The following is a 56944-nucleotide window of genomic DNA, read 5'->3' as shown; positions in this document are numbered from 1 at the left end:
GGCGTCCGCCACCACCAGCGCCTTGCGCAAACCACGCGCGCGAATCCAGCCGGAAAGCCGTGAAGCGGTGCCTGGGCCAAATTCGATGAGCGGCGGCCGAACCAGCGAGATCGGCGTGTTCAAGTCGTTCATGGCCGCAGCTCCAGGTCCAGGCGGATGTATTTGATTGCGCGGCGGTAATAGGTGAAGGCGATGTGCAGCGTGCCGCCTTCCCCGACGATGGACGGATAGGAAAACTCGCGGTTCAACCCGTCTTTGGAATTGTTGCTGAGGCAGTAGCCGTCGCCGGTTTCCAGATCGCGGCGGTCGGGAAAGCTCAGCCCGCCATCGTCGGAGATCGCGAGGCTCAGGGGCGCGCGCGGCACGCCCCAGATGGCGGCGGGGCCGCATCGGGCAGCGGTCTGCGCTTGAGCCTCGTCGCCGTCCGCTTCGATCTCGTCATAGAGCGAAAGCCGTCGCGCGTCCGACATGCCGGCATTGGAATGGTTGTAGACGATGGCGATGCGCCCATCCCCAAGCGCCACCGTCTGCACGGAAGAATTGTTGTTCGGCAGATCGGTAGGCTCCGGCGCACTCCAGCTGCGGCCGCCATCCTGCGATTCGCTGCGCAGCACCTGCTCGGCGAAACGGTTGCGGTAGAAGGCCGCCATGCGGTCGCCGCCGAGCGGCACGATGTTCATGTGTACAGCGCCGATGCTGTCCGGCACGTCGTGCATCGTCCAGCTTTCGCCGCTGTCACTCGATATCAGCACCGCGGCGGTATCAGCGTCGCCTGTCCAGCGGGTGCCCGGAATGCCGATGCAGCGGAAGACCGGCAGCAGCCAGTGGCCAGCCCTGTTGACGACGATCGGCTGACGCACGAAGGTGCCGGGGACATCGCAAAGCGTAGAGACCGGCCCGAACGTCCTGCCGCCATCGACCGAGACACGCCGCTTCACCACCGCGCCGTCCTGGTTGCCGGATGTCTGCGAGGTGTAGAGCAGCCAGACCTTGTGGTCCGGCGCGGTGAACAGCAGCGGATTCTGCTCGGATTTGTCCGGATCGTCGGAGAGCTTTTCCGGCGCCGACCAGCGATCCGAGCCCGCCGCCAGCCGCGACAGATAGATGGAAATGTCGCCCATGCCCTCCATCGTGCCGCCGAACCAGACACAGGCGAGCGAACCGTCGGCAAGCCGGGCCAAATTCGCGGCATGGTTCTGGATGCAGGGCGACGGCAGGAACGCTTCCGAACGGTCCGGCGCAACGGGCGCGATGCGTCCGTCCATGCGAGCCGCCACGGCTTCATGCGTGAGCGGCTCAGTTTGCTGTCCAGCCAGTGCGGGTTTCGCGGACATCGGCATATCCTCAGGGCAACGCGGCGATGCGCGGCGCGAGATCGGCGATTTCGGACGGCGACAGGGGCATCAGCGGCGGGCGCAGCCGTTCCCACCCGGTCTCGCCATTCTCGATGCCGATCATCGCCTTGATGGTCGGGATCTGGGCATAGGAATTGGACAGCGTACGCCAAGCGTCGATGCGCGCCTGCGCGGCCTCTACCTGCGCTACCGCCGAAGGATCGGCGTAGCCGTCGAACACGGTGCGCAGCGAATCGGCGATCAGATTGGAGGTCGCCGTGATGCAGCCGGCGCCGCCCTCTTTCAGCAAAGGCAGCATCAGCGGGTCGGCGCCCGGGAAGACCGCGAGGTTCGGACAGGCCTTGATCAGCGCCTGCATATTGGCGAAATCGCCTCTGGATTCCTTCACCCCGACGACAATGCCGGGATAGGCCGTGACCAGCCGGCTGACCAGATCGACGGACAGCGGAATGCCGGAAACCTGCGGAATGTGATAGAGCACCACCCTCAGCCGGTCGTCGGCGATGGCATCCAGCGTGCGGGCGTAGGCGGCGAACAACCCGTCGTCGGAAACGCCCTTGTAGTAGAAGGGCGGCAGCATGACGACCTTGCGCACCCCGGCCGACAGCGCGTGGCGGGTGAGATCGACCGTTTCGGGAATCGCGGCGACGCCGGTTCCCGGCATCAGCGCATCCGGATCGATGCCCGCCGCAATCACCCGGTCCAATATTTCCTTGCGCTCGGCCACGGAGAAGGAGTTCGCCTCACCCGTGGTGCCGAGAAGCGCTACGCTATGGCAGCCGGCATCGAGCAGCCGCCGGCAATGGTTGGCGAAGCGCGCGTGATCGACCGAAAGGTCGGCGTTGAGGGGCGTGGCGGCGGCGCTGAAGACGCCGCTGACTGCGAATTTGCTCATGATGTCACCCGCGGCGTCGCGGCGAGCTTGCGCGCATAGGCGATCGCCGAATCCATGTTGATGTGCTTGGCCTTGCCTGTGCCGGCGATGTCGAAGGCGGTTCCGTGATCGACCGAGGTACGGTCGATGGGCAGGCCGAGCGAGATGTTGACGCCGGAATCGAACGCGACCAGCTTCATCGGGATATGGCCCTGGTCGTGATACTGCGCCACGACGAGGTCGAACGCGCCGTTGTAAGCGCGATGGAAGACGGTGTCCGGCGGGATCGGCCCGACGGCGTCGATGCCTTCGGCGCGGGCCGCGGCGACGGCGGGAGCGATCTGCTCGTCATCCTCATGACCGAAGAGACCGTTCTCGCCGCAATGCGGATTGAGCCCGGCGACGGCGATGCGCGGAGCATCGAGGCCCAGCCGGCGCATATGCCGATAGCCGGTGCGGATGGTTTCAAGAATGCGCGGTGGCTTGACCCGGGCGATGGCTTCAGACAGCGAGACATGCGTCGAGACGTGGATGACCGACATGCGCTCGGAAGCCAGAAGCATCCAGGATGATTTCGAACCGGTGAGGTGCGCCAGCATCCCCGTATGGCCGTCATAGTGATGGCCGGCAAGGTTGAGCGCCTCCTTGTTGATCGGCGCGGTGACGATGCAGCCGATCTCGCCGGCCTGCGCCGCCTCGACGGCGCGCGCGATGAAATGAAAGCAGGCATCTCCGGCGCGGGGATCGACCTTGCCGAACGGAATCATGCCGCCAGCGATCTCGATATGGTCCACGGCGACCGCGTCGCCGCCCTCGCCCGGTTCGCCGAAGATCAGCGGCGCGCCCACGATTGTAGCAGCAGCCTCCAGGCTGCGCCGGTCGCCGAATACCCGCACCGAGCGGCGGTCAGCGGGGTTCATGGCCGCCAGCGACTTGCAGATGATCTCCGGACCGACACCGGCAGGATCACCCATTGTAATGCCGATCTTGCGGCTGAGGTCAGTCATGCGCCCTAAGTCCGTTGGAAGGAAACATGGCCGGCAATGCCGCCCAACGATCGAGGCGAGGTTTATGCATCCGGCATAACTTGTCAAGTTGCTATTTATGTCCGAGGCTTTCGCACCGATGCGCGTCAAACTCACAAAGCTATGGATTTCCACAATAAACCGGATTCCTGTGCCGCTGCACTGGTTCCGACCGCGTATTCCAGTTGGATATGGCAGTCGATTCATCTATTGACATGTTTACAAATAATGCCATGTTGGCGCGCCTGGCACGGTGAGAGCGCTAAACATTGGCGGCCGGCACGGATAGGATTTCCAAGGGAGGTATCTATGTCTGAAGTGAACGAGCGGGCCGGTCTTTCGCGGCGCGACGCATTGAAGCTCGGTCTCGGCACGAGCGTGGGCCTGACGCTGTTCGGTCTCAGCGCGCGGATTGTCGTGGCGCAGGAAGGCCAGGTTCTGAAGGTCATCAACCCCGCATTCAACCAGGACTGGTCGCCGCTGCGCGGCGGCGGCGTGCCTTACCGGTGGAATTCCGCATGGTGGGCTTCACCGATGTATTTCGACGCCGACGGCAAGCTCCATCCCTATGTGTTCGCGAGTTGGGAAGCTTCCGCCGACAGCAAGACCTGGACCTTCAAGCTTGACCCGAAGGCGGTCTTCTCCGACGGCAGCAAGATCACCGCGGCCGACGTCATCGGCTCATGGAACGTGGCTGCGATGCCGTCCAGCAAGAGCCAGCGCGCCGACCAGGTTCTGGCCAAGGTCACAGGCTTCGCCGAACTGACCGGCGGCAGCGCAACGGAAATTTCCGGCGCCACGGCTCCAGACGAAGGGACCGTTGTGGTGACGTTGACGGAATCCGATCCGATCTTCTTCATGCGCGTTGCCAATCACATCATTCCGATCACCAAGGCGTCGCAGTCGCGCGGGTCCGACGGCAACGAGATCGCCGACTGGTTCACGCCGGACGCGGGCGCCGTCTATTCCGGCCCGTTCAAGCTGACATCGATCGATATCGACCAGGGCAAGCTGGTGTTCGAGCCGAACGAGAACTTCTTCGGGCCGAAGCCGAAGCTGGCGCGCATCGAGATCACCTCGGTGGAGGACAACGTGACCGCCACCTCGATGCTGAAGTCTGGCGAATACAATGCCCACACGGAACTGGTTACATCGACGATCGTGCAGGATCTGGGCGCCGAATTCGCCGCCGGGCCGATCATCCCGACCAGCCAGCATTTCTGGTTCAATGCCTCGCGCGCGCCGATGGACGATCCCAAGGTGCGCCAGGCGCTGATCATGGCGGTGGATCGCGATGGCCTGATGAAGGCCTCCTTCCCCGACGGACCCCACAAAAAGACGGATCAAATCCTCAATTCGGTGCCGGGTGCGGAAAATTCCGGCTTCGAGCCCTACCCCTACGATCCTGAGGCCGCCAAGAAAGCGCTGAAGGAATCCAAATATGGCGGGCCGGAACGGCTGCCGAAAATCCTGTTCGTCGGCATTTCCTCGCCGGCCAACGAGGCTGCGGCGCAGTTCATCGCCGAACAGTGGCGCCAGAACCTCGGCATCACCGCCGTCGACATGAAGCCGCAGCAGGACAATTACGCCGGTCCGGACCAGAACTCGGTGCAGATATTCCGCGATGACGTCGGCACCCGGGTGCCGGATGCGGCGAGCTATCTGGCCGGGTCCATAGCCTCGACCTCTTCCAATGCCCAAAACAAGCTCGGCGGCTACAAGAACGAGAAGGTCGATGCGCTTCTGACCGAGGCTGCATCCAAGGCTGCGGACGACCCGCAGCGCATCGCGCTGGCGCAGGAGGCGCAGAAGCTGTTCCGCGAGGACTGGCCGTTCATCCCCTGGTATGCGCAGGCGATGTCGCGCTGGGCCAACGCCAACGTCAAGGGCATGGAAAAGAACCTCGACTGGCAGGTCGTGGCGCCATGGAACATCGAAATCGGCTGACGCCGGTTCGCGCACGGGGACGGTTGGGCCGTCCCCGTGTTATCTTTCACAAGACACGGGTTGAACGGTAGGAGGCCCGCATGCTGCGCTATGTCGCGACACGGCTGCTGCTGTGGATTCCTTCGGTTCTTCTGGTGATGCTGGCGGTCTATGCCATGGCATTCTATGGCGCCGGCGACCCTATCAAGCTGATCTTCCTGCGGGCGCCGGGCGATGTCGCCTACAATCCCGAGCGGATCGAGGCGATCCGGCAGGCCGCCGGCCTCGACCGGCCGTTCCTCATCCAGTTCGGCAGTTACATACTCAACCTCGTCCAGGGCAATTTCGGCAATTCACTGACCTCGGGCCGCTCGGTCTGGGCGATGATCTCGGCAGCCGCGCCGGTCTCGTTCAAACTCGGGCTCTGCGCCATCATCCTGACGGCGGTCATCGCCATTCCGCTCGGCATGATCGCAGCGATGAACCAGAACACCAAAACCGACTACGCTATTCTCGGCTCGGCGCTGTTTCTGTGGGCGATACCCCCCTACGTCGCCGGACCGCTGCTGATGGTGCTGCTCATCCTCATCCTGCCCAGCGGCAGCGTGCCCTATGGCTGGGGCGGCATCTTCGACGTGCGCATCCTCCTGCCGCTGATCGTCCTGTCGTTCCAGCCGATCGCGCTGATCGTGCGTCAGACACGCGCGGCCGTTATCGAAGTGCTGTCGGAGGATTTCGTCCGCACCGCGCGCGCCAAGGGCGTGCCGGAAATGGCGGTGGCGGTGAAGCACATCTTGCGGCCGGTGCTGACGCCGGTCGTCACCCAGCTCGGCCTGATCATGATCACCATCGTCAACGGCGCGATCTTCGTGGAACTGGTCTTCGGCCTGCCCGGCCTCGGCCGCCTGACCGTGCAGGCGCTGACCAATTCGGACTATCCGGTGATCCTCGCCATCACGCTGATCGGCTCGTTCCTGGTCATGCTCTCCAACCTTCTGGTGGACGTCCTCTATCCGTTGCTCGACCCGCGCGCCGCCGACCAGATGAGGAGCCGCTAGCATGTCCATGCAGCCCTCCGTGCAGCCCATGACCGTGCCGCTGGTCGATGACGAACCGCCCGTCAGCCTGTGGCGCGACGCCTGGCATCGGTTGCTGCGCAACCGGCTTGCCGTGGCGGGCCTTGTCATCGTGGTGCTGCTGGCCTTCGTCGCCGTCTTCGGACCGTGGCTGACGCCTTACGACTTCCTGTCCCAGGACCTGAACGCCCGCAACCAATTGCCCTCGCTCGCGCATCTGTTCGGCACCGACGACCTTGGCCGCGATGTGCTTTCGCGCGTCATCTACGGCACCCGGACGGCCTTCGTCGTGGCGGTGGTGGTGACCGCCGTCGCCGTCGTCATCGGCGTGACGCTGGGCGCCATGGCGGGGTTCTTCGGCGGCTGGTTCGACCGCATCGTCATGTGGCTGACCGACATGACCATGTCGGTGCCGAACCTTTTGCTGGTCGTGGTCATCAATGCGTCTCTGAAAGGTCCGGCCATGGCCTGGATGGAGGCGCGTTATCTCGAAACGCTCAATCCGTTCTACCGTGAGACCGTCTGGGTCGATTTCCTGCTGGTGTTCGGCTCGATGGCGCTGATTTCGTGGCCGCCCTATGCGCGGCTGGTCAGGGCGCAGGTGCTGTCGATCCGTGGACGGCCATACGTGACGGCGGCGCGAGCGCTCGGCCTGACCAATCGTCTGATCCTGACGCGCTATGTGGTGCCGAATGCGCTCGGGCCGCTGATCGTCTCGGTCAGCGCCGGCCTTGGCACGGCGATGGTGCTGGAAAGCGCCTTCTCCTTCCTTGGTGTGGGCGTCAACCCGCCAACGCCGTCCTGGGGCAACATGATCTCCGACGGACTGCGCGTCTGGCAACACTATCCGCACCTTCTGGCCGCACCGGCAGCGGTGCTTGGCCTCGCCACAGCCGCCTTTTCCTTCCTCGGCGACGGTCTCAACGACGCGCTCAACCCGAAAGGCAGCAAATGACCGCGCCGGCACAGGACAAGCCGCTTCTCGACGTTCGCGGCCTCACCATCGAGATCGACTCGCGCCGCGGCCCGGCGATCATCGTCGACGGCATCGACCTGACGGTCGCCAAGGGCGAGACGCTCGGCGTGGTCGGCGAATCCGGCTGCGGCAAGAGCCTGACGATGCTGTCGCTGGTGCGCCTCCTACCCAACAAGATCCGGGTGAAATCCGGCACCGCCGATTTCGCCGGGCGCGACCTGCTCAAGATGTCGAAGGCGGAATTGCGCGAAGTGCGCGGCGGCAAGGTCGGTTTCGTGTTCCAGGACCCGATGACCTCGCTCAATCCCGTCATGCGCATCGGCGATCAGCTTGCCGAGCCGCTCATCTACCATCGAAACCTGTCCAAGGCCGAAGCGAAGGACAAGGCGATCGAACTCCTGCGCCTTGTCGGCATCCCGGCGCCGGAAAAGCGCATTGCCGCCTATCCTCACGAACTGTCGGGCGGCATGCGCCAGCGGGTCATGATCGCCATTGGGCTCGCCTGCGATCCCGAACTGCTGATCGCCGACGAACCGACTACGGCGCTGGACGTGACGATCCAGGCGCAGATCGTCGATCTGGTAAGGGAGCTGCGCGCCAAACTCGGCATGTCGGTGGTGTGGATCACTCACGATCTCGCCCTGATCGCCGGGCTGGCTGACCGCGTTGCCGTCCTCTACGCGGGAACCGTCGTCGAGGACGCGCCGGTTGACGAGCTTTTCGCGCGGCCCGGCCATCCCTATACGCGCGGCCTGCTGGCATCGATCCCGAAGCTGACCGACGAGCGCACGGCGAGGCTGGCCTCCATCGGCGGCACGCCGCCGGAACCCGGACGGCGGCCCGCCGGCTGCCCGTTCGCGCCGCGCTGCACGCTGAGCGAAGCGATCTGCCACGAACGGGTGCCCGCGCTTGAGCCGCTTGGCACGCCGACGCATCGCGTCGCCTGCTGGGTAGCGCAGCGGCAAATCAGGGAGGCGGCATGATGGCTGCGGCAGAACCCCTGATCCGCGTCGAGAACCTGGTCAAGCATTTCGTCGTTCGCCTGGGCGCTTTCGGCGAGGTCGGCGCAACGGTATACGCGCTGGACGATGTCAATTTCGACATCATGGAAGGCGAGACGCTGAGCCTGGTCGGCGAATCCGGTTGCGGCAAGTCGACCACCGGCTTCACCCTGCTCAACCTGCACAAGGCGACCTCCGGCAAAGTGATGTTCGAGGGCGAGAACATCGTCTCGCTCGATGAAAAGCGGATGCGGCCCTACCGCCGGCAGTTGCAGATCGTCTTCCAGGACCCCTACTCCACGCTGAACCCGCGCATGACGGTGGGCGAAGCGGTGGGCGAGCCGATCCTGTTCCACAGGCTGGCGACGAAGGCGGAGCTGCCGGAACGCGTGGCGCGGCTGCTCGGCGATGTCGGCCTGCCGGCGCGTTTTGCCTCGCGCTATCCGCATGAACTCTCCGGCGGCCAGCGCCAGCGCGTGGCGATCGCCCGCGCGCTCGCCTGCGAGCCGAAATTCATCGTCTGCGACGAGGCGATCTCGGCGCTCGACGTCTCCATCCAGGCGCAGATCATCAATCTGCTGCTCGACCTGCAGCAGAAATACCGGCTGACCTATCTGTTCATCGCCCATGATCTGGCGGTCGTGCGCCATATCAGCGACCGGGTCGGCGTCATGTATCTCGGGCGGCTCGCCGAACTGGCGACGCGCGAGCAGCTCTTCTCCAATCCGCTGCACCCCTACACGAGGGCGCTGCTGTCGGCGGTACCGGAAGCCGATCCGATCATCGAGAAAACGCGCCGCCGCCAGATTCTCACCGGCGACGTGCCGAGCCCGCTCGATCCGCCCAGCGGGTGCCGGTTCAACACGCGCTGCCCGATCGCCATGGATGTCTGCCGCAGGGTCGTGCCGGAATGGCGCGATGTCGGGGCCGGCCACCATGTCGCCTGCCACGCGGTTGGAGCCGTGGCGCCGGGATGACGCTCAAACTCGCCATTGTCGCCGACGATCTGACAGGTGCGCTCGACACATCGGCGCCCTTGGTCGCAGCTGGCCTGACAGTGGCGGTGGCGATGACGCCTGAAGCCGTGAACCGGGCTGTTGCAGGTGGCCCTGACGTGCTGGCGGTGAACACCGCGTCGCGCGCGCTGCCTGCCGAGGAAGCAGCGGCCTGCGTCGCACAGGCCGCGGCAGGCTTCACGCCTTTTCTACCGAAGATCGTTCTGAAGAAGATCGATTCCCGGCTGAAGGGGAACATTGGAGTGGAAACGGCGGCCTTGGCGGAACGCACCGGGCGAACAAGTATCCTCGTCGCGGCCGCCGTGCCGGATCAGGGCCGCATCGTGAAGGATGGCGCGGTCGCCGGCAGAGGCGTTGACGCACCGCTTGCCATCCGACCGCTTTTTGCCGCGCTCGGCCTTGCTGTGGAAGTGGCGGATGCCAAATCCGATGCCGATCTCGACCGGATCGTCGCGCAGCAGCGCGATTGGCAGGACACACTTGCCGTCGGCGCGCGCGGAATCGGCCTCGCCCTGGCTCGCAGTCTGGCAACCGAAAAGGCTGCCCCCGACGAGCCGTTGCGGTCGACACAGGCAACATTGTTCGCTTTCGGCTCGCGCGACCCGATCACCGAGCGCCAGATTGCCCGTCTTGCCGAAGATCGCAGTTCGCTTGTCTTGTGCAATGCCCAGGCAGGCCGGTTTAAGGCGGCCAGCAATTATCGTCTGCCGCTGGCGGTGCATTGCACCGGCGATATGGACACGGAACCGGCGCTCGTTGCCGCCCGTTTCGGCTCAGCCATCGCGGCGGCCGTCAAACTGCTTCAGCCGGCAACGCTGGTCATGGGCGGCGGCGATACGGCGCTTGCCATCCTGTCGGCACTCGGCGCTGATGTGTTGTTTCCGCGCGGCGAAGCTGCCCCTGGCCTGCCATGGTTCGAAATCGCGATGCCGAATGGCAAAAAGCTGCGCTGTGTGGTGAAATCAGGCGGATTCGGCACCATCGACGTTCTTTCCGAACTGTTGAGGGAGCCGGTCAGCGAGCGAGCGGAGTGCTGATGACGACCGAGATGCATCAGAACCAGTCGGATGCCGAGCCTGGCAGCGGCCAGATGGACCAGCCTTCCGGCAGGATGGCCTCCAAGGCGCCGAAGCTCGTCGACAAGGTTTTCGGCCAGTTGCAGGAGCGCATCGTCTCCGGCGAGTTCCCGTCCGGCTCCAAACTGCCGGGAGAGCACGATCTCGCCACCCTGCTCGGCGTTTCGCGACCGGTGGTGCGGGACGCGCTTGGCCGCCTGCGCGAGGTCGGGCTGGTCTATTCCCGCCAGGGTTCGGGAACCTTCGTTCGCGTTTTCGATGCGCAGCGGACATCGCTAGGCTTTTCGCCAGTCAAGTCGATCGCCGATATCCAACGCTGCTACGAGTTCCGGCTGACCATCGAACCGGATGCCGCTTTCTTCGGCGCGCTGCGCCGCGATGACGGCGCGCTGCGCAACATCCGGGCCGCGCTTTCGGAATTGCGGGAGGCGACGCGGGACCAGACCCACCGCTCGGACGTCGATTTCCTGTTCCACAGGGCAGTCGCAGAATCCGCCAACAACCACTATTACACGGCCTGTCTCGACGCCTTGCGGCAGCACATCGCCGTCGGCATGAACCTGCATGGCCTGTCGCTGATGGGACCGCTGGTTAAGCTCGAACAGGTCTACGAGGAGCATCGCGATATCTGCGAGGCTATCGCCAATGGTGAGGCCGAGCTGGCGCGCGAGCGCATGCGCGAGCATCTCGAGGGATCGCGCAACCGGCTGTTCGAAAACAAGATGCTCGACCTGTCGCGCTGAAAGGCGGGCTTCTCAGCTCTGAAACGGGCGCAAGGCGAGACATCCGAGTCTGCCAAATACAAGGGGCCAGAGGGCGGGTTTGCCAGCCTGCGTACTCTTTCGCAAATGAGGCTGATACGGGAACGTTTCTTTCTCGTTTGGACTTACTTCGTTGGTCTTTGAAAAGATTTGCCGCCGACGACGTAATATCGTTCTGCTCCAATGACGAAGATGAGCACCTATTCCGACACGCCCTTCCCGCGCCCGCGGACGCTCGTGCATCCGGGACGCTTCAATCCCGTCCGTATCCAGAGTCTGGATGCGCAACAGGCCCGCCATATCAGGCTCCTGCTCGAACCGGGCAAAAGCCTGTTCGATGCGCTGGTGGGTCCATTATCGGAAAACGGCATCGCCAGCGCATCCACCACGATCCTCGGCGGCAGCTTCGATGCGCTGACCTATTGCGTCGCGCCGCCCGATCTGAGCGGAAAGTCGGTGATCGCCTACGGCAAGCCGTTGCAGGCCGGCCGCGCCTTCATGATCTTTGGCAACGCGACACTCGGCAAGGCGGTCGATGGCGCGCCGCTGGTGCATTGCCATGCTGCGATCAGGACCGAGGACGGAACGGTCAAGGGCGGGCATCTCATCACCGAGCGGTGCGTCGTCGGGCAGGCTCCGATCCCTGTTCTGGTAACCTGTCTTGCCGGCTTCGAACTGCGTCAGGCGCATGATCCTGAAACCAACATGCTGCTCCTCCAGCCCCGAAAGGTCGCGCTCCATGGCTGACTTGGCACTCGTCGAAGAGGGATCGATGGGGCGCGTGGCCTATGGCCGGATCGCGCCGAACGAGGATCTGGTCCAGGGCCTGGAAAAGCTTTGCCTTGCCCACGGCTTCCGCAATGCCTTCGTGCGGGGCGCGCTGGGCAGCCTGGTGGATGCCTGCCTAGGCTCGACGAACGGCAAGATCGTTCATGTCGCCGGGCCGGCGGTCGAGGTCGTCAGCATCGCCGGCGAGGTCCGCAGCAAGCCGGACGGCTCCCTGGCGGCGGCGTTGTCCGGCGTTGTGTCGGATACGGACGGCAACGTCTATGGCGGGCCATTCGTGGCCGGCGCCAATATTGTCTGCATCACCTTCGAAGTGACCCTCGAGGAATGGCTGCCTGCTGGCTGACACGGTGGCCAGCCGACGGTTTTGCGTGTAGGCGGAATGTTGCCGACCCGGCTGCAGCGCAACTCTTATAGGCCCCAATTGAGCAGGCTTTATCTTCTCCGGCACGCGAAAGCAGGATGGGCCCAGCCCGGAACGCGTGACTTCGACCGAACGCTCGACGCCTCCGGCCAAGCCGATGCCGAGAAAATGGGCATGGCCATGCATACCCGCGGCTACGTGCCCGACCTGACGCTCTGCTCCACGGCTGTCAGGGCGAGGCAAACGCTAGAGGGCATTGCAGGCCACGCCGACACGGGCCGCGTGCTGTTCCTCGACACGCTCTATTCCGACGATGCGACCGGATACCTCAACTCGATCCGGGAGCATGGAGCTTCCCGTTCCGTGCTGGTGATCGGCCACAACCCGATGATGGAAGATTTGGCTGTTGCCGTCTCTGGCGACGGCGAAACGGAGGCGCTCGGCGCACTCGGCTCCGGGTTTCCGACCTCCGGACTGGCGGTCATCGATTTCGATGGCGGGCTTGCCAAGGCGGCGCCGGGAGCAGGCCGATTGCGGGCCTTCCTGACACCTTCCGGCGCCTGAGCCCATTTCAAAGGCGGCCAAGCCAACCTATATCGGGTTGCCACACTTCAAGGGAATCCGATTGGCGTCATCCCTGACCACCTTGTCCGACGAAGCACGCATCGCGCTCGAAACCATGGCGGGCCGTGCTTCCGGGCTGTTTTCTCCCGGCCTGCGGCTCGGCGTTACCGGGCTGTCGCGCGCCGGCAAGACCGTGTTCATCTCGGCGCTGGTGCACAACCTTATCCATGGCGGGCGACTGCCGCTGTTCGAAGCGCAGAAATCCGGCCGCATCGCTCGCGCCTTTCTCGAGGAGCAGCCGGACGACAACGTGCCGCGCTTCCAGTACGAGGACCATATCAACGCGCTGGTTGACGACCGCATATGGCCGGATTCGACACGCGCGGTTTCCGAACTGCGGCTGACCATCGAGTACGAGTCCGCTTCGGCCTGGAACCGCATGTTTTCCGCCGGCAAACTGTCCGTCGACATCGTCGATTATCCCGGCGAATGGCTTCTCGACCTGCCGCTGCTTGGCAAATCCTTTGCCGAGTTTTCTCACGACGCCAGGGAAATGGCGCTGCTGCCGGTTCGCACCGATCTGTCGAAAGACTGGCTGGCGCTGGCCGCCGCCACCGATCCGAATGCAGACGCGGACGAGATGACGGCGCGGCGGCTGGCCGAGAGCTTCACCGCCTATCTCAAGGCCTGCAAGCTGGATGAGCGGGCGCTGTCGACATTGCCGCCAGGCCGTTTCCTGATGCCGGGAGACATGGAAGGCTCGCCGGCGCTGACATTCGCGCCCCTGCCGGACCTCGGCGACAAGCGCGCCCGCTCCGGGTCGCTGCAGGCGATGATGGAACGCCGCTACGAGGCCTACAAGACGCATGTGGTGAAGCCGTTCTTCCGCGAGCACATCACCCGGCTCGATCGGCAGATCGTGCTGATCGACGCCATGCAGGCGCTGAATGCCGGTGCCGGCGCGGTGGCGGATCTTGAAAGGGCGCTGACGGAGATCCTCGCCTGCTTCCGCCTCGGCCAGGGCAGCTTTCTCACGGATTTCTTCGCCCGGCGCATCGACCGCATCCTGATCGCCGCCACCAAGGCGGATCATCTTCACCATGAAAGCCATGACCGGCTGCAGGCCATCGTGCGCAGACTGGCCGACCGGGCGATCGCCCGCGCCAGCTTCAGCGGCGCCGATGTCGATGTGGTGGCGATGGCAGCTGTGCGCGCCACCCGAGAAGGCACAGTCAAGCAGGGCCGGGAGACCTTGCCGGTCATCATCGGCACGCCCTTGTCGGGCGAGAAAATCGGCAACGACCGGTTCGACGGAAAGACGGAAACTGCAATATTTCCCGGTGACTTACCGTCCGATATTAATTCCGTTTTCGAGGACTGTCGTTCCGACTCAAGCGAGGATGCCACCATCCGGTTCGTGCGTTTTCGACCGCCGAAGCTGGAGCGCACGGCTGAGGGGCTCACCCTTTCGCTGCCACACATCCGACTCGACCGGGCGCTACAATTCCTGATGGGAGACAGACTGGCATGACGGTTCGCAAACCGGCCGCCTTCCGGATCGAGCCGCAGGAGACGGCAAGCAAGGCCGCGCCAAAGCCAGTTGAGACAGCGACGGGGCGCCGGCCCCGTTCCGTAAAAGCCAATGCTGTCGTCGTTCCGGCGGAAATCGATGTCTTCGACGTGCCGGAGATTGTCACCGCGACCCCGCCTCCAGCTACGGCGCCGCGCCGCCGTTCCATGCTCGGCGGTATCTTCATCGGCGCGCTGGGCATCCTGGTATCCCTCGCGGTCGGCCTGTGGACCGACAGCCTGATTCGCGAATTGTTCGAACGCGCGCAGTGGCTGGGCTGGCTGGCAGCCGGCGTTGCTGTCGTCGCCGTGGTGGCGCTGCTGGTCATCCTCGCGCGGGAATTCCTCGCCATCAGCCGCCTCGCGGAAGTGGAGAAGCTGCAGAAACGGGCGCTGGACGCTATCGGCCGCAACGATCCCAAGGCGGCGCGTTCCGTGGTCGACGAACTGTCGGCCTTCGTCGCCGCCAAGCCGCAGACGGCGGCGGGTCGGCGGGCGCTGGCTGACCTCCGGCATGAGATCATCGACGGCGCGGACCTCGTCAAGCTCGCCGAGATCGAGATTCTCGGGCCGTTGGATGCGCAGGCCAAGACAATGATCCTTGACGCCGCCAAGCGCGTTTCGCTGGTCACGGCGGTCAGCCCCCGCGCTCTCGTCGATGTCGCCTATGTCGTCTTCGAAGCCGGCCGGCTGATCCGGCGGCTTTCGGAACTCTATGGCGGACGGCCCGGCACGCTGGGTTTCTTCAGGCTTGCCCGCAGCGTGCTCGCGCATCTGGCCGTGACCGGCTCGATCGCGGTGGGCGACAGTTTCGTCCAGCAGATCGTTGGTCACGGGCTGGCGGCGCGGCTGTCGGCCAAACTCGGCGAAGGCGTGGTCAACGGCATGATGACGGCGCGAATCGGCATGGCCGCGATGGAGACGGCGCGGCCCCTGCCCTTTACGGCGGCGAAGCGGCCGGGCATGGGCGATTTCCTCGCGGCGCTGACGTCATTTGCAACGAGCAAGGCCAATGAACCCGGTACAAACGGCGGCTGAATCGCCCTGTTTTTTCGCGCCGGACAAGCGCCGGGTGACGAAGCATTAACCAATCCTGGTCATGGTTAACCAACGTCTTCCCACAGTTCCGTTGCCGGGTGTTACCTGATGAAAAGCATGCTTTCGACTGCCGTAATGCCTTTGGCCCTGACGGTTTCGATGCTTGCCGGCCTGACCGGTCAAGCCGTCTCCGCCGACCGCGACAAACAGTTCTTCCAGTCCGTCGAAGGCAATTGGGTCGGACCGGGCGAAATCGTCGCCGGAAAATACAAGGGTACGAAATTCAACTGCACGTTCGTCGGTTCGACACCCGAAGGCAAGATCGGCATGAGCCTGGATGGCGGTTGCCGCGTCGGCGTTTTCACGCAGAAGATGTCGGCCACCGTCGAGCACAAAGGCCGCGAGGGCTACAAAGGCAGCTTCATGGGTGGCGCCGCTGGATCCGGACTGGATATCATTTCCGGCAATGTGGTCGATGCGCGCAAAGTCATTTTCGCGATAAACCGCAACCAGTTGCGCGGCGTCATGCAGGCTCGTATCCCCAACGACGACGCCATGGTGGTGACGGTTTCGGTGCGCGTCGACAAACAGCTTGTGCCGGTCATCGGCATGAATTTGAAACGCGTCGACGACGTCCAGGTCGGGGCAATCGCCAAGAATTGACCAAGCAAACAAAAGCGGCAGCCAATGGCTGCCGCCCATGCTTTCAGACAATGATCAGCCCTTGATGGCCGCGATCACTTCGTCATAGGCCTTGCAGGCTTCAGCCGCAGTCGTCGCGCCCTGGTATTTGCCCACCACTTCCTGAACCTTGACGCTCAGTTCCGCCGCCTTGGCCGGCTCCTTGGTCACCGCCTCCTGAAGCGCCGTCGTCATCTCCTGCGCTTTTTTGGTCAATTGCTCGCTGGTGCATTCCGGCGCTTTCGAACACGCCGATCCCGCGAGTGCCGCGGCGCAAGCCGCAAGCATCAAAAATCTCTTCATTATCAATCCTCTCCTTGAACCGGCTGTGGTCAATTCCGCAGGCCGCTCAAGCCCCTCGCTGGCCAAAGGCCGCAAGCTCCTTAGCGCAGGTTCATGACAACGGGCAATCGATCGCTCCAATTTTTGCAAGCCCTTCCGCCAAGACGGTTCCACCGTCATGCCGAGGTAGTGGATTCGACTGGTCGCCGGCGCCTTCTTGTCAGTCCATCTAACCGGATTGAGGGCTGTTCTATCGGCTGCGAACCCCCTATCCTCGCCCGGATAGAGGCGGTTTAACCTACCGCCCAGAACACGGCGACAGTGGAAAGCACGCATGGCGGTAGAGGCATCTGGCAGCGATCTGGTGCAGGTGGTCGCGCTTCTGGCGGCCGGAGTGATCGCCGTGCCCATCTTCAAGCGAATCGGCCTTGGCTCGATTCTCGGTTATCTGGCCGCAGGCGTCGTCATCGGCCCGTTCGGGCTGAAGATCTTCGCCGAATCGGAGGCCATCCTGCATGTGGCCGAACTCGGCGTGGTCATGTTCCTGTTCATCATCGGACTGGAGATGCAGCCATCGCGGCTCTGGAGCCTGCGGCGGCAAATCTTCGGACTGGGCGCCTTGCAGGTCGGGCTGTGCGCGCTGCTGCTCACCGGCGTCGGTCTGCTCGGCGGCTTTCCCATCGCGCAATCCTTTGTCGCCGGCGCCGGCTTCGTCCTGACATCGACCGCCATCGTCATGCAGATCCTGGAGGAGCGCGGCGACATGTCCTCGCCGAGCGGCCAGCGCATGGTGTCCATCCTCCTGTTCGAGGACTTGATGATCGTGCCCTTGCTGGCGCTGGTGGCTTTTCTGGCGCCGGGCGGCACGGAAACCACGCTCTCCGAGCGGTTTGCGGAAATCGGCATCGGAATCGGCGCAATCGTCGGCCTGGTCATCGCAGGCCGCTATCTGCTCAACCCGTTCTTCCGCATCCTGGCCGACGCCCGGGCCCGTGAGGTGATGACGGCCGCCGCGCTGCTTGTCGTGCTGGGTTCGGCGCTCGTCATGCAGCTTAGCGGTCTCTCCATGGCGATGGGCGCCTTCCTGGCCGGCGTGCTTCTGTCGGAATCGACCTTCCGGCACCAGCTCGAGGCCGATGTCGAGCCGTTCCGTGGCATTCTGCTCGGTCTGTTCTTCCTGGCCGTCGGCATGTCGCTCGACCTGACGGTCGTCGCGGCCAACTGGCAGCTGATCGCCGTCTATGTCGTCGCCTACATGATCATGAAGGCGCTCGGCATCTATCTCGTCGCGCGTTTCCTGCGCGCCTCGCACAAGGACGCCCTGGAGCGCGCCGTCGTCATGGCGCAGGGCGGCGAATTCGCCTTCGTGCTCTATTCGGCGGCGGCGGCGGTCGGCATCATCGACAGCCAGGCCAACGCCATGCTGACCGCCATCATCATCATCTCCATGGTGCTGACGCCGCTGGCAATGCTGGGGCTACGCGCCATCACCCCGCGCGACACGCTTTCGCTAGACGGCGTCGACGTAGCCGACAGCCTGAGCGGCAGCGTGCTCATCATCGGCTTCGGCCGGTTCGGGCAGATCGCCAGCCAGCCGCTGCTTCTGCGCGGCATCGACGTCTCCATCATCGACAATGACGTCGAGATGATCCAGGCGGCGGCGGATTTCGGCTTCAAAGTCTACTACGGCGACGGCACACGGCTGGACATTCTCCACGCGGCAGGTGCAGGCCGCGCCCGCGCGGTGCTGATCTGTGTCGACAAGCCGGATGTGGCGGTGCGCATCACCGAGCTGACCAAGGCTGAGTTCCCGCTGGTGACGGTGCTGGCGCGCGCCTTCGACCGCGGCACGGCCCTGCAACTCATCCATGCCGGCGTCGACTATCAGCTGCGCGAGACGTTCGAATCGGCTCTTGTCTTCGGCGGCTCGACGCTGGAAGCCCTCGGCGTCGATCCCGAGGAAGTCGCCGAGGTGATCGAGGATGTCCGGGTGCGCGACGCACAGCGGCTCGATCTGCAACTGGCGGGCGATATCCGCGACGGCCGCAATTTCATGAAGGGCAACATCGCCACGCCGGTTCCGGCGCCGGTGACGACACCGCGCCGGCCGGGACAGGCGCTCAACGAGGAAACCGCCGGCGTGCTGGCCAAGAAACCGGCAAGCGAACAGCCGGCATCCTGATCAGCAGGCGGAACGGAGAACCTATGACGAAACTGGACGAACGCGCGTTTGCGGTGACGAAATTCTGGCGCGATGCCGGGCCGGACGCATGGTTCCGCAAGGATGAAGCGTTCGACGCAATGTTCAAGGAACGGTTCCTCGACCTGCACTACTCGGCAGCAAGCCGTCAGTGCGACGCCTGGGCGGAAAGCGCCGAGGGTTCGCTGGCGCTGATGATCCTGCTCGACCAGTTCCCGCGCAACTGCTTTCGCCGAACCGCGCATATGTTTGCCACCGACCCGTTGGCGCGCCACCTCGCCGACAAGGCGATCGAACGCGGTCACGACCTGGCGATCGATGAAAAATTGCGGGTATTTCTCTATCTGCCGTTCGAGCACTCCGAATTGATCACCGATCAGCAACGGTCGGTGAAGCTATGCGAGATGAATTGCCCAGAATACCTGAAATACGCCGTCGAACACCTTGATATCATTTCGCGTTTTGGCAGATTCCCGCATCGCAATCAGGCACTGGGACGGGTGACGACCTCCGAGGAACAAGCGTTCCTCGACGCCGGTGGCTTCGCCGGCTAGGCGTTCTGCACGATCGTGCGAGCTTCCTTCAGGCGGTGCTCCCAATAGGCGACAATCAAAAGAATCACACTCGTGATCGCGCTGAGAGGCATGGGATCGAAGTTGTGACCGAAGACGCCGGCAAGCAGCAATAAAAGCAGGCCGACGACGTGCGATCGCGGGACGGCGCCCGATACCGTCCATTTGAACATGATGTTTCCGAAGATATAGAGCGCCGGGCCTCCGGTGAGAACGAGCACTGTCGCCAGTTCAGCGTGATGGCCGGTTGGATGTGCGAGCGCAAGTTCATCGCCGACGGCCGTAACGATAATGCCGGCAACCAGCAGCACGGGCATGTAGGTATAGGCGATCCGCGCCAACCTTCCGGGATCGTTCGCGGCCTCGATGCTGTGCCTGCCCATTTCGGCGCCGGCGTTGAAGTAGATCCACCACATGGCAAGCGTAGTGACGAATGCCGCCAGAAATGCCGCCACCGCGCCAAATGTCAGGTCCGCCTCCGCAATCGTCGCGCCAGTTACCAGCACAGATTCACCAAGCGCGATGATGATGAAAAGGGCGCTGCGTTCGGCCATGTGGCCGCCATCAATATCCCAATCCGCCGTCGAGGACGCTCCAGACCACGGCGTCCAGAAGCGCGCTGCCGGCGAGACGTACTCGATCAACAGCGCCACGATCCAGATAGCGAAGCGGGTTTCGTGCTCGGCAAAAGCCCCGGCAATCCAGAACACGCTGGAAAGCACAAACCAGGCCAGCACCCGCGACATGTTCCGGAAATTGCGGGCGTTGAAATCCCGCTGGGCCCAGACGATGAACGCGGTCCTGCTAAGCTGCATGAAGATGTAAGCGCCGACGAAGACCGGCGCGCGGGTTTCGAACGCCTCCGGGATCGACGTCGAAAGGATCAGCCCAGCCAGCATCAGGACGAACAACATCAGCCGCACCGCATTGCGGCGCGGGTCCAGCCAGTTGGTAACCCAGGACGTGTAGACCCACACCCACCAGACCGCCATGAGCAGAAACGCGGCCTGAAAGGCACCCGACACCGTCAGATGCTTCAACAAGGTGTGGGATATCTGGGTGACTGCGAATACGAACACGAGGTCGAAAAACAGTTCGACATATTCGACCCGGGTTTCTTCGCCGGGCACCCTCTCCCGGGCCAGATCGTTCTTCGCCGCAAATCTGGACATGTTGCTCCTATGCAGTTGCCCCGACGCTTGTATCAGATCAAGCTTTCCACCAATCCGGCTCTGACGGTAGCCGTTCGATACCGGCAGTTTCAAGTATTGCCAGCCTTTCGGATGCCGACAATCCGTCGATATCCAGTGACGGGGCGATTTCAGCAAGCGGCGCCAGCACGAAGGCGCGCTCGGTCAGGCGCGGGTGCGGGATTTCCAGTCCCGGCTCATGCACCGCCATGTCCTCGAACAGCAAAATGTCGATGTCTATCAGCCGAGGTCCCCAGCGCTCGGCGCGGATGCGCTTCAATCTGTGCTCGGCTTCCAGGCACAGTTCCAACAGGTCGCGCGGCGATAGCCGGGTGTCCAGTTGCGCCGCTGCGTTGAGAAAGTCGGGCTGGTCGGTCTTGCCCCAGGGTGGCGTCCGGTAGAGCGATGACACCGCAACCACGCGCGTCCGGTCGTCCGCATCGAGAATGCGCAGCGCGGCGGCCATGGATTTGGCCGGATCGCCGAGATTGCCTCCCAGGCTGAGCCAGGCGGCGCTATTGCGGCCAGACAACGACCACCTCGACATGATCGAGAACGCCGGGAACCGGGGCGTTGGGCTTCCGGACGGTGATCTCGGCCTTTTTTATCTGCGGAAAGCGCGCCGTCAGCGCCTTGCCGACCTCGAGCGCCAGCGCCTCGATCAGGAAACGCCGCTCCCCGGTGACGATTTTCTCGATGACGGTGAAGGCGACGCCGTAGTCGACGGTGCTGTCGATTGCGTCCGCATCGAGCGGCTGCGCGGGGTCCACCGTCAACACGGCGTCGACGTAGAACCGCTGTCCTAGCGTCTCCTCCTCGTCCAGCACGCCGTGGCGGGCGAAGAAGGCGCAGTTCTTCATGCGTATGAGGTACATCAGCCTGCGCCTTTCCGCGTCGCTTCGCGCGCCAGCATAGCATCCGTCATGGCCAGCGCGTCCACGTTGATTGCGACATCGTGGACGCGAAACAGATGCGCGCCCTTCAAGCGCAGAATAACGCTGGTGGCGGCGGTGCCGGCGGCCCGCTCGGCGGCGTCCCGGCCCGTCACCGTGCCGATGAAGCGCTTGCGCGAGGTGCCGACCATGAGCGGAAAGCCGAGCGCCAGCAGCTCGGAAAACCGCGCCATAAGGTCGAGGTTTTCCTCGGCCGTCTCCTTGGCGAAGCCGAAACCCGGATCGAGCACGACCTGGTCGTCCCGAACACCCTCGCGCCGTGCAATTCCCAGCGACTTTTCGAAGAACTGCAACTGGTCTGCTATGGCGTCGGCGAGCTTCTGCCTGTCGCGCCCGGTATGCATGACGACGAGGCCCGCGCCCGTCTCGGCAGCGACGCGCGCCAGATCCGGTTCCCGCTGCAAGCCCCAGACATCGTTGACGATATGGGCGCCAGCCTGAACGGCCCGGCGCGCGGTCTCGGCGCGGTAGGTGTCGACGGAGATCAGCGTTTCCTCGCTGGCCGCGATGTTTTCGATGACGGGCAGGACGCGCGCCTGCTCTTCCTGTGCGCCAATCGCCGCGGCGCCCGGACGGGTCGATTCGCCGCCGACATCGATGATGCCGGCGCCCTCGCCTGTCATGCGGCGCGCCTGCGCCAGTGCTGGACCCGGCTCGATGAACAGGCCGCCATCGGAAAAACTGTCAGGCGTCACATTGAGGACGCCCATGACCACGGCTCTATCGCCAAGGTCAAGATGACGCCCATGCGCCAACTGCCACCGTTTCTGCGTCATCGGCACGAGTCCACGACCTTGCCACCTGCAAGCGGAAGGTTTTCCGTTGCGCCGCAACCGGCCCTAAAGCAAGGTGGACGCGGAGACAACATGATGAATCGCCTTTTTATCAGCGCGCTTATCCTCGCCGGACTGGTTGTTCCGGCCGGTGCGGCGAACCTCGTCAAAACCTACAGCTATTTCAGCGTGGGCGGGCGGACGCTGGAGGAAATCGAAAAGGAGCTTTCGAAGCGCGGGCCGCAGGTCAAGACGACCGGCAACCGGCATCCTGGCGCGACCCGCATGGTGTTTACCAGCCGCATCGGCTACGGCGAGAAGGATGGCTCGTGCCGCATCATGGCGGCGACGGTGACGGTGAAGACGCATGTGATCCTGCCGCGCTGGCGGCAGCGCGCGAAGGCGGATGCCGAGACGCGGGTGTTCTGGGATACGCTTTCCTCCGACATCAAGCGTCACGAGGAAAGCCACGTCGTCATCGCCAAGAACCATGCGCGCGAACTGGAGGATGCCCTCAAATCCAGCGCGGCGCAGAAGACCTGCGCGCAGGCCACGGCCAAGGCGAAGGAAATCACCGCCAAAATCCTGGAAAAGCACGATCAGGCGCAGTTGCAGTTCGACCGTGTGGAAGGGGTCAATTTCGAACGCCGCATCCTGCGGCTGCTTCGCTACAGGATGGAGCGCATCGACAACGGGCGTTTGCCCGGCTGAGCGCCGTATTCCGGCGGACCGAGGCGGCTCGACGACCAGCGATCGTCAGCTTTGACGCGCGGGAACCCTGACGACGAGGCCATCCAGCTCGGGGCGCACCCTGATCTGGCAGGACAGGCGTGAGTTGGGCTGAACGTCATAGGCGAAGTCCAGCATATCCTCCTCGGTGCTCTCGGGTTCGCCGACGACCGCTGTCCAGGCTTCGTCGACATAGACATGGCATGTGGCGCAGGCGCAGGCGCCGCCGCATTCGGCTTCGATGCCCGGCACAGCGTTGCGGACGGCGTTTTCCATGACTGTCGAGCCGTTGTCGGCCTGTACATCGAAATGCGTGCCGTCAAGGGCAATGAAGGTCAGTTTGGCCATTTGTCACCTGAAGGGAAGTCTCTGCCCGAATAACGGCTCTTCGGCACAAGTCAACAGGCGGCTGCGCGGCCCGTCGCCATTCGCCGGCAAGGGACAACCGGCGGCTGCGCGGGTTCAACGGCTGATAGCGGCGATGAAATCGCGGACTTCGTCGATGAGCACGCCCAGCCGCTTCAAGGCATGGACGTCTTCTGGATCTTTTTCGATGACAGCAGCGCAATCGGCTATGGCAAAGGCGCCGATGCCGCGCGCCGAACCCTTGAGTCCGTGCGCCATGAACAGGCGCTGCTTAGTGTCCGCGGACATGATCTTTTCCCGAACCGAGACAGCCTGGTGAATAAAAAGGTCGAGCACCTCACGCTCCACCTCGCGGTCTCCCAGCGTCTGGCGCGCCAGATGGACCAGATCGACAGGTCGGGACCTTGCCTTACCGCAGGTCTCGCCACCGGGCATGGAAAACGCCACACCGAAGTCGCCACGCATCACTCTTACCTCACGCAAATCAAAGGCGGCACGACGTTAGCGCCGCCCTCGTGGATATCGAGTTAACGGAAAGCCTGAAAAAAGGGCCGAAAAACGGCGCCGGACTCACGCCTTTGTTAACCTTATATTTAAAGTTTTACGTATGTGCCGGAATGCATGTTTTCTTTACCCCCCTGTGTCATTACGATACGAGGGGTCGAAATTCAGCCTCGTGCGCGGGCACCACAAGACAAATAACAGGTCCCGCGGCAGCTAGTACAGGGTAGCGAAGGCATGGCGAAGAAAACAACGACAACCAAGTCGCTCGACAGTGACGTAGCCAAGGAACTGGAACAGGCACTCGACCTGGACTTTTCCGGCGACGACGAAGGCGGCCTCGATATGGCCGCCTCGATGGAGGATTTGGAAGCCCAGATATCGCAGGCGGCCGACGAGCTGGCGCGCGCCGGGAGGGCCGAACATCCCCCCGTCAACGCGCCGCAGGCAGCCAGGACGCAGACGCCCGCAGCGGCCAAGCCGGCCGCGCATCAGGCAGGCAAGCCAACTTCGCAGCCGAAGCCCGCCGAACTGCGGCCGATCGAACCAGCGAATGGATCCCAGCCCTTCGCGCCCGCCAATGACGACCGGCAAAAGGATTTCCGGTCGCTGATGAACGGTCTCAACCGCCGCGGTTCGAACACCGTCTATTGGGTCGTTGCATTTCTTTCGATTGCCTGGGTTGCCGGCGCCGCCGCGCTGGCCAATCTGCTTTTCGGCCCCTCGATCTGGAGCATCAGCACGGTCGAGCAGTTGCTGGCCCGTCCAGAACTCATCGGCATGGCTGTCGCCACCGTCGTTCCGATCGTGCTCTTCTGGGCCTTCGCCGTGATGATCCGCCGCGCGCAGGACATGCGTCTTGCCGCCCAGTCGATGACGGAAGTCGCCTTCCGCCTCGCAGAGCCGGAAAACCTTGCACAGGACCGTGTGATGATGATCGGCCAGGCCGTGCGCCGCGAGGTTGCGGCCATGGGTGAAGGCATCGAACGCACGCTGGCGCGCGCCGTCGAGCTCGAAACGCTCGTCCACAGCGAAGTCAACCAGATCGAACGCTCCTATTCCGAGAACGAAGCACGAATCCGTCTTCTGGTCGATGGATTGGGGAATGAGCGGGAAGCTGTTGTCGGCCATGCCGAACGCGTGCGGGCGTCGATCTCCGGCGCGCATGAGACGCTGCGCGACGAGATCAATTCGGCCAGCGACATCATCCGTGAAAATATCCTCGGCGCATCGACCAAGCTGTCGATGACCATCACCAATTCGGGCGATACGCTGATCGACCGCATCAACGAAAGCTCGATGTCCATTTTCGATTCGGTCGAGACCCGGCTGGACACCATCACGGATCGGCTTTCGACCTCAGGCGAGGCCTTCGCCTCCCTCCTCGATACGCGCATCGCCAAGCTGACCGACAGCACCGACGGCTTGACCCGGTCGCTGACCGATCTGCTCGACGACCGCACCGCTGGCATGGTCTCTCTGCTCGGCGGCGCTGCACGTACGCTCAGTTCCGAGTTCGAAACCAGCCTCAACGGCATCGAACGCACGCTTGCCGAACGCGGACAGGCGCTCATCAGCGAATTCCAAACGCGCGCCGAAGCCCTCGACACCGGTACGCAGAAGCTCAACGCGGCGCTGGAAGCGCGCGCCCGTCAGATCAATGAGACGCTGGTCGAGCGGGCCCGCGAGATCGCTACCACCTTCACCGAAGGCAAGGACACGCTGTCAGCGATGATCGATCAGGGCCGCACCCAGATCGGCGCCGACATGGCCGACATCATCTCCTCGACGTCGACCATGCTGGAAGCACGGGCCGGGGATTTTGCCGGCCGCATGGAAGCCGCCCGTCATTCGGTGTCGCGCTCCTTCGACGCCGACATCGAGCGGCTCGCAGAGGCGCGCGCCGGCATCGAAGAAGCGGTGGAAAACCACAGCCGCAAACTGGCCGAGAGCCGCGAACGCATGGCCGCTGCCATGCACGCCGACATCGACCGGCTGGCCGAAGACCGGGCGGGCATCGACGCCGCGGTCGCCGGCCAGGTGCAGCAGCTTGCCGAGGGCCGCAACCTCATCTCGCGTGCGCTCGAAGAGGATCTGCGCAAGGTCAACGAATCCCGCGCCGCCATCGACGCCTCGCTCGGCGGCCATCTGGAACGACTGGAAGAAGGCCGCGCACGGTTGGCCCATGCGCTGAACCAAGACTCTGATAAACTTGTGCAAGCTCGTACGATCATTGATGAAATGGTTGCAGGACACGTCGGAAAACTGGCCGATGGCCGCAGCATCCTTTCGCGCGCCCTGGAGGCCGACCTGAACAAGTTGGCCGATAGCCGCGCCGACATTGACGGTCTTGTCACCGCTCAGGTCGAGAAGATTGCCGAGGGTCGCGCGCTGTTGGCCAAGGCCCTTGAAGCCGATGTCAACAGCCTCAAGAACCTGATGGAGGATCACTCTCTCAAGTTGGCCGACGACCGCAACCTGCTCGGGCAGAGCCTGGATACAGATCTTTCAAGCATTCGCCAGATGGTCGCTGATCATTCCGGCAGGCTCGTGGAGGAACGCGGACTGCTGTCGCAGACGCTGGAATCCGACCTCGCCAAGCTGGCCGAAAGCCGGTCGAGCATCGACGGGCTGGTCGCCGGACAGGTCGAGAAGCTCGCCGAAGGCCGCGATATCCTGCGCCGCGCGCTGGAATCCGATCTCAACACGATCAAGGGCGTCATTGCCGACCAGTCGCAGCAGCTCAGCGCCGACCGCGCCGCGTTCGCAAACAGCCTCGAAGGCGATTTGCGCAACGTCAACGAACTCGTCAACGCGCATATGGAGCGTCTTGCAGCGGACCGCTCCACCCTCGCCCGGGCGCTGGAAGACGATCTGGCGAAGCTGGCCGACAGCCGCTCCAGCATCGACGGTCTGGTTGCTGGCCAGGTCGAGAAGCTCGCCGAAGGCCGCGACATCCTGCGCCGCGCGCTGGAATCGGACCTGAACACGATCAGGGATGTCATCGCCGAACAGTCGCAGAAGCTGGTCGGGGATCGCGACCAGTTCGCACAGGCGCTCGAAGGCGACCTGCGCACCGTCAACGATCTGGTGAACAGCCATATGGAAAGGCTGGCCGCCGACCGCTCCACCCTCACCCGCGCCCTCGAGGACGATCTGGCCAAGCTGGCAGACAGCCGGTCAAGCATCGACGGGCTGGTCGCCGGCCAGGTCGAGAAACTCGCCGAGGGCCGCGACATCCTGCGCCGTGCGCTGGAAGAAGACCTTGCCAAGCTCGCCGAAAGCCGGTCGAGCATCGACGGGCTTGTCGCCGGTCAGGTCGAGAAGCTGGCGGAAGGCCGCGACATCCTGCGGCGCGCGCTCGAATCCGATCTCGAAAAGATCACGGAAAGCCGTGGCGGCATCGACGAGGTCATTGCCGGCCACGTCGGCAAGCTGGCCGAGGGCCGCAACATGCTGACCCGTGCGCTGGAAGACGACCTTGGACGGTTGTCGGAGGCGCGCCGTGAAATCGATACCGCCGTATCCGGCCATATCGATCAGATCGCCGTCAAGAGCACGCAGATATCCGACATCATCGCAACTGACATCGAGAAGATGGAAGAAGCGTTCAACCGCCAGACCGGCATCATCGAGGAGCGCGCCGGCACGATGGAGCGGGCGCTTTCCACCGGTGTCGACAACATTCGCGGCGTGCTCGAAAAGAGCGCCGTATTTGTTGCCGGTGCATTGCGTGAGAAGGTGATGGAAGTGACGTCCGCCCTGCACGAGCAGGCTGGCGCCGCGTTCTCCGACGCCGATCGCAAGATCGCCGAGCGGGCCGAACAGACCTCTGCCGCCTTGCTGGCTCGCGCCGAGGATATTGCCCGCGTCTTCGAGGAGAACGACAACCGCCTCGCGGCAAGGGCGCAGAGCACGTCCGAAACCTTGCTGGCACGCACCGAGGAAACGGCGGAACAGTTGGCCGCCCGTGCCGAGGACATCGCCAGCAGGTTCGACATCGCCGACCAGAGGCTCGTCGCACGCGCCATGGAAACGGCGCAGTCGCTTGCGGCGCGCGCCGGCGACATCCTGCGCAATTTCGAAAATGCCGACCAGCAGCTCGGACTGCGCATCGGCGAGTCGGCGGAAGCGCTGGCCGCCCGTGCCTCCGATCTTGGCCGTATATTCGATACCGCCGACCAGCAGCTGATGGCGCGTATCGCCGAAGGCTCGGAAGCCCTGACCACGCGCGCCTCCGAAATCGGACGCGTGTTCGAGGAAGCGGACGAGCGCCTCGCCTCCCGGATCGCCGAAACCTCGTCAGCCATCGGTGGTCATGCCGACAACATCGTCGGTGTGTTTTCCGAGACTGAACAGCGCGTTGCCGAGCGGGTGCGGCAGACCGGCCAGGAACTGGCGATCCACGCCCGCGAGATCGAGCAGGCGCTTGCCGGCGCCGACGAAAGACTGGCAGCCAGCGCGGCTGCCGCGGCCTCCCGGGTCGACGAGCAGATCACCAATGTGGAAAGCCGCCTGACCTCTTCCGCTGAAACAATGAGGAACAAGCTGGGCGAGCACATTTCGGAAGCCGAGAACCAGCTCGTTTCGCGCGCCAACACCATCGCCGAGACCTTCACGGCGGTTGGCCAGCACATCGGCCAGAGCACGAACGAGGCGGCCAAGACCATCGGCGCCAACACGCGGGAGCTCAACGCCATGCTGGCGGCCCGTTCGGAGGAAATTTCCAAGATCCTCGACGAAACCGCACGGCCGCTGGTCGACCGGTTCGCCGAGGGCGGTTCCGAACTGCAGCGAAGCATGGAGGAAGCCACCGAACGCGCCACCGAGAAGCTGCGCCAGGAAAACGCCGTCCTCCTGGACGCATTGGCCAACCGGACAACGGAAACGCTGTCTGCGGTCGAAGGCGCCCGCTCGACACTGGCCGAGAATGTCAGCGAGCTCCTCAACCGCATGACCGCCTCCAGCGCCCAGCTCAACCAACTGATCGAGAATGCCGCGACCAATCTGAGCGCGGTCGATGAAAAGCTCTCCGGCAGCACGCAGAGCTTCGCCGCGACCACCGAAAAAGCAGCGCAGACTTTCGCCAGCTCGGCGCGGCTGGTCGACACCAACACGACGCGTCTGACCGAACTGTCCTCGGCGACGCTTCGTGAGGTGGCTTCGATCGCGACACGCTTCGACGAACACAGCCGTCTGCTTTCCGGCGCGTCGGAACTGCTGGGTTCGGCACAGAGCAACCTCGAACATACGCTCGAGCGCCAGTCCTCGCTGGAAGATCTGGCTGTCGGCCTGGTCAAGAAATCCGAAGACCTCGAACGGGTCATGCGTTCGTTCGAGAACCTCGTCGGCCAGACGCTGGAGAACGCGGAAGGCAAGACGCTGGAATCGGCCAACAAAATCCGTGGGGCCATCAGCGAGGTCATCGACTCGGCGACCAAGCGCTTCGCCGATGCGACCGACGAGATGCGCCGCACGGCCGGCTCAATCAAGAACGAACTCGACCTTACCCGCGCGGAACTGAAGAAGGGTGTCATCGAGATGCCCGAGGAAGCAAAGGAATCGACCACGGCTATTCGCCGCGCCGTTTCCGAGCAGATCAACGCGCTCAAGGAACTTTCGGAGATCGTTGCGAAATCCGGACGTACAGTCGATGTCTCCGGGCCGCAAAGCCGGCCGGTGCAACCAACGGCAAACCGCACGCCGGAAGCGCCAAGCCGTCCCGCCCAGCCGCCGCAGGAGCGCCGGCAGCCGCAGGCTCCCGCGGAGCCGGCCCTTCGTGGTCCGCTTACTCTCGACCGGCCGGCCGAGACGACGCAGCGCCAGCGCGACGCCGGCGAACGCAATCCGCAAGGTGGATGGGTTCGCGATCTGCTGACGAAGGCCTCCCAGGAAGAGGCTTCCAAGCCCGCCGCGCCTGCCACAAGGCCGGAAGCGCCGAAGGCCGCACCGGCGAAGCGGTCGCCCCTGCATGTCGTGGAGTCTCTCAACTCGCTGTCGGTGGACATCGCCCGCGCCATCGACCATGACGCGTCGATCGAACTGTGGGGCCGCTACCGCCGGGGCGAGCGCGACGTGTTCACACGCCGCCTCTACACGCTCAAGGGCCAGCAGACCTTTGATGAAATCCGCCGCAAATACCAGGCGGAGGCCGAGTTCCGCGCAGCCGTCGACCGGTATTGCGACGACTTCGAGAAGCTGCTCAAGGACGTTTCGCGTAACGACCGCGATAACATCATGACGCAGACCTACCTGACGTCTGATACCGGCAAGGTCTACACCATGCTTGCCCATGCCAGCGGACGCCTGCGCTGAGCGAGACCCGAACTGCATTTCAAGGTAGACAATAAAAGGCGGGATTTTCCCGCCTTTTTATTTAACCCGTTATCGGACCTCCCCAGATCAAGCCAGGGTCGATCAGCTTCCCCCACAAGGAGAGAAGGCAACGCGACCGGTGCCGCCAATCTCTCACCATGGCAGTTCGCAAGAATAGATGCGCCAGGCTCCGCCCTCTCCCTTTGCGGGAGAAGGTGCCTGAACGAAGTGAAGGCGGATAAGGGAGCTGCTGCGAAGTGCGAAAGCTCAGATAGACGAATCCGTCCAGCGCACGATGTCCTGCGCCGCTTGGCCGAAGGCGTTGTCGAGCGCGGCCACATAAGCCTGGTTGCCGCCGCCAGAAACGGGCGCACTGGCCGTGAAGGTGCGCGAGGCGCGGACCTCGCCGTTGCGGTCGTTCAAAAGCCGCACGAAGAGTTCGACCTGCGCCTGTTCGCCCCTGTCGGCGCGAATTTCGAACGAGCGGACTTCCGTGATGACCTGATAGTCGATCGCCAACCCTTCACCGGGCTTGCCGACGCCGGCAAAGCTGCCCGAGCGCTGGAACGTCTCCGCCAGTCTGGCCTGCACGATCAGCGGCAGGCGGTCGGCCCATTGCGCGCCCTTGAGATACTGGATGGCGCGGTTGCCGGTCTTGATGACGATGTTCTGGCCGTCGAGCGCTTTGAGTGCGCTGGGCTCGGCAATCAGGATCTGACGCCGGCTATGGCTGCGGACCTCGACAGACGGAGCGGAAAGCTCAAAGGTGTCGAGCGGAGCCGGGCCGCCGCCGGGCAAGGCCGCACATCCGGCCATGCCAAGAGCAAGCAACGCAACGCCCGACCTGAATATAATCGACTTCACGCGATAATCCCACCGTACATGGGCCTTCCGGCCGGGCCATTACCGTCCCTCAACGGTCTTTTCTTGCTTTCGATGGCGGGCAAAGTCAACGCCGCGCCCTTCCGTCATACTGCCGAACCTCGCCGTCGCCGCCCGACAGGATACGCTGCGGGTTGCGCTGCAGGTCGGTGATCGCCTCTTCGATGCGATTGATCGAGCGGCGGCCATCCTGGACGAGCGCATCGACATTCTGCAGGCCCTGACCGGAGAACTTGGCGATGTTGTCGGTGATGGTGCCGAGCCGTGCGTTCAGTGTGTCGGCCGCCTGCTTGAACGACTTCAACGTCGCGCGGGCGTCCGCCATGACGCCATTGGTCTCGTCCGATCCAAGCAGCTTGTCCACCTTCACAAGGATGCCGTCGACACGGACCGACGCGTTGTTGAGGCGTTCGGCAAGCTGCTGGGCGTCATGGATGGTCTGATCGATGTCGTCGGCGCGGTCGCTGAACTTGTCGGTGATCTTGGCGATATCCTGCGTGGCCTTGTTGGCGTTCGCGCTGGCCTGCTGGATGTTGGTGAGCGCCTTGCGGACATCCTCGGCATTGACGCCATCGAGAACGCCATCGACCTTGGCCAGCGTTCCTTGCGTCTTCTGGGCGAAGTCGTTGATCGATCCCACAGCCGTGTTGACGCCCTGGATGATCTGGTCAAACTGGTCGCTCGACTTTTTCAGGCCCCGGGTGAACACCTCGACATTGGCGACGATCTGCTTGACCTGATCCTTGTCGACCGCGTTGAGCAGACCTTCCGCAGCCTTGAGGGTTCCGTCGAGCTTGCCGGATACGCCCTGCAATTCGACCGAAAGCGCGCTGACGCTGGCGAGGAACTTGTCGATGCCATCGGCATTGCGAGCCAGAGCATCCGAGAATGTCTGCGCATTCTGCACGGTCTGCGTGAGCGGGCCGCGCACGTCCTTGGTGAAGCCTTCCAGTTCCGAAATCACCTTGTCGGCACGGGTGAAGATGTCCTGCGCGGTTTGAAGCAGGTTGGTGACCGCTGACGGATTGGCGACGATCTCGGCCACCTTGCCTTCAGCCTCCGCCTGATCCAGCAGTTTGGGCTCGTTACGATCGGCGCCCTTCAGCTCGACGTTGGCCTGACCTGTCAGGCCGGCCAGACCGATATCAGCCTGCGTCGACCGGGTGATCGGGGTCGACCGGTCCACTTCCGTCTCGGCGATGGCCGCGTTGGGATTGTTCACGTCGATATAGACACGGCGCACATCGCCGACCTTGACGCCGTTGAAGAGCACGAAGCTGCCACGGCTCAGGCCGGAGGCGGACCCGGGAATACGAACGCGCAGGATCGCCGTCTCGCCCTTGTCGCCGATCGCCGCCGTCCAGTAGACAAACGCGAAGGCCGCCAGGATCGCGGCCAGCGTGAAGATGCCGACAATGACATAGTTGGCTCTGGTTTCCATGCGCTCTCTTCCCTAGGTCCTACGCCCGCGCCGCAAGATCAAGCTGCCGCGCGCGTTTCCCGCGGAAATAGGATTTGACCCACGGCTCCTCGCTTTTAAGCATATCCTCGATCGTGCCTTCGACCAGGACTCGCTTCTGGCCCAGCACGGCCACACGATCGCAAGCCGTAAAGAGCGAATCGAGATCGTGGGTGACCATGTAGACGGTCAGGTCCATCGTGTCGCGCAGCTTCACCACCAGTTCGTCGAAGTCGGCGGCGCCTATGGGATCGAGACCCGAAGTCGGCTCGTCAAGGAATACGATATCCGGATCGAGCGCCAGGGCCCGCGCCAGCGCCGCGCGCTTGATCATGCCGCCGGACAGTTCCGACGGGAATTTCTGCGCCGCGTCCTGCGGCAGACCGACAAGCTCGATCTTGAGCATCGCCAACTCGTCCATCAGCTTTTTCGGCAGGTCAAGATATTCCCGCATCGGCACCTGCACGTTTTCCATGACCGTGAGCGCGGAAAACAGCGCGCCATGCTGGAACAGCACGCCAAGACGCATGTCGATGCGAAGGCGCTCGCGCTCGCTCGCCTGATCGACATCGATGCCGAAGAGCTTGATGGTTCCTGCCTGCTTCTTGTTGAGGCCGAGGATTGTGCGCAGCAATACCGACTTGCCGGCTCCCGACGCGCCGACGAAACCCAGAATTTCGCCGCGCCTTATGTCCAGCGACAGCTTGTCGAGAATGAGCTTGTCGCCGAACGCGACGGTGATGTCGCGCGCCGACAGAACCAGATCGTCCTGACCCGGCGCTGCCTCGCTTACGTCCGCTGATTGGATCGCTGCTGTCATGTCAGAAATCGATCGCGGCGTAGAAAATGGCGAACAAGCCGTCGAGGATGATGACGACAAAGATCGACTTCACCACCGACGCGGTGACGTGCTGGCCAAGCGATTCCGCGCTGCCGCCCACCTTCATGCCCTCCACCGAAGCAATCGTGCCGATGATCATGGCCATGAATGGGGCCTTAATCAGGCCCGAGAAAATGCTGCTGAGGTCGATGGCGACGCGAAGCCGTTCGATGAATGCCGCCGGCGGAATGTCGGAATAGAGCCATGCGGCCACCATACCTCCACCGAGCGAAGCGAAATTGGCCATTATCGTCAGGCATGGCAATGCGATCACCAGCGCCACAAGGCGCGGAAAGACAAGCACGCCGATGGGATTGAGGCCGATGACCTTGAGGGCATCGACTTCCTCACGCATCTTCATGGAGCCAATCTCGGCGGTGATGGCGCTGCCCGAGCGCCCGGCGATCATGATGGCGGTCAAGAGCACGCCGAGTTCCCTGAGCACCAGCACGCCCACCAGGTCGACGACGAAGATATCGGCGCCGAAATAGCGCAACTGATAGGCGCCCTGCTGGGCAACGATGGCGCCGACGATGGCCGACATCAACAGCACCACCGGTATGGCGCCGACGCCCATCCGGTCGATCTGGTTGAAAATGGCGGCCGGATTCACGGCATGGCCGCGGCCGAGCTTCATCTGCGCCCCACGTATGGTGGCGCCAAGAATGTTCATGGAGGCGAAAAAGTCGTCCTTCATGTCGTAGACACGCCGACCGATGGCTTCCAGCATGCGCAGGACGATATTCGGCCGCTGCGGCGGCGGAACCTCGCCATCGCGCCGTGCCGCGTCGCCCACAGCCTGGAGCAGTATGGACGCGATCTCATTGTGGCCCTGAAGCTGGACCTCCACGCCCTTCTTCTCATTGGCGCTGATCAGGCGGTCGATGAGCCAGGCGCCAGCGGTATCGAGCTTTTCTATCTTCGAAAGATCGAGCGCCAGCGTCTTGAATCCGCTTTTGTTTTCGATCTCGCGCATGGCACTGTCGACCATCGCGACGGTGCGCGTGGTCCAGATGCCTGAAAAGGCGCAGCCAAGCACGCCATCTTCCTCGCCGACGGCGATCTGAGGCTGGTGCTCGGAGTCGGGGCCAGCGGGGCCCTTATCGCGTTTGCCGAGGGTCAACATGCGCCCTGTTTATCCCGGCAAGGCCTGCCTGTCGATTTGACTGCAAGGCCGCAAGGCCTTGTTCGGCAAGAAATATACGTGGCGTGTCATTTCGGTCGATGACGGCGGGAGACTTGTGGCGCGGGCTGAAATCAAGCTGCCGGGCGATATCGGCCGGCAACCACAATCATCAGCAACCCCGCCAGCGCCACCGGGATCATGGCGAAGAACCCGCCGCTGCCGAACCTTTCGTACATTGGTCCAGAGACCAGCGTCACGACGGCCATGCAGAAACCGTTGGCGAAATAGGCGATGCCTTGCGCCGCCCCGGTGCGTTCATCCGAGACGGATTCGGCGATCATGTTCTGGACGCCGATGATGACCAGCGCCGTGGAGAAGGCATGCAGCGCCTGTACGGCAAAAAGGCCAGAGAGCCCGAGGCCGAGAGGCCAGACCAGCGGGTAGAGTATCCAGCGGATAACGGCCCCCGCTGCCGCCAGGATCATAACGGAAACGACCGGCAGACGCCCGAAGAGGGAATTGAAGACGGTGAACATGACCACTTCGCACACGACGCCGAAGGCCCAGAGAACGCCGATGACGAAATCGTCCAGGCCGAGCGATTTCAGATAGATGGACAGGAATCCGTACATGAAGCCATGGCTGCCGATGATGATGCCGGTGCCGGCGGCGAAGAAAAGGAAATAGGGCGTGGCGAGCTTCGGCCCCGACTGCTGGATATCCACCACGGATAAAGGCGAAGACACGCGCGGCCTGCCCAGACGTGGGGCGAACAAACCTGTCAGCAAGGCAACGCAGAAGGCGGCGAAGACGATTGCCGGCACAATTTCAACGCCCATGCCGGCCAGGACGACGCCGCCCAGGAGGTTTGCCGCGAGAAACGAGATGGAGCCCCAGATCCGCATTGCCGTGTAGTTGGCGCCGAAACGCCGGACCCCGGAAAGCGCGATCGAGTCGGCCAGCGGGGAATGCGGTGCCCATACCACCGTCAGCGCCAGGGAAACGGTCAGCACGATGGCGTAGGTGGGCGTCAGAAAATATCCGGCAGAAAGCACAACGGAAGCCAACACCAATGCGATATAGACATCGGCCCGGTCGCGCGCCTTGTCGGCCAGCGCGGTGAAAAGAGGCGTGGTGAGAACCCGCAGGAAGATCGGTCCGGACAGGATCATCGCGATGTCTTCCGGGCCGAAATTGTTGGCTTCCAGCCACAGCGGGAAATATGGCAGGTAGATGCCGGCCGGCACGAGCAGGGTGAAGAACATCGCCGCCATGCGCAATTCGAAATAGCGCGGCTTGACCTTCTGTTCTGGCGACAGCGGCGGCAAGGACATGCAAACACGGTCCGGAAGGCGAATCGGTCCTGTCCGACTGCGCCTACGCGCCATTAACACGCTGAAAAACGAGGTGAAACCGGCTGGCCCAATGAATTACCTGGCCGCTTCGTCAGGCCGCGTGAGCCGGTTCCTTCTTTGCACGACCCTGCGTGACGGGCATGGATGTGATCGGCAAGGCGAAGACCGGCACCATCGGGTCCTCCGGCGTTTCAGCAGGCGCGGGCAGGACATGAGCCCAGTGCAGCAATTCCATGCGCCCGTCGAAATGCTCGACCACCGCCGTACAGCTTTCCACCCAGTCTCCAGTGTTGATGTATTCCACGTCGCCAAAGGCGTCGATGACGGCGTGGTGGATGTGGCCGCAGATCACGCCGTCGACCTCTGAGCGGCGGGCTTCCTCGGCAAGCACCGCCTGGAAGGAACCGATGAAATTCACGGCCTTTTTCACCCTGGTCTTGGCCCAGGAAGAAAAAGACCAATAGGGCATGCCGAACAGGCGGCGCATACGACCGACGACCCGGTTGATGAACATGGCCGCGTCATAGGCATAGTCGCCGAAATAGGCGAGCCAGCGCACATTGTGGACCACCGTATCGAACTGGTCGCCATGGATGACGAGAAAGCGCCTGCCATCGGCGGTTTCGTGGATCGCCCTGTCGGCAACGACGATGCCGCCGAAATGGGTGCCCTGGAAATCACGGGCGAATTCGTCGTGGTTGCCAGCGATATAGGTGATGCTTGCGCCTTTGCGGGCCTTGCGCAGCAGCTTCTGGACAACATCGTTGTGGCTCTGCGGCCAGTGCCAGGAGCGGCGCAGCCGCCAGCCGTCGACGATATCGCCGACAAGGTAGATGATATCGGCGTCATGGTGGCGCAGGAAATCGATCAGGAATTCCGCCTTGGCCGCCTTCGAGCCGAGATGGATATCGGACAGGAATATGCTGCGGAACGTGCGGGGTTGGGCACTGGGCATCGCGACCTCACCTTTCGCGATGCGTATGCCCCGATTCATGCAACAAACATATGACGGTTGCGGCTTGCCCCGAAGCAAGGCTAGCCTTCCCGCAAACAGGAAAGGATTTCAAAGTGGATTTGGGAATACGCGGCAAGAAGGCGATCATATGCGCATCGAGCAAGGGACTGGGCCGCGGCTGCGCCACAGCGCTCGCCGAAGCCGGTTGCGATCTGATCGTCAATGGCCGCGATGCGGATGTGCTCGCCCGGACCGCTGAAGACCTGAGGCGTCGGCATGGCGTTGCCGTGACCGAGGTTGCAGGTGATGTCTCGATGCCCGACGTCCAGATGGCCCTGCTCGCCGCCTGCCCCGACCCGGACATCCTGGTCAACAACAATGGCGGACCGCCCTTTCGCGATTTCCGCGAACTGGACCGCGAAAAAATCCTTCAAGGCGTCACCCAGAACATGGTGACGCCGATCGAGCTGATCAAAGCGGTGATCGACGGCATGGCCGAGCGCGGCTTCGGCCGCATCGTCAACATCACTTCGCTCTCGGTCTATATGCCGCTTGCGGGGCTGGATCTGTCTTCGGGAGCACGCGCGGGCCTCACCTCGTTCCTGGCGGGCGTGGCGCGCACGGTGATCGACCGCAACGTCACCATCAACAACATGCTGCCGGGCAAGCTCGACACCGATCGGCTGCGCGGTCCGCATGAACCCGGTTCGGTCGAATCGCCGGAGGCCGCGGCGGCGCGAAAGGCGCGCATCAGCGCCGAAATCCCGGCCAAAAGGCTCGGAACGCCGGAGGAATTCGGTCAGATCTGCGCGTTTCTTTGCTCCATCCATGCCGGTTATCTGACGGGGCAGAATATCCCGGTCGACGGCGGACTTTACGTCAGTGCTTTCTAGACTGAGAGACGCAGCGGGCCGCGCCGATCCGGGTCGATTCCGGGCTGCCGTACATTTGATGGCCGGGACCGGCTTTTCGGCGTAAGAGAACCAAAAAAGAGATTCCACGGGGCCGAGCATGGACGCCGAGAACAAAAAAGCTGCGCGATCCGACCTCGACGAGGCGGCGCTGTTCTTTCACAAATTCCCGACACCGGGAAAACTCGAGATCCAGGCGACCAAGCCGCTGGGCAACCAGCGCGACCTGGCGTTGGCCTATTCTCCCGGCGTCGCAGCACCCTGCCTGGAAATCCGCGACGATCCGGCGACCGCCGCCGATTATACCGGCCGCGCCAATCTGGTGGCGGTGGTCTCCAACGGCTCCGCTGTGCTCGGCCTCGGCAATATCGGCCCGCTGGCCTCCAAGCCGGTGATGGAAGGCAAGGCGGTCCTGTTCAAGAAATTCGCCGGCATCGACGTTTTCGACATCGAAATCGACGCGCCGGGAATCGACCGCATGGTGGAAACCGTCTCAGCGCTGGAGCCGACCTTTGGCGGCATCAATCTGGAGGACATCAAGGCCCCGGAGTGCTTCGAGGTCGAGGAACGGCTGAAGGCGCGCATGGGCATTCCGGTCTTCCACGACGACCAGCATGGCACCGCCATCATCGTGGCGGCGGCGGTGCTGAACGGGCTGGAGTTGGCGGGTAAAAAGATAGAGGACGTCAAGATCGTCACGTCCGGCGCGGGGGCGGCGGCGCTGGCTTGCCTAAACCTTCTGGTGTCGCTCGGCGCACGCATCGAGAATATCTGGGTCACCGACCGTTTCGGCGTCGCCTACAAGGGCCGCACCGAGGAAATGGATCGCTGGAAGGACCCATACGTCAAGGATACCCCTGCCCGCGTGCTGGCCGATGTCATTTCCGGCGCCGATGTTTTCCTCGGCCTGTCGGCGGCGGGCGTGCTGAAACCGGAATTGCTGGCCGAGATGGCGCCGAAGCCGCTCATCCTAGCGCTTGCCAATCCCAACCCCGAAATCATGCCGGAAATGGCGCGCGCCGCCCGACCGGACGCGATGATCTGTACCGGTCGTTCCGATTTTCCCAATCAGGTCAACAACGTATTGTGTTTTCCTTACATCTTCCGCGGTGCGCTGGATTGTGGCGCCAGCGCCATCAACGAAGAAATGAAGATGGCCGCGGTGCGCGCCATCGCGGCGCTTGCGCGCGAGGAGCCTTCCGACGTGGCGGCGCGCGCCTATTCAGGCGAAACGCCGATATTCGGGCCGGATTTCCTGATTCCCTCGCCCTTCGACCCGCGCCTGATCCTGCGGATCGCACCGGCCGTGGCCAAGGCCGCCAACGACAGTGGCGTTGCGACGCGGCCCATTGCCGACATGCCCGCCTACATCGACAAGCTGAACCGCTTCGTCTTCCGCTCCGGGCTGGTGATGAAGCCAGTGTTCTCGGCAGCCAAGACGTCGAACGCCAAGCGCGTCATCTATGCCGACGGCGAGGACGAGCGCGTGCTGCGCGCCGCGCAAGTGGTGCTCGAGGAAGGCATCGCCTCGCCGATCCTGATCGGCCGGCCGCATGTCATCGAGGTGCGCCTGAAGCGCTACGGGCTGCGCATCAAGCAGGGCGTCGACTTCGACCTCATCAATCCCGAGGACGATCCGCGCTACCGGCACTATGTCGATCTGCTGATCGAACGCGGCGGACGGCGCGGCGTCACCCCGGAAGCGGCCCGCACCATGGTTCGCACCGACAACACCGTGATCGCCGCCCTCGCGCTCCAGCGCGGCGACGCCGACGCGATGATCTGTGGGCTGGAGGGACGCTTTGCCCGGCACCTTCGAAACGTCACGCTCATCATCGGTGCACGCGCCGGCATCAAGGACCGCGACCTGTCGACGCTTTCCATGCTGATTTCCCAGCGCGGCGTGCTTTTCCTGACCGACACCTATGTGACGATCGATCCAACCGCCGAGGAGATCGCCGAGATGACGATCCTGGCGGCGGAGGAAATCCGGCGGTTCGGCATCGAGCCGAAAGCCGCCCTGCTGTCGCTTTCGGATTTCGGCTCACGCGATGCGCCAAGCGCGCAGAAGATGCGCAAGGCTGCCGAAATCCTGGCCCGCGTCGCGCCGGACCTCGAATGCGACGGCGAAATGCACGCTGATTCCGCCCTCTCTGAACATCTACGCCAGCGCGTGTTCCCGCATTCGCGGCTGAAGGGCGAAGCCAACCTGCTTGTGTTCCCGAGCCTGGATTCGGCCAACATCACGTTGACGGCGCTGCGCACCATGCTGGATGCGCTGCATGTCGGGCCGATCCTGCTGGGAACGGAAAAACCTGCCCATATCCTCACCCCCTCCGTTACATCGCGCGGCGTCGTCAACATGACGGCGCTGGCGGTGGTCGAGGCTTCCCAACAGGCGCAGGCCACGCTGAAGCTTCAGGATCGGATGGCTGAGACAGGTCCGGCAACAGGCTAAAGAAAAGGTTAACTCGCCGCAGGCTAGTGTCTTGCGAATCTGCCGGTGGGGCAAACCGATGAAGGGCAAAGGCTGGAGGCTGATATTGGTCGCCGTGCTGTTCGGCATGGCAGCCTCCTCCGCGGCTGTCGAAGCTGAGGCCGCCTCCCGCATATGCCGTCAACTGCAAGCCGAACTGGCCAGCCTGCCGCGTGGCGGTGGGAGCGCACGGCAGATCGGCAGATATGACGACGCCATCGACAGGCAGCGCGACCAGATCGCCAAGGCCCGGGATCGCGCGCGCAGCGCTGGATGCAATTTCTTCCTCTTCGGTGGCAGCGTCGCGCAATGCGCCTCGCTGAACGCGACGCTGGACCGCATGAACGGCAATCTCGATGCCCTGCAGCGCAAGCGCGAGCAGTTGGCGGGCGGCGGCGGCGGCCGGGCCGAACGCTACCGCATCCTATCCCGCCTGGATGCCCATGGCTGCAACCGGCCAGGCGTAGTAGAACGGACGGAAGCCAGGGTGGGCACTCGTGAATCGCTCCAGGAGACGCCGGAAGATCAGTTACGGCAGATCGAACAGATCGCCCCCGCGGACCAGCCTCGGCAAAGCGCGCACCTCATTATCAGTCCACCCGGGTTTAGCGGCTCGCCGAACGGCGAGTACCGCACAATGTGCGTGCGTACCTGCGATGGTTATTTCTACCCGATGTCCAATGCCGCCTCGCTTGGTGATTTCGAGCGCGACCAGAAGAACTGCGAGTCGAGCTGCCCGGGCACCGAGATGCAGGTGTTCTACCAGCGCGGGCTTGCCGAAGATTCGGCGAACATGACCTCGTCCGCCAATGGCCGTCCCTACAGCGAATTGCCGACCGCCTATCTCTACAAGAAGCCCGGCGTCGAGCGGCCCGTCAGCTGCGGCTGCAACGCGGCGGGAACGTTCTCGATCATCGGAGGCGGCTCCGTAACGGCGGGCCAGCCGGTTTCGGAAAGCTCGTCGGTGATGACCATGCCAGCCATCGCGCCGGCGCCGTCCAAAGCCACCAGGGCCAGCGCTGTCGAAGAGCCGGGCGTCACGCCAGCCATTTCGCACACGCCGGATCCGGACCGCAAAGTCAGGGTCGTCGGGCCAACGTTCCTTCCCGTCCCACCAGCGGCAACAGATCCGCAAGCTCCGGCCCCGACTCCAGTCCAGTAAGCGCTAGCCGGAGCGGCATGAACAGCGCTTTGCCCTTGCGGCCGGTCGCTTCCTTTATCGCACCGGTCCATTGCTTCCATATGGTCGCGCCCCACGGCTCGTCGGGCAGCAAATCGAACGCCTGCCGGAGGAAATCGCGGTCTTCCCTGGGGAATTTCGGCTTCTGGGCAGGGCCGTCATTGACGACGTTCCACCAGGCCACGGCGTCGCTCAACCGGTCGATGTTGCCGCGCACGGCATTCCAGAAAGGTTCGGCGCGTTCGCCTGAAATGCCGAGCACGAGGAGGCGGTCCTGCGCATCGGCAAAGGGCATGTGATGCAACAACGTCCGGTTCAGCACCAGCAGTTCGTCAGGGTCGAACTTTGAAGAGGATTTCGACGTGGTGGCCGGGTCGAAATTCTCCGCAAGCTCGCTCAGGGAGGGCACGGCATGAACGTTCTCGGACGTGCCGATCAGCACGGCGAGCGACGCCACCGCCATCGGCTCGATGCCGCCCGCGCGCAATCCTTCGATGGAGAGCGAGCCGCTGCGCTTGGAAAGCCCCTCGCCCGATGTGGTGGTGAGCAGATTGTGATGTCCAAATACCGGCGGCTCGGCTCCCAGCGCCTTGAACAGCGCGATCTGGACGCCGGTGTTGGTGACGTGGTCGTCGCCGCGAATGACATGGCTGATCCCCATGTCGATGTCGTCGACGACCGACGGCAGCGTGTAGAGGTAGGTGCCGTCCTCACGCACCAGGACCGGGTCCGACAGCGAGGCCAGATCGACCGTTTCGTCGCCGCGAACAAGGTCGTTCCAATGGACGTCCGTGCGTACGGGTTCCTGAGGGTCGCTTCTGAAGTTCGGCAGCAGGAAGCGCCAGTGCGGCCGGCGGCCATCGGACTCGTATTCGTTGATCTGGGCGGCGGTCAGCGTCAGCGCCTCGCGGCCGTAGACGGGCGGCAGTCCGCGCGTGCGGCGCACCTTGCGCCGCAGGTCGAGTTCCTCCGGGGTTTCGTAGCAGGCATAGAGGACGCCGGCCGCCTTCAGCCGCTCGACGGCGGCGTCATAGATTTCGACACGCCTCGACTGATAATCGGTCGCGTCGGGGAATATGCCCAGCCAGTGAAGATCGTAGAGGATGGAGTCGGCGAATTCCTGCGTCGACCGGGCGACGTCCGTATCGTCGAAGCGCTGGATGAAACGGCCCTTGTTCTTCTGCGCGAACAGCCAGTTGAAAAGCGCCGTGCGCGCATTGCCGATATGAATGCGGCCGGTCGGGGATGGGGCAAAGCGGACTGTGACTGTCATGGGCGCGGCGTAAAGGATGCTCTCGGCGTTGACAAGCGCGCCCCCGCGCACCGGTCGAGACATAGGGCATTGCCGCGTCCATGGGAAGCCGCCGTGTCCCCAGTCAAGGGCGGCTCGGTTCAGCCCCGGTCGCGGAACCGGTTGGTGATCGGATAGCGGCGGTCGCGGCCGAAATTCTTTTTGGTTATCTTGACCCCGGGCGCCGCCTGCCGGCGCTTGTATTCGGCTATATACAGCAGGTGCTCGATGCGCGTGACGGTCGCCCGCTCGTGGCCGCGCGCGACGATCTCGTCGACGCCCATCTCGTTTTCGACCAGGCATTCGAGAATATCGTCCAGCACCGGATAGGGCGGCAGCGAGTCCTGATCCGTCTGGTTTTCGCGTAGCTCGGCCGACGGCGCCTTGTCGATGATACTTGCCGGAATCACCTCGCCGGACGGACCGAGCGCGGTCGGCGGCACATGCGCGTTGCGCCAGCGCGATAGCCCGTAGACCTGCATCTTGTACAGATCCTTGATCGGGTTGAAGCCGCCATTCATGTCGCCATAGAGCGTCGCATAGCCGACCGACATTTCCGACTTGTTGCCGGTGGTGACGACCATCGAGCCGAACTTGTTGGATATCGCCATCAGGATCGTGCCGCGCGCCCGGCTTTGCAGGTTTTCCTCGGTGATGCCTTCCTTGGTGCCCTCGAACAGCGGCTTCAAAGCCTTCGAAAAGCCGTCCACAGGTTCGAAGATCGGCACGATGTCATAGCGGCAGCCCAGCGCGCGGGCGCAGTCCTCGGCGTCCTTCAGCGAATCCTTCGAGGTATAGCGGTAGGGCATCATCACCGCGCGGAGCCGCTCCTCGCCCAGCGCATCGACGGCGAGCGCCGCGCAGATGGCCGAATCGATGCCGCCTGAGAGGCCAAGCACCACATCCTTGAAGCCGTTCTTGTTGACGTAGTCGCGCAGGCCGAGCATGCAGGCGCGGTAGTCGGCCTCCTCGCGGTCCGGGATCCGCGACATCGGCCCGGCGCTGCACACCCACCCCTCGCCCCCGCGGCTCCAGGTTGTGATCGCCAGAGTCTCCTCGAACTGGCTCATCTGGAACGCCAGCGACTTGTCGGCTGCGATCGCAAAGGATGCGCCGTCGAAGACGAGTTCGTCCTGGCCGCCGAGTTGGTTGGCGTAGATGATCGGCAGGCCCGATTCGATGACCTGCCTGATGACGACCTGATGGCGCACGTCGATCTTGGCGCGGTAGTAGGGCGAACCGTTCGGGACCAGCAAGAGTTCGGCGCCGCTCTCGGCCAGTGTCTCGCAGACGGCAAGATCTCCCCAGATGTCCTCGCAGATGGGGATGCCCAGTCTGACGCCACGGAAATTCACCGGCCCGGCAATCTCGGGACCAGCCTGGAAGACGCGCTTCTCGTCGAACTCGCCATAATTCGGCAGATCGACCTTGTAGCGCTCGGCAATAACTTTGCCGTTGTCTGCAACGATGACCGAATTGTGCGTGCCGCTGTCGCGTTTCAGCGGCGTCCCCATGATGAAACCCGGGCCGCCATCCGAGGTTTCCTCGGCGAAGTCGAGGACGGCCCGCTCGCACGCCTTGCGGAAGGCCGGCTTCAGCACAAGGTCTTCCGGCGGATAGCCAGCGATGAAGAGTTCCGTGAACAACACGATGTCGGCGCCCTGACGTGCGGCATCCGCCCTCGCCTCGCGCGCCTTGGCGAGATTTCCGGCAATGTCGCCGACGGTCGGGTTCAACTGGGCGACGGCGATGCGAAGCGTATCGGGGGCGGTTTTTCTGCTCATGCCTGCGGATTTACCGTGGCCGCCCGCAACCGGCAACCGCAAACGCTTGGGCCATTGGAGAGTATGCCTCGGCTGCGCCAGCAATTTCACTTCCTGCGGACACGGGCAGCCTTTAGGACTGGCAGGAGGAATGCTTGGAGGCCGCCATGAACAAGACGATCGAGGACCTTGCCGCACGCTGGCTGAAGCCCGGCGCCGAAGGGCTGGGCAAGCTGGAAAGCAGGGTTTTGCAAAGCACGATCGAGCGCAAGACGATTGCGCACAATCCAAACGACGCCTATGCCGCGCATCAGAGTTTCGGCGACAAGGTGGCAGACGGCATAGCGCGCTTCGGCGGCTCCTGGACGTTCATCCTCGGCTTCCTTGCCTTTCTGGTCCTGTGGGCGATCGCCAATGCCTGGCTGCTGGGCCGCGACTCGTTCGATCCTTACCCCTTCATCTTCCTGAATCTGGTGCTGTCGATGATCGCGGCGCTGCAGGCGCCGGTCATCATGATGTCGCAGAACCGGCAGAGCCAGCGCGACCGGATCGACGCTGCGCACGACTACGCAGTGAACTTGAAGGCCGAAATCGAGATCATGGCGCTGCACGAGAAGCTGGACGAATTGCGCCATGCGCAGATGAGCGGCATGCCGGACCAGATCACCGACATCCGCAGCGACATCGCCCTTGTGGCCGAGCGATTGAAACGCATAGAGGACCGGCTGATGACCGCGAAATGGTCTTCAGGTCTTTGAGAACCGAAAGGCGATGACGCATACGATCCATCAGCTGATCGAGGAGTACGGGCTGATTGCTGTTTTCCTCGGCTGCCTTGCCGAGGGCGAAAGCGTCGCCATCCTTGCCGGCTTCTTCGCCCATCAGCATGTCTTCATTCCATGGCAGGCATTTGCGACGGCTTTTCTCGGCGCATTCGCCGGCGATACCGGATTCTTTGTGGTTGGCCGCAGCTTCGCCGATCATCCGTGGACCACAAGGATGCGGAACCGGCCCGGCTTCAGCCATGCCTACAGCCTCGTGCGGCAACACCCGAACGCCTTCGTGCTCGGAAACCGATTCATCTACGGCATGCGACTGGTGGGCGGGATCGCCGCAGGACTTTCAGGCATATCGTTGCCGAGGTTCGTGGTTTTGAACGTGATCTCGTCCGCAATATGGGCGGCGCTTTTCTGCGCCATAGGCTATGTGTTCGGACTGGGAGCCGAGCAGGTCGTCGGACGCACTCTGGTCCATCATGAAAGGCTGCTGATCGCGCTGGCAGTCGGGCTCGTGGTGGCAGTCGCGGCGTTCCTGCTGGCGCATCATGTCGCCAAGAGGGAGCGCAAGCACGGGCCTTGATCAGCCGCCGAGTTGCCGGTCGCCGCGATCGAGGATCAGCGGAATGATGAGGTCTTCCTCGTCGTCCAGGTGCCGGGTCAGCATCGCCAGCAATCGGTCGTTCTCGCCGGCATAGTCGTCGGCTGCGAAACGCTGCCTGTCCTGGCTTTCCTGCAATGCTTTGACAAACGCATTGGCCGCCGCCGCGTTGCGCTCCAGCGCATCATGGATCGTGTGATGATCGGCATCCAGAATGTCGAAGCCGCGCTTCAGCCGGCTCTCGGCCTTGGCGAAGATCGGGAAATAGTGCTGATCCTCGACATTGTGGTGGCCATCCAGATTGCCCAGAAAATGATTGAGGCGCGGCGCGAACCAGCGGGCAAATTCTGGCGCCGTGAGACGGCCCTCGCGATAGTCGGCGATACCCCCGCTGAGCAGACCGCCCAGGTCACGGAACATGTCGTGTCGCTGCAGCCAGAATCCAGCCATGCCATGGATGTTCTCATGCGCCTGCCATTCATTGCGTGGATATCTGTCCGCCAGCCAGCGCAGATCTTCCGGCAGGCCGGAGCGCTGTTCCAGCAATGGCAGGGGGGCGTCGTTCATGGCAGTCTCCTTTGGTAACCGCCATATAGGATGCGCCCGGCTAGATCGGTAGGCCGGTCAGCCGTTCGACGATGGCGATGATCCAGACACCTGCCGCGAGTACGATGGAAATCAGCACCGCCAGCGAACCGCAATCCTTGGCGAGCTGGATGTCGATGTGGAATTCACGCGAGATCGCATCGCAGGCAGCCTCGATGCCGGTGTTCAGCACCTCGACCAGGATCAGCACCAGAATGGAGGCGATCAGCAGGGCATAGATGGTCCAGCTCGAGGCGACGAACCAGCCGAGCGGCAGGGCGATGGCCAGCAGGATGAGTTCCTGCTGGAATGCGGCCTCGCTGCTGGCCAGTTTGCGGAAGGCCCTAACCGAATTATGGAAGGCGTCGATCAGCCGCTTCATGCGAGTTCCCTGAAAGCCCGACCGGGGAAGACTCGGTCGTCACCCCGGCAGATCGGTGCAAAGCGCGCTTATCTAACGTCTTTCAGCCGTCTGCAACATCGATCGTTGGCGAGGACCTCTCAAATTGCGGCAAGCCGTCGCCGATTTCGTAATAGTCGCCCTTGTCGGCGACAAAGATGTGGCTCTCACCCTTCAAGCCGCTCGGCCTGTCGAAGGCGCCGGCCATGACGGAAACGTAATCGTTGTCGATTGGCTTCCAGAACAGCGCCGAGCCGCAGGTCCGGCAAAAGCCGCGCCTGGCGAATGCCGAGGCCGCGTACCAGCTTACATTGTCCGCTCCTTCAATGGCGATATCGGCGTCGGCGACATTCGTCGCCGCGTAATAATGGCCGGTCTGCCTGCGGCATTGCGAGCAGTGGCAATAGACGACGCCACGCAAAGGGCCTCGGGTGACGAACCGAACCGCGCCACACAGACACGAACCAGTGTGATTTGCTGCCATGGTGTCCTCCTATCCGGCGATAGCCTTATCCAGCGATCATATGGCCAGCGCGCAAGACGGCGCGTGAGAATACGACATGCAAGCGCGGGAATGCCCTGGGATGGCGGCCCCCGTCACACCCTGTGGTAGAAACGGGATCAATAAAAGCCCCGGAAAGCCGGCAAATTAAGGAAACTTTAGCGCGAGCTGGGCTAATTTGATGCAAGCGAAGATCGCAATCGGAACGCGACCCTTCGCCATGTGCCAACGGTAAGGTCTGCACTTGCCCGCCCGGCAATGGCGAACCATCGGTGGTTTGAGGGGATTGATAGGTCTTTCATGCAACCGGCTGTCGCGTCACCGGAAGTAACCACTGACATTGCCGGCACCGTGGTCGCCACGATGCGCCAACTGGGCGTTCTCGGCCTGCCCCGCAACTATGAAATCTTCTACGAAGTGCTGAGCGGTCCGACTTCCGAGCTGAGCCTCGCCGTCGTCGGTCTGGGGAACCGGCCGACGCAGGAGGAACTGGACGCCATCAGCCATAGGTTTTTCGCCCACAATCATGGGCAGAGCGTCGTCGAACAGGCGCGCGACGTGCTCGCGCAGGAACTGGAAGATGTCGCATCCCTGCTGCGCAGCGAACGCACCCACATGGAAAAATACGGCAGGATTCTCGACGAAACGTCGGATGGGCTGAACAGCCGCAGCGCGATCTCGAAGGACTTGCTGCAAAAAGTGGTCAGCGCCGTATCGATGGCAACCACTTCGACCATCGATCACAGCAAACATGTTGCCGCGACCCTGCACGACAAGACGGCCGAACTGGAAAGCGTCAAGTCGACGCTGGAGGAATACAAGCGCCTCGCCGACACAGATCCGCTCACGCAAATCTGGAACCGGCGGGCTTTCGACAAGGAAATCGCCCGCATCTACAACAGCGACCGCGGCATCCTGTTCAACGCACTGATCCTGGCCGATATCGACCGCTTCAAGGATATCAACGACCGCTTCGGCCATCCGGTGGGCGACAAGATCCTGCAGCAGATCGCCGACATTTTCCGCACCAGCATCGGCGCCAACATGTTCGTGGCGCGCACCGGCGGCGAGGAATTCGCCCTCATCGTCGAGGGCGTCAGCGAGGACATGACATTCGAGGTCGCCGATCGTATCCGCCTGCTGATCGAGCAGACGTCGTTTTCCAGCAGCCAGACCGGCGCCAATTACGGGAAAGTCTCCGTTTCCATGGGCGTTTGCATGGCCTCGGAAGCCGACAGCCCCGAAGACCTGTACACCAAGGCCGACCGCGCCCTCTATCGTTCCAAGGTCGAGGGCCGCAACAAGGTCACGCGGCATTCGGTCATGGCCGGGCGCACCGGCAAGAACTGGATGCTGTACAAGAAGGACTGAGATTTAGGGATCGAACCGTCGGCCAATGCCGACAACAAAAAATGGCGCCGTCTCCGGCGCCATTTTTCATTTCGATCAGGCCTATTCCGCGGCTTCTGTCCGTTGCGGACGGACGTGGTTCTTCTTGAGCAGGTCCGAAACGAGAAAGGCCAGCTCGATTGCCTGATCTGCATTGAGGCGCGGGTCGCAATGCGTGTGATAGCGATCCTGCAATTCCTCGGCCGTGATGGCGCGGGCGCCGCCGGTGCATTCGGTGACGTTCTTGCCGGTCATTTCGATATGGATGCCGCCGGGATGCGTGCCCTCGGCATGATGCACGTCGAAGAAAGTCTGGACCTCGGTCAGAATGCGCTCGAACGGACGCGTCTTGTAACCGGCGGCGGTAATCGTATTCCCGTGCATCGGGTCGCATGACCAGACGACGCTTCGGCCGGCCTTCTTGACCGCGCGCACCAGCTTGGGCAGGTGTTCGCCGACCTTGTCGGCCCCGAAGCGGGCGATGAGGGTCAGGCGGCCTGGCTCATTCTCCGGATTGAGGAGATCGATCAGCTCCAGCAAGCCATCGGGCGTCAGCGACGGACCGCACTTCAGGCCGAGCGGGTTCTTGATGCCGCGGCAATATTCGATATGGGCATGGTCGGGCTGGCGCGTGCGGTCGCCGATCCAGATCATATGGCCGGAGGTCGCATACCAGTCGCCGGAGGTGGAATCGACGCGGGTCAACGCCTCCTCATAGCCCAGCAGGAGGGCTTCGTGGCTGGTGTAGAAATCGGTCTCGCGCAGTGCGAAGTTGGTTTCCGAAGTGATGCCGACCGCACGCATGAAATCCATGGTTTCGGTGATGCGGTTGGCGAGCGCCTCATAGCGGTCGGCCTGCGGGCTGTCGGCGACGAAGCTCAGCATCCAGCGATGGACGTTTTCCAGGCTGGCGTAGCCGCCCTGCGCGAAGGCGCGCAAAAGGTTCAGCGTTGCCGCCGATTGACGGTACGCCATTTCCTGCCTCGCAGGATCGGGAATGCGCGACCTGGATTCGAACTCGATGCCGTTGATGATGTCGCCGCGATAGCTCGGCAGCGCTACGCCGTCCTTGGTTTCCGTATCGGAAGAACGCGGCTTGGCGAACTGACCGGCGACGCGGCCGACCTTCACCACCGGCTGCGAGCCGGCGAAGGTCAGCACGACCGACATCTGCAGGAAAACACGGAAGAAGTCGCGGATGTTGTCGGCGCCATGCTCGGCGAAGCTCTCGGCGCAATCGCCGCCCTGAAGAAGGAACGCCTCGCCTGCGGCGACGGCGGCCAGATGCTTCTTCAGCTTGCGCGCCTCGCCGGCAAAGACCAGCGGCGGGAAGGTGGCCAATCGGCCTTCGGTTTCCTTGAGTGCGTTCAGGTCCGGATAGGACGGCACCTGCTGGATAGGCTTGGCTCTCCAGGAATTCGGCGACCATTTCGTCATTTCGGCACCCAACGCGCTTTGCAGGCGGCAACAATTGCCCGCAGCCCTGCCCCATATGGGGTTGGCGGCTCAATACATGAAGCCAGTTGGCTATTCTAGCCCGGATTTGGCCGCAAAGCGACGGACCGTTCTCCTCGCGTCGCTACAGGACAACGCATCGATGATGACCCCAAGTCAGTGACGGAGTGATTCGCGACGGCCATTGTTTGCCAGCAAAGTCTTCGCTCAATTTTGAGGCAGGAAACGAAAGCGCCTGCTTGCGCGCCATCTTCGTTTAAGCATCGTTAATTTTCGCCGATTTACCTCATCCTTCCGTTAGGGAAGCTGTGGCTCCCTTACCACGCCATCATGCGGACTCGGCAGTTCTGGCGATATTTTTCATGGACTCTGATCAAGCGGTGTTACTCTTCGTAACAATAAGAAGGGTTGTGGGGCGGAAGATATGATTCGGGTCGCAAGACCGCGCCAATCAATGCTGACACGTCTTTTTAGCCGCACGGGTAAGCGAGCGCCGCTTACGCCGGTTTCATCGATGAGGAATTTCTGGGGGCTCATGCGGGCCTACTGGTTCTCCAGCCGGTGGAAAGAAGCCTGGGCGCTGACGCTGGTGATCGCGCTGTTGACGGCGCTGTCGAGCAAAGCCGGCGTCTGGTTTGCCGAAGCCTCCGGCGAATTGGTAAATTCCATCGCCTTCTTCCATGACGCCGCCAACACCACGCCGCTGGCCTCGCTTCTCGGCAATGCCGGGATGCTGGTCCTGCTGGTGTTGTTGAAGGATGCAGGCATTACAGGCGCGCGCACGTTCGTTTCATCGACGTTGCACCGCAAATGGCGGGGCTGGCTCGATAGCCGCTTCAACGAAGCGCTGCTCGATTCCAACCATACGCATTTCCATGCCCAGCATGGGGCCGACACTTCCGTACCCGACAACATCGACCAGCGCGTGCAGGAATCGATCAAGGGCCTGACCGGCGGCGCCATCGGACTCGCCATGGGCGTCATGGCCGTCGCAAGTTCGCTTTTCTTCGTTGGTCAGAAGCTGCTTTCCATTTCCACCGAAGTCACCGGGCTGGAATTCCTCGGCCACTATGGCAGCGCGGTACTGACTTTCGTCGCCGTTGCGATCTATGTCCCTGTCAACACATGGATCGCCATAAAGCTCGGCGGCCTGCTGGAGCGCCTTTCCATCGGCATGCAGAAAGCCGAGGGGAGCTACCGTGGCGAGTTGACGACCTTCCTGCGCCGGTCATTCCATGTGGCTGCATCGCGCGGCGAGCGAGTGCAGAAAGAAATGCACGAACGGCTTTATGTCGATATCGACAGCACGTGGGCGCGGCTGAACAAGGTCCATGCCGGCTACACATCTTTCGAACTGGTCTATAATTTCGTCGGCGCCCGCATCGTCGCCTATGGACCAGGGCTCATCCCGTTCATCAACCACCGCATCGACCTCAAGGGCTACATAACCGGCGCGGAACTGGTGAATTCGCTGATCAGCCAGTGCTCATGGTTCATCCATGTCATGCCGGCGATCGCGACGCTGCGCGCCAACACCAAGCGCGTTATGGATCTGGCAGAGGCGATCGAGAACGTCCAGCAGCCTGCCGCGTTCTACCGCCAGACCGGCCAGTCGGATTTCCGCTACGCCACGCAGAACCCTGTTTTCGGCCTGACTATCCAGCATCTGGAGCTGACGCATCAGGGTCACGAAACGACCCCTTTCCTCGCCACCGAGCGGTTGCGTTTCCGGCGCGGGGAATGGACCTTCCTGAAAGGCGAGTCCGGCTGCGGCAAGACTTCGCTCATCAAGGCGATCAACGGCCTTTGGCCCTACGGCAAGGGCACCATCGTGTTTCCGGAAGGCGTGAAGACATTCTACGCCGCGCAGGAAGTGAAGTTGCCCCAGATTTCACTGAAGGAACTGGTCTGCCTGCCGGGGTCGGCGGAAGACCATTCCGACACGCGTGTCGCATCGGCGCTGCACAAGGCGGGGTTGGGTGAATTCATCGAATACCTCGGCGAAACCAGCCGCGAGGGCAAGAGCTGGGACCAGGAGCTTTCAGGCGGCCAGAAACAGAAGCTGGTGGTCGGGCGCATTCTCCTCCAGCAGCCCGGCCTGCTGTTCCTCGACGAGGCCACGGCGGCGCTCGATCCCGACGGCAAGACGGCTTTCCATCAGGCGATCAAGGACAACTGCCCGAACGTCACCGTCATCAGCGTCATGCATGAGCCGGTGCCACCCCGCTCGCTGACAGGCGAAGAGTTCTATCACAGCGTGCTGACGATCGCCGACGGCGCGGCGAGCAAGAAGCCGCTGCAGCCCACCCTGCCGGCCGAGATCACCAAGATCCTGGCGCGTCCGCCTGCCATGGACGATGGCTGGCTGCGCATCCCACGCGTCAGGCTGAAGCAGAAGTAGTTAGTCGATCCGCTTGCCGTTCTTCACGCGATAGGTCGGCTTGTACATGGTGACCAGTTCCTCGGCGGCGGTGGGGTGCACCGCCATGGTGCGGTCGAAATCGTCCTTGGTCAGTTCAGCCTTGATTGGAATGCCGAGAAGCTGCGCCATTTCGCCGGCGTCGGGTCCCAGGATGTGAGCGCCCAACACCTTGCGGCTCTTGGCGTCGACGACCAGCTTCATCAGCATTTTTTCCTGACGGCCCGAAAGCGTGTGCCGCATCGGCCTGAACGTCGCGCGATAAATCTCGACCTCGTCGAAACGCTTCACCGCCTCGTCTTCCGACAGGCCGACTGTGCCGATTTCAGGCTGCGAAAACACCGCCGTGGCAATCGTCTCGTGATCGGGACGGGTCGGGTTGTCCTTGAAGGCCGTCTCGATGAAGCACATTGCCTCGTGGATCGCCACCGGCGTCAGTTGGACGCGGTTGGTCACGTCGCCTATGGCCCAGATGTTGTCGATATTGGTGCGCGAATAGGCATCGACCTCAATGGCGCCGGTCACGCCAGTCTCGATGCCGGCCGCTTCCAGTCCAAGCCCCTCGGTGTTCGGCGTACGACCGATGGCGAGCATGACCTGATCGACCGTCAGCACCTCACCGCCGGTGACGGTCACGTCCAGCCTGCCGTCAGGGCGTTTTTCGACCTTCTCGGAAATCGAATGGCAGAGAATCCTGATGCCCTTCGTCTCCATGGTTTCATGCAGGGTTCGGCGAAGATCCATGTCGAAGCGGCTGAGTATCTCGGTGCCGCGGTAAACCAGCGTGGTGGCGACGCCGAGGCCGTGGAAGATGTTGGCAAATTCAACCGCGATGTAGCCACCGCCCTCGATCATGATCGCCTTCGGCAATTCGGCCAGATGAAACGCCTCGTTGGAGGTGATGCAATGCTCGTGGCCGGGCAACGCCGGATGCAGCGCCGGACGCCCGCCGGTGGCGACGAGAATCTGGTCGGCGGTTATTGTGCGGCCCTCGGCCTCGAGCCGAACTGTATGCCTGTCGACCAGTACGGCGCGCGTCTGGAAGGTCTCGCCGCCGGCGCCCTGGACGTTATTGCGGTAGATGCCCTCGAGGCGGGCGATCTCGCGGTCCTTGTTGGCGATCAGTGTCGGCCAGTCGAAACGGGCCTGCGGCACCGTCCAGCCATAGCCGGCCGCATCCTCGAAATGTTCAGGGAACTGGGAGGCGTAAACGAAAAGCTTCTTCGGCACGCAGCCGCGGATGACGCAGGTGCCGCCGAAGCGGTATTCCTCGGCTATGCCAACCCGCTTGCCGAGCGCCGCGGCGACCCTTGCCGCCCTCACCCCGCCGGAACCGCCACCGATGACAAAGAGGTCGTAATCATAGGCGGCCATGCGATGCTCCTGCAGTTCGTTATTGCGAAATCACAGGTAGGCTGCGGAAAGGCAAAAGAAAAGCCCGGCAGAAGCCGGGCTTTCGGTTGTGTCCATGCTGCGAGGATTATTGCTTTGGAGCTGCCGGCGTGGCGGGAGCCGCTGGTGCTGCCCCACCCGCGGGTGCGGCGGGCGCAGCTCCGTCTGCTGGCGCCGCAGGCGCAGGCGCCTTGGCATTTACGGCAGCGGCAAGCGACTCGCCAACCTGCTGGGCCAGATCACGGGCAACGCCGTTCTGCCAGATTTCAGCCGCCTTGCCCAATTCACGCGTAACGATCGGACCGCTTTCCAGAAGCTTCTTACCCGCCTCCGAATTGTAGAACGCAGCAATGTCGGTAAGCTCTTTCTCGGAGAAGCCCTTGGCGTAGGCCGTCGCCGCCTCTTTTTCGAGGTCGGCGCGCCGCGCCGCCATGGCAAGCGTCTTTTCCTTGATGGTCTTGGTGATCAGGTCGCCCATGTCGGGGTTCTTCTGGATAAGCTGCTGCTGCAGCGCGCCAGCAGCCTGCGGCAGGATCAGGTCGAACTGATCGGTGGCGTGGATCGATGCGATCGCCGCATGAGCCGCCTTCAAGTGCGCTTCGCTGATGTCCTGTGCGAAGGCCGGGAAAGAAAAGGCGATGAAGGCGGATGTCGCCGCCATGGCTGACAGGCGGCGGATGCGGGTATGCAGCGTCATTCAACAAAACTCCCTGGTTTATCGGGCAGCGTGGACGGTTTCGATGCCACCGTCGCCGGCTATGATAGCCATATCCGCCAGCCCAATGAAAAGACCGTGTTCGACCACACCCGGAATGGCGTGAAGAGCATTCGACAGCGCTCTTGTATCCGGAATGCGGCCAAAAGATGCATCGAGTATGAAATGCCCGCCGTCTGTAACAAAAGGCTGGCGATCCGTCACCCTCAATGTAACGGCGCCAGACAGGCCGAGCCCGCTTGCCGCTTCGGCGATGGCGATCTCAGTGGCTTTGAGGCCGAATCGATTGACTTCGATGGGCAGCGGAAAACGGCCGAGCGTCCCGACCATCTTGGTCTGGTCGGCGATGACGATCATGCGAGCGGAAGCGACGGCCACGATCTTTTCCCGCAGAAGTGCGCCGCCGCCACCCTTGATCAGTGTCAGGGCGGGGTCCAATTCGTCGGCGCCATCGATCGTCAGGTCGAGCTGAGGCGTCTCATCCAGCGTCGACAGCGGCACGCCCAGTTCGTTGCACAAGGCCGCCGTTCGCTCCGACGTCGCGACACCGAGCACCCGGAAGCCGGTGGCGACCTTGGCCGCCAGCAGGCGGACGAATTCCTCGGCCGTCGTGCCGGTGCCGATTCCGAGCCGAATGCCATCCGAGACATGGGCCAGCGCCGCCCTTGCGGCCTCGATCTTCAACTGCCTGGCATCCATGGAAAGTTCGCCCCCGTTGGGCGCTCCTAGCATTTTTGGCGGACGGGTCAAAGGGTAGCCCAGGGACCAATCACCGGTTGCCTGATCGGCGGCGAGCGGCTATCGCCTGCGGCAGCGCAAAAAGACAGGATCCTTCATGAAACGCCCGATCGTTGTTTTCGACCTGGATGGCACGCTGATCGACACCGGTCCGGATCTTCTCGACAGCCTCAATCACAGCATTGCCGGCGAAGGCATTTCCGCTGTCGATCCGATGGCGATCCGGCGCTATATCGGCCACGGTGGCCGGGCGATGATCGAGTATGCCTATGCCGACCGGCAGAAGGCGATATCGGAAACGGACCTTGATCGGCTCTTCGACATCTATCTCGACCACTATACGCGCAACATCCCCGGCAAGTCGCTCCCCTACCCGGGCGTGCTGGAAGCGATTGCCCGTCTCGAGGACGCCGGCTACGCGCTCGCCGTTTGCACGAACAAATACGAGGCCAGTTCGCTGACGCTGATCGAGGCGCTGGGGCTCACCAGGCATTTTACCGCCATTGCCGGACAGGACACTTTTCCTTTCAAGAAACCGGACCCGCGGCACCTCTTCGAAACCATACGACTGGCCGACGGCGACCCGGAACGGGCCGTCATGGTTGGCGATTCCAAAACCGACATCGATACGGCAAAAGCCGCGGGAATCCCGGTCGTCGCCGTCGATTTCGGCTATACCGACCGGCATGTGCGGGAGTTCGAGCCGACCGCGATCATCTCGCATTTCGATGAGCTGACGGTCGGGTTGGTCGAGCGCATGATGAATGCCGCCAGCGGCGGGCGGCAAGCCGGATAAAGCGCCCAGTCAGGTGGTTGACTTAGGCCCGGCCGCTCCCTTATATCGCGGCGCGTCAGGCCTTCGGGCCGCGGCGGGCGATTAGCTCAGCGGGAGAGCACACCCTTCACACGGGTGGGGTCGTAGGTTCAATCCCTACATCGCCCACCATTTCCCTTGAACTTTAAGCTCGATCCGCCCCGGTCTCAGGCAGACGGCGCGCGCGTCTGCTCGGTGGCTTCCAGCGCCTGCTTCAGCCGCGCATCCCTGTCATAGACATCGTTGAAATACTCGACCTTGCCCGACATATCCGGCCAGGCGGTGAAGTACGATACGTAAACGGGAATCTTGCGTGTCACCTTGTCCACCGAATGGCCGGCCTTGATCTTCTTTGCGATATAGTCGACGGGCTTGTTCATCACGGCGGCGGCCATGCCGCGCGGATCCTGCAGGCGCACGCAGCCGTGGCTGAGCGCACGCATGTCGCGCTGGAAGAACGCCTTTTGCGGGGTGTCGTGCATGTAGATCGCATGCTTGTTGGGGAACAGTATCTTCAATTCGCCCAGCGCGTTGGCCTCGCTCGGCTCCTGGCGGATCGCGTAAGGCACTTTCGAGCCGTAAGCGCCCCAGTTTACCGAGGACGATGGGATACGCTTGCCACGCGAATCGGTCACCTGATAGCCCGCCCGGTCCAGGTAGCCCGGATCGCGGCGCAGACGCGGCAGCATCTCGTTGACGATGATGGACTGCGGCACGCCCCAATACGGATTGTAGTCAACCTGCTCGATCTCGTCGTAGAAGAATGAAGTCTGGTTGGTGATCTTGCCGATCACCGCCCGCATCTTCAGCTTCTCCTCGCCGCCGTCGATGTAGCTGGCGGTAAAGGCAGGCTGATTGATGAAGACGCGGGGGCTGCCGAGATCGGACGGCAGCCAACGCAACTGCTCCAT

52 protein-coding genes and 1 tRNA gene (2 of these 53 cut by a window edge) are annotated in these 56944 nt (G+C 63.0%); 26 read left to right on the top strand and 27 right to left on the bottom strand.

The window, feature by feature from the left end:
- The 4 genes in view from J2X35_RS04940 to pdxA are tightly spaced (at most 10 nt apart) and all read right to left on the bottom strand, a layout consistent with a single transcriptional unit that may run on beyond the window.
- A protein-coding gene (locus J2X35_RS04940) for an iron-containing alcohol dehydrogenase (protein ID WP_310181952.1) crosses the window boundary here: on the bottom strand, positions 1-132 show its start. The gene continues 999 nt to the left of window position 1, outside the view; 132 of the gene's 1131 nt are visible here — the first part of the coding sequence; its start codon is at positions 130-132; its stop codon lies beyond the left edge, outside the window.
- Entirely contained in the window at positions 129-1334 is a 1206-nt protein-coding gene (locus tag J2X35_RS04935; RefSeq protein WP_405023176.1) for an exo-alpha-sialidase, read from the bottom strand. Before J2X35_RS04935 ends, J2X35_RS04940 begins: the two co-directional genes overlap by 4 nt.
- 10 nt (positions 1335-1344) lie before the next feature.
- Positions 1345-2250, bottom strand: coding sequence for a dihydrodipicolinate synthase family protein (locus J2X35_RS04930; protein ID WP_310181951.1), 906 nt, complete (start codon positions 2248-2250; stop codon positions 1345-1347).
- A complete protein-coding gene (gene pdxA / locus J2X35_RS04925) occupies positions 2247-3236 on the bottom strand; it encodes a 4-hydroxythreonine-4-phosphate dehydrogenase PdxA (RefSeq protein WP_310181949.1) in 990 nt (329 codons plus the stop codon). The genes J2X35_RS04930 and pdxA overlap by 4 nt, the downstream gene beginning before the upstream one ends.
- 327 nt (positions 3237-3563) lie before the next feature.
- Here pdxA and J2X35_RS04920 point away from each other — a divergent pair, with 327 nt between their 5' ends.
- The 13 genes from J2X35_RS04920 to J2X35_RS04860 all read left to right on the top strand — a co-directional run bounded on the left by J2X35_RS04920 (position 3564) and on the right by J2X35_RS04860 (position 16070).
- Positions 3564-5201 (top strand): ABC transporter substrate-binding protein, encoded by a 1638-nt coding sequence (locus tag J2X35_RS04920; protein WP_310181946.1) that lies wholly within the window; start codon positions 3564-3566, stop codon positions 5199-5201.
- An 80-nt stretch (positions 5202-5281) separates the two neighbouring features.
- Positions 5282-6238, top strand: coding sequence for an ABC transporter permease (locus tag J2X35_RS04915; protein ID WP_056109356.1), 957 nt, complete (start codon positions 5282-5284; stop codon positions 6236-6238).
- Positions 6239-6266: 28 nt separating this feature from the next.
- Positions 6267-7211, top strand: coding sequence for an ABC transporter permease (locus J2X35_RS04910; protein ID WP_056115445.1), 945 nt, complete (start codon positions 6267-6269; stop codon positions 7209-7211).
- The gene (locus J2X35_RS04905; protein ID WP_310181942.1) at positions 7208-8215 is read left to right on the top strand and encodes an ABC transporter ATP-binding protein; all 1008 of its coding nucleotides are present in this window, start codon (positions 7208-7210) and stop codon (positions 8213-8215) included. Before J2X35_RS04910 ends, J2X35_RS04905 begins: the two co-directional genes overlap by 4 nt.
- Positions 8215-9210, top strand: coding sequence for an ABC transporter ATP-binding protein (locus J2X35_RS04900; RefSeq protein ID WP_310181940.1), 996 nt, complete (start codon positions 8215-8217; stop codon positions 9208-9210). The genes J2X35_RS04905 and J2X35_RS04900 overlap by 1 nt, the downstream gene beginning before the upstream one ends.
- Complete coding sequence (locus tag J2X35_RS04895; RefSeq protein ID WP_310181938.1) at positions 9207-10286, top strand: four-carbon acid sugar kinase family protein; 1080 nt, start codon at positions 9207-9209, stop codon at positions 10284-10286. The genes J2X35_RS04900 and J2X35_RS04895 overlap by 4 nt, the downstream gene beginning before the upstream one ends.
- 53 nt (positions 10287-10339) lie before the next feature.
- The gene (locus J2X35_RS04890; RefSeq protein ID WP_056115441.1) at positions 10340-11068 is read left to right on the top strand and encodes a FadR/GntR family transcriptional regulator; all 729 of its coding nucleotides are present in this window, start codon (positions 10340-10342) and stop codon (positions 11066-11068) included.
- Positions 11069-11278: 210 nt separating this feature from the next.
- Complete coding sequence (locus tag J2X35_RS04885) at positions 11279-11833, top strand: PCC domain-containing protein (protein ID WP_310181935.1); 555 nt, start codon at positions 11279-11281, stop codon at positions 11831-11833.
- Positions 11826-12218 (top strand): DNA-binding protein, encoded by a 393-nt coding sequence (locus tag J2X35_RS04880; protein ID WP_310181933.1) that lies wholly within the window; start codon positions 11826-11828, stop codon positions 12216-12218. Before J2X35_RS04885 ends, J2X35_RS04880 begins: the two co-directional genes overlap by 8 nt.
- Before the next feature lie 78 nt (positions 12219-12296).
- Positions 12297-12800: a histidine phosphatase family protein gene (locus J2X35_RS04875; protein WP_310181932.1), complete on the top strand. Its 504-nt coding sequence runs from the start codon at positions 12297-12299 to the stop codon at positions 12798-12800.
- Positions 12801-12861: 61 nt separating this feature from the next.
- Positions 12862-14331, top strand: a complete 1470-nt coding sequence (locus J2X35_RS04870; RefSeq protein WP_310181930.1) for a YcjX family protein — start codon at positions 12862-12864, stop codon at positions 14329-14331.
- The gene (locus tag J2X35_RS04865; protein WP_310181928.1) at positions 14328-15407 is read left to right on the top strand and encodes a TIGR01620 family protein; all 1080 of its coding nucleotides are present in this window, start codon (positions 14328-14330) and stop codon (positions 15405-15407) included. The genes J2X35_RS04870 and J2X35_RS04865 overlap by 4 nt, the downstream gene beginning before the upstream one ends.
- A gap of 108 nt (positions 15408-15515) precedes the next feature.
- Positions 15516-16070: a hypothetical protein gene (locus J2X35_RS04860; RefSeq protein WP_310181925.1), complete on the top strand. Its 555-nt coding sequence runs from the start codon at positions 15516-15518 to the stop codon at positions 16068-16070.
- 54 nt (positions 16071-16124) lie between these two features.
- Here J2X35_RS04860 and J2X35_RS04855 read toward each other — a convergent pair whose 3' ends face one another.
- On the bottom strand, positions 16125-16391 hold the full coding sequence (locus J2X35_RS04855) for a hypothetical protein (RefSeq protein WP_310181923.1): 267 nt from the start codon (positions 16389-16391) through the stop codon (positions 16125-16127).
- A gap of 313 nt (positions 16392-16704) precedes the next feature.
- Here J2X35_RS04855 and J2X35_RS04850 point away from each other — a divergent pair, with 313 nt between their 5' ends.
- Together J2X35_RS04850 and J2X35_RS04845 are read left to right on the top strand one after the other, a co-directional pair.
- A complete protein-coding gene (locus J2X35_RS04850; protein ID WP_056109340.1) occupies positions 16705-18552 on the top strand; it encodes a monovalent cation:proton antiporter-2 (CPA2) family protein in 1848 nt (615 codons plus the stop codon).
- Between the two features lie 23 nt (positions 18553-18575).
- Entirely contained in the window at positions 18576-19124 is a 549-nt protein-coding gene (locus J2X35_RS04845) for a DUF924 family protein (protein ID WP_310181919.1), read from the top strand.
- On the opposite strand, the gene J2X35_RS04840 is transcribed toward J2X35_RS04845, so the two are convergent.
- From J2X35_RS04840 to folP, 4 genes are read right to left on the bottom strand one after another with little or no spacing between them, the layout of a single operon-like run.
- Positions 19121-20407, bottom strand: coding sequence for a low temperature requirement protein A (locus J2X35_RS04840; protein WP_310181918.1), 1287 nt, complete (start codon positions 20405-20407; stop codon positions 19121-19123). The genes J2X35_RS04845 and J2X35_RS04840 overlap by 4 nt on opposite strands.
- Entirely contained in the window at positions 20352-20864 is a 513-nt protein-coding gene (folK, locus tag J2X35_RS04835) for a 2-amino-4-hydroxy-6-hydroxymethyldihydropteridine diphosphokinase (protein WP_310181916.1), read from the bottom strand. The genes J2X35_RS04840 and folK overlap by 56 nt, the downstream gene beginning before the upstream one ends.
- The gene (gene folB / locus J2X35_RS04830) at positions 20848-21207 is read right to left on the bottom strand and encodes a dihydroneopterin aldolase (protein WP_056109330.1); all 360 of its coding nucleotides are present in this window, start codon (positions 21205-21207) and stop codon (positions 20848-20850) included. Before folB ends, folK begins: the two co-directional genes overlap by 17 nt.
- Positions 21207-22061, bottom strand: a complete 855-nt coding sequence (gene folP / locus J2X35_RS04825) for a dihydropteroate synthase (protein WP_310181913.1) — start codon at positions 22059-22061, stop codon at positions 21207-21209. The genes folB and folP overlap by 1 nt, the downstream gene beginning before the upstream one ends.
- Positions 22062-22151: 90 nt before the next feature.
- Between folP and J2X35_RS04820 the strand changes: the two genes are divergently transcribed.
- A complete protein-coding gene (locus tag J2X35_RS04820) occupies positions 22152-22769 on the top strand; it encodes a DUF922 domain-containing Zn-dependent protease (RefSeq protein WP_082542381.1) in 618 nt (205 codons plus the stop codon).
- Positions 22770-22814: 45 nt separating this feature from the next.
- Here the strand turns inward: J2X35_RS04820 and J2X35_RS04815 are convergent, their stop codons facing one another.
- Both J2X35_RS04815 and J2X35_RS04810 read right to left on the bottom strand, forming a co-directional pair.
- The gene (locus J2X35_RS04815) at positions 22815-23135 is read right to left on the bottom strand and encodes a 2Fe-2S iron-sulfur cluster-binding protein (protein WP_056109326.1); all 321 of its coding nucleotides are present in this window, start codon (positions 23133-23135) and stop codon (positions 22815-22817) included.
- 114 nt (positions 23136-23249) lie between these two features.
- A complete protein-coding gene (locus tag J2X35_RS04810; RefSeq protein WP_056109324.1) occupies positions 23250-23618 on the bottom strand; it encodes an Hpt domain-containing protein in 369 nt (122 codons plus the stop codon).
- A 273-nt stretch (positions 23619-23891) separates the two neighbouring features.
- On the opposite strand from J2X35_RS04810, the gene J2X35_RS04805 reads away from it, so the two are divergent.
- Positions 23892-29969 (top strand): kinesin, encoded by a 6078-nt coding sequence (locus J2X35_RS04805; protein WP_310181905.1) that lies wholly within the window; start codon positions 23892-23894, stop codon positions 29967-29969.
- Positions 29970-30236: 267 nt separating this feature from the next.
- Here J2X35_RS04805 and J2X35_RS04800 read toward each other — a convergent pair whose 3' ends face one another.
- The 6 genes from J2X35_RS04800 to J2X35_RS04775 all read right to left on the bottom strand — a co-directional run bounded on the left by J2X35_RS04800 (position 30237) and on the right by J2X35_RS04775 (position 36626).
- The gene (locus tag J2X35_RS04800) at positions 30237-30785 is read right to left on the bottom strand and encodes an ABC-type transport auxiliary lipoprotein family protein (protein WP_310183734.1); all 549 of its coding nucleotides are present in this window, start codon (positions 30783-30785) and stop codon (positions 30237-30239) included.
- 133 nt (positions 30786-30918) lie between these two features.
- Complete coding sequence (locus J2X35_RS04795) at positions 30919-32292, bottom strand: MlaD family protein (RefSeq protein ID WP_056109318.1); 1374 nt, start codon at positions 32290-32292, stop codon at positions 30919-30921.
- A gap of 19 nt (positions 32293-32311) precedes the next feature.
- Positions 32312-33130, bottom strand: coding sequence for an ABC transporter ATP-binding protein (locus tag J2X35_RS04790; protein WP_310181903.1), 819 nt, complete (start codon positions 33128-33130; stop codon positions 32312-32314).
- 1 nt (position 33131) lies between these two features.
- Positions 33132-34316 carry an ABC transporter permease gene (locus J2X35_RS04785; RefSeq protein ID WP_056109314.1) on the bottom strand — a complete coding sequence of 395 codons (1185 nt, stop codon included), beginning with the start codon at positions 34314-34316 and terminating at the stop codon, positions 33132-33134.
- A 131-nt stretch (positions 34317-34447) separates the two neighbouring features.
- The gene (locus J2X35_RS04780) at positions 34448-35650 is read right to left on the bottom strand and encodes an MFS transporter (RefSeq protein ID WP_310181900.1); all 1203 of its coding nucleotides are present in this window, start codon (positions 35648-35650) and stop codon (positions 34448-34450) included.
- Positions 35651-35762: 112 nt separating this feature from the next.
- Complete coding sequence (locus tag J2X35_RS04775; RefSeq protein WP_310181899.1) at positions 35763-36626, bottom strand: UDP-2,3-diacylglucosamine diphosphatase; 864 nt, start codon at positions 36624-36626, stop codon at positions 35763-35765.
- A 113-nt stretch (positions 36627-36739) separates the two neighbouring features.
- On the opposite strand from J2X35_RS04775, the gene J2X35_RS04770 reads away from it, so the two are divergent.
- From J2X35_RS04770 to J2X35_RS04760, 3 genes are all read left to right on the top strand, one after another.
- Positions 36740-37519 carry an SDR family oxidoreductase gene (locus tag J2X35_RS04770; protein WP_310181897.1) on the top strand — a complete coding sequence of 260 codons (780 nt, stop codon included), beginning with the start codon at positions 36740-36742 and terminating at the stop codon, positions 37517-37519.
- A 118-nt stretch (positions 37520-37637) separates the two neighbouring features.
- A complete protein-coding gene (locus tag J2X35_RS04765) occupies positions 37638-39995 on the top strand; it encodes an NADP-dependent malic enzyme (RefSeq protein WP_056109308.1) in 2358 nt (785 codons plus the stop codon).
- Between the two features lie 58 nt (positions 39996-40053).
- On the top strand, positions 40054-41175 hold the full coding sequence (locus tag J2X35_RS04760) for a DUF2865 domain-containing protein (RefSeq protein ID WP_310181892.1): 1122 nt from the start codon (positions 40054-40056) through the stop codon (positions 41173-41175).
- On the opposite strand, the gene gltX is transcribed toward J2X35_RS04760, so the two are convergent.
- Positions 41093-42466, bottom strand: a complete 1374-nt coding sequence (gene gltX, locus J2X35_RS04755) for a glutamate--tRNA ligase (RefSeq protein WP_310181890.1) — start codon at positions 42464-42466, stop codon at positions 41093-41095. The genes J2X35_RS04760 and gltX overlap by 83 nt on opposite strands.
- Before the next feature lie 119 nt (positions 42467-42585).
- Positions 42586-44268: an NAD+ synthase gene (locus J2X35_RS04750; protein WP_310181888.1), complete on the bottom strand. Its 1683-nt coding sequence runs from the start codon at positions 44266-44268 to the stop codon at positions 42586-42588.
- 146 nt (positions 44269-44414) lie between these two features.
- Between J2X35_RS04750 and J2X35_RS04745 the strand changes: the two genes are divergently transcribed.
- A complete protein-coding gene (locus tag J2X35_RS04745) occupies positions 44415-45005 on the top strand; it encodes a DUF1003 domain-containing protein (RefSeq protein WP_056115431.1) in 591 nt (196 codons plus the stop codon).
- Positions 45006-45018: 13 nt separating this feature from the next.
- Entirely contained in the window at positions 45019-45606 is a 588-nt protein-coding gene (locus J2X35_RS04740; RefSeq protein ID WP_310181885.1) for a DedA family protein, read from the top strand.
- Here the strand turns inward: J2X35_RS04740 and J2X35_RS04735 are convergent, their stop codons facing one another.
- The 3 genes from J2X35_RS04735 to J2X35_RS04725 form a co-directional block, all read right to left on the bottom strand.
- Positions 45607-46191, bottom strand: coding sequence for a hemerythrin domain-containing protein (locus tag J2X35_RS04735; protein WP_310181883.1), 585 nt, complete (start codon positions 46189-46191; stop codon positions 45607-45609).
- 40 nt (positions 46192-46231) lie between these two features.
- Positions 46232-46591 (bottom strand): diacylglycerol kinase, encoded by a 360-nt coding sequence (locus J2X35_RS04730; protein WP_056109298.1) that lies wholly within the window; start codon positions 46589-46591, stop codon positions 46232-46234.
- 82 nt (positions 46592-46673) lie between these two features.
- The gene (locus tag J2X35_RS04725) at positions 46674-47093 is read right to left on the bottom strand and encodes a GFA family protein (protein WP_310181875.1); all 420 of its coding nucleotides are present in this window, start codon (positions 47091-47093) and stop codon (positions 46674-46676) included.
- A 318-nt stretch (positions 47094-47411) separates the two neighbouring features.
- On the opposite strand from J2X35_RS04725, the gene J2X35_RS04720 reads away from it, so the two are divergent.
- On the top strand, positions 47412-48482 hold the full coding sequence (locus J2X35_RS04720) for a GGDEF domain-containing protein (protein ID WP_310181873.1): 1071 nt from the start codon (positions 47412-47414) through the stop codon (positions 48480-48482).
- Between the two features lie 81 nt (positions 48483-48563).
- Here J2X35_RS04720 and J2X35_RS04715 read toward each other — a convergent pair whose 3' ends face one another.
- Positions 48564-49937, bottom strand: coding sequence for a class II 3-deoxy-7-phosphoheptulonate synthase (locus J2X35_RS04715; protein ID WP_310181871.1), 1374 nt, complete (start codon positions 49935-49937; stop codon positions 48564-48566).
- Between the two features lie 532 nt (positions 49938-50469).
- Between J2X35_RS04715 and J2X35_RS04710 the strand changes: the two genes are divergently transcribed.
- Positions 50470-52356, top strand: coding sequence for an ABC transporter ATP-binding protein/permease (locus J2X35_RS04710; RefSeq protein WP_310181870.1), 1887 nt, complete (start codon positions 50470-50472; stop codon positions 52354-52356).
- Here J2X35_RS04710 and gor read toward each other — a convergent pair whose 3' ends face one another.
- From gor to rpiA, 3 genes are all read right to left on the bottom strand, one after another.
- Positions 52357-53748, bottom strand: a complete 1392-nt coding sequence (gor, locus tag J2X35_RS04705) for a glutathione-disulfide reductase (protein ID WP_310181867.1) — start codon at positions 53746-53748, stop codon at positions 52357-52359.
- Between the two features lie 106 nt (positions 53749-53854).
- Complete coding sequence (locus tag J2X35_RS04700) at positions 53855-54463, bottom strand: DUF2059 domain-containing protein (RefSeq protein ID WP_056109286.1); 609 nt, start codon at positions 54461-54463, stop codon at positions 53855-53857.
- 18 nt (positions 54464-54481) lie between these two features.
- Positions 54482-55180, bottom strand: a complete 699-nt coding sequence (gene rpiA, locus J2X35_RS04695; RefSeq protein WP_310181865.1) for a ribose-5-phosphate isomerase RpiA — start codon at positions 55178-55180, stop codon at positions 54482-54484.
- 136 nt (positions 55181-55316) lie between these two features.
- Between rpiA and J2X35_RS04690 the strand changes: the two genes are divergently transcribed.
- Together J2X35_RS04690 and J2X35_RS04685 are read left to right on the top strand one after the other, a co-directional pair.
- A complete protein-coding gene (locus J2X35_RS04690) occupies positions 55317-56015 on the top strand; it encodes a phosphoglycolate phosphatase (protein ID WP_310181863.1) in 699 nt (232 codons plus the stop codon).
- A gap of 75 nt (positions 56016-56090) precedes the next feature.
- Positions 56091-56165: transfer RNA gene (locus J2X35_RS04685), tRNA-Val, on the top strand.
- A 35-nt stretch (positions 56166-56200) separates the two neighbouring features.
- Here J2X35_RS04685 and J2X35_RS04680 read toward each other — a convergent pair.
- Positions 56201-56944, bottom strand: partial view of a murein L,D-transpeptidase gene (locus tag J2X35_RS04680; protein ID WP_310181861.1) — the 3' portion only. The gene runs 1161 nt beyond the window's last position; the window shows 744 of its 1905 coding nt (coding positions 1162-1905); its start codon lies off the right edge, out of view; it ends in the stop codon at positions 56201-56203.

Origin of the sequence: Mesorhizobium sp. BE184 (assembly GCF_031457045.1) — a bacterium.
Classification (GTDB): Bacteria; Pseudomonadota; Alphaproteobacteria; order Rhizobiales; family Rhizobiaceae; genus Mesorhizobium.
This window is presented reverse-complemented; position numbering and strand designations above follow the sequence as displayed.

Coding starts and splice junctions, on each gene's coding strand:
- J2X35_RS04935 (WP_405023176.1), bottom strand. CDS start 1,334: ATGTCCGCGAAACCCGCACTGGCTGGACAGCAAACTGAGCCGCTCACG.
- J2X35_RS04930 (WP_310181951.1), bottom strand. CDS start 2,250: ATGAGCAAATTCGCAGTCAGCGGCGTCTTCAGCGCCGCCGCCACGCCC.
- pdxA (WP_310181949.1), bottom strand. CDS start 3,236: ATGACTGACCTCAGCCGCAAGATCGGCATTACAATGGGTGATCCTGCC.
- J2X35_RS04920 (WP_310181946.1), top strand. CDS start 3,564: ATGTCTGAAGTGAACGAGCGGGCCGGTCTTTCGCGGCGCGACGCATTG.
- J2X35_RS04915 (WP_056109356.1), top strand. CDS start 5,282: ATGCTGCGCTATGTCGCGACACGGCTGCTGCTGTGGATTCCTTCGGTT.
- J2X35_RS04910 (WP_056115445.1), top strand. CDS start 6,267: ATGACCGTGCCGCTGGTCGATGACGAACCGCCCGTCAGCCTGTGGCGC.
- J2X35_RS04905 (WP_310181942.1), top strand. CDS start 7,208: ATGACCGCGCCGGCACAGGACAAGCCGCTTCTCGACGTTCGCGGCCTC.
- J2X35_RS04900 (WP_310181940.1), top strand. CDS start 8,215: ATGGCTGCGGCAGAACCCCTGATCCGCGTCGAGAACCTGGTCAAGCAT.
- J2X35_RS04895 (WP_310181938.1), top strand. CDS start 9,207: ATGACGCTCAAACTCGCCATTGTCGCCGACGATCTGACAGGTGCGCTC.
- J2X35_RS04890 (WP_056115441.1), top strand. CDS start 10,340: ATGGACCAGCCTTCCGGCAGGATGGCCTCCAAGGCGCCGAAGCTCGTC.
- J2X35_RS04885 (WP_310181935.1), top strand. CDS start 11,279: ATGAGCACCTATTCCGACACGCCCTTCCCGCGCCCGCGGACGCTCGTG.
- J2X35_RS04880 (WP_310181933.1), top strand. CDS start 11,826: ATGGCTGACTTGGCACTCGTCGAAGAGGGATCGATGGGGCGCGTGGCC.
- J2X35_RS04865 (WP_310181928.1), top strand. CDS start 14,328: ATGACGGTTCGCAAACCGGCCGCCTTCCGGATCGAGCCGCAGGAGACG.
- J2X35_RS04860 (WP_310181925.1), top strand. CDS start 15,516: ATGAAAAGCATGCTTTCGACTGCCGTAATGCCTTTGGCCCTGACGGTT.
- J2X35_RS04855 (WP_310181923.1), bottom strand. CDS start 16,391: ATGAAGAGATTTTTGATGCTTGCGGCTTGCGCCGCGGCACTCGCGGGA.
- J2X35_RS04850 (WP_056109340.1), top strand. CDS start 16,705: ATGGCGGTAGAGGCATCTGGCAGCGATCTGGTGCAGGTGGTCGCGCTT.
- J2X35_RS04845 (WP_310181919.1), top strand. CDS start 18,576: ATGACGAAACTGGACGAACGCGCGTTTGCGGTGACGAAATTCTGGCGC.
- folB (WP_056109330.1), bottom strand. CDS start 21,207: ATGTACCTCATACGCATGAAGAACTGCGCCTTCTTCGCCCGCCACGGC.
- folP (WP_310181913.1), bottom strand. CDS start 22,061: ATGACGCAGAAACGGTGGCAGTTGGCGCATGGGCGTCATCTTGACCTT.
- J2X35_RS04820 (WP_082542381.1), top strand. CDS start 22,152: ATGATGAATCGCCTTTTTATCAGCGCGCTTATCCTCGCCGGACTGGTT.
- J2X35_RS04815 (WP_056109326.1), bottom strand. CDS start 23,135: ATGGCCAAACTGACCTTCATTGCCCTTGACGGCACGCATTTCGATGTA.
- J2X35_RS04810 (WP_056109324.1), bottom strand. CDS start 23,618: ATGCGTGGCGACTTCGGTGTGGCGTTTTCCATGCCCGGTGGCGAGACC.
- J2X35_RS04805 (WP_310181905.1), top strand. CDS start 23,892: ATGGCGAAGAAAACAACGACAACCAAGTCGCTCGACAGTGACGTAGCC.
- J2X35_RS04800 (WP_310183734.1), bottom strand. CDS start 30,785: ATGGCCGGATGTGCGGCCTTGCCCGGCGGCGGCCCGGCTCCGCTCGAC.
- J2X35_RS04795 (WP_056109318.1), bottom strand. CDS start 32,292: ATGGAAACCAGAGCCAACTATGTCATTGTCGGCATCTTCACGCTGGCC.
- J2X35_RS04790 (WP_310181903.1), bottom strand. CDS start 33,130: ATGACAGCAGCGATCCAATCAGCGGACGTAAGCGAGGCAGCGCCGGGT.
- J2X35_RS04785 (WP_056109314.1), bottom strand. CDS start 34,316: ATGTTGACCCTCGGCAAACGCGATAAGGGCCCCGCTGGCCCCGACTCC.
- J2X35_RS04780 (WP_310181900.1), bottom strand. CDS start 35,650: ATGTCCTTGCCGCCGCTGTCGCCAGAACAGAAGGTCAAGCCGCGCTAT.
- J2X35_RS04775 (WP_310181899.1), bottom strand. CDS start 36,626: ATGCCCAGTGCCCAACCCCGCACGTTCCGCAGCATATTCCTGTCCGAT.
- J2X35_RS04765 (WP_056109308.1), top strand. CDS start 37,638: ATGGACGCCGAGAACAAAAAAGCTGCGCGATCCGACCTCGACGAGGCG.
- J2X35_RS04760 (WP_310181892.1), top strand. CDS start 40,054: ATGAAGGGCAAAGGCTGGAGGCTGATATTGGTCGCCGTGCTGTTCGGC.
- gltX (WP_310181890.1), bottom strand. CDS start 42,466: ATGACAGTCACAGTCCGCTTTGCCCCATCCCCGACCGGCCGCATTCAT.
- J2X35_RS04750 (WP_310181888.1), bottom strand. CDS start 44,268: ATGAGCAGAAAAACCGCCCCCGATACGCTTCGCATCGCCGTCGCCCAG.
- J2X35_RS04745 (WP_056115431.1), top strand. CDS start 44,415: ATGAACAAGACGATCGAGGACCTTGCCGCACGCTGGCTGAAGCCCGGC.
- J2X35_RS04740 (WP_310181885.1), top strand. CDS start 45,019: ATGACGCATACGATCCATCAGCTGATCGAGGAGTACGGGCTGATTGCT.
- J2X35_RS04735 (WP_310181883.1), bottom strand. CDS start 46,191: ATGAACGACGCCCCCCTGCCATTGCTGGAACAGCGCTCCGGCCTGCCG.
- J2X35_RS04730 (WP_056109298.1), bottom strand. CDS start 46,591: ATGAAGCGGCTGATCGACGCCTTCCATAATTCGGTTAGGGCCTTCCGC.
- J2X35_RS04725 (WP_310181875.1), bottom strand. CDS start 47,093: ATGGCAGCAAATCACACTGGTTCGTGTCTGTGTGGCGCGGTTCGGTTC.
- J2X35_RS04720 (WP_310181873.1), top strand. CDS start 47,412: ATGCAACCGGCTGTCGCGTCACCGGAAGTAACCACTGACATTGCCGGC.
- J2X35_RS04715 (WP_310181871.1), bottom strand. CDS start 49,937: ATGACGAAATGGTCGCCGAATTCCTGGAGAGCCAAGCCTATCCAGCAG.
- J2X35_RS04710 (WP_310181870.1), top strand. CDS start 50,470: ATGAGGAATTTCTGGGGGCTCATGCGGGCCTACTGGTTCTCCAGCCGG.
- gor (WP_310181867.1), bottom strand. CDS start 53,748: ATGGCCGCCTATGATTACGACCTCTTTGTCATCGGTGGCGGTTCCGGC.
- J2X35_RS04700 (WP_056109286.1), bottom strand. CDS start 54,463: ATGACGCTGCATACCCGCATCCGCCGCCTGTCAGCCATGGCGGCGACA.
- rpiA (WP_310181865.1), bottom strand. CDS start 55,180: ATGGATGCCAGGCAGTTGAAGATCGAGGCCGCAAGGGCGGCGCTGGCC.
- J2X35_RS04690 (WP_310181863.1), top strand. CDS start 55,317: ATGAAACGCCCGATCGTTGTTTTCGACCTGGATGGCACGCTGATCGAC.